Annotated in this window: 45 protein-coding genes and 1 tRNA gene (1 of these 46 running past the window's edge); 15 read left to right on the top strand and 31 right to left on the bottom strand. The window is 50.2% G+C overall.

Annotated elements, in window-relative coordinates:
- The 6 genes from ACO0LC_RS06665 to ACO0LC_RS06640 all read right to left on the bottom strand — a co-directional run.
- On the bottom strand, positions 1-2,118 hold the 5' portion of the coding sequence (locus ACO0LC_RS06665) for a hypothetical protein (protein WP_423001877.1). Its footprint begins 342 nt before the window's first position; the window shows 2,118 of its 2,460 coding nt (coding positions 1-2,118); it begins with the start codon at positions 2,116-2,118; its stop codon lies off the left edge, out of view.
- A 49-nt stretch (positions 2,119-2,167) separates the two neighbouring features.
- Positions 2,168-2,239 (bottom strand) — tRNA-OTHER (locus ACO0LC_RS06660).
- Positions 2,240-2,318: 79 nt separating this feature from the next.
- A complete protein-coding gene (rtcA, locus tag ACO0LC_RS06655; protein ID WP_423001876.1) occupies positions 2,319-3,344 on the bottom strand; it encodes an RNA 3'-terminal phosphate cyclase in 1,026 nt (341 codons plus the stop codon).
- Positions 3,345-3,414: 70 nt separating this feature from the next.
- Positions 3,415-4,650 (bottom strand): RtcB family protein, encoded by a 1,236-nt coding sequence (locus ACO0LC_RS06650; protein ID WP_423001875.1) that lies wholly within the window; start codon positions 4,648-4,650, stop codon positions 3,415-3,417.
- 368 nt (positions 4,651-5,018) lie between these two features.
- Positions 5,019-5,393: a zinc-ribbon domain containing protein gene (locus ACO0LC_RS06645; protein WP_423001874.1), complete on the bottom strand. Its 375-nt coding sequence runs from the start codon at positions 5,391-5,393 to the stop codon at positions 5,019-5,021.
- Between the two features lie 691 nt (positions 5,394-6,084).
- Positions 6,085-7,650, bottom strand: a complete 1,566-nt coding sequence (locus ACO0LC_RS06640; RefSeq protein WP_423001873.1) for a vWA domain-containing protein — start codon at positions 7,648-7,650, stop codon at positions 6,085-6,087.
- A gap of 234 nt (positions 7,651-7,884) precedes the next feature.
- Here ACO0LC_RS06640 and rtcR point away from each other — a divergent pair, with 234 nt between their 5' ends.
- Positions 7,885-9,492: an RNA repair transcriptional activator RtcR gene (gene rtcR, locus ACO0LC_RS06635; RefSeq protein WP_423001872.1), complete on the top strand. Its 1,608-nt coding sequence runs from the start codon at positions 7,885-7,887 to the stop codon at positions 9,490-9,492.
- Between the two features lie 16 nt (positions 9,493-9,508).
- Here rtcR and ACO0LC_RS06630 read toward each other — a convergent pair whose 3' ends face one another.
- Positions 9,509-10,429 (bottom strand): GNAT family N-acetyltransferase, encoded by a 921-nt coding sequence (locus ACO0LC_RS06630; RefSeq protein WP_423002133.1) that lies wholly within the window; start codon positions 10,427-10,429, stop codon positions 9,509-9,511.
- 263 nt (positions 10,430-10,692) lie between these two features.
- Between ACO0LC_RS06630 and ACO0LC_RS06625 the strand changes: the two genes are divergently transcribed.
- On the top strand, positions 10,693-11,496 hold the full coding sequence (locus ACO0LC_RS06625) for a DNA/RNA non-specific endonuclease (RefSeq protein ID WP_423001871.1): 804 nt from the start codon (positions 10,693-10,695) through the stop codon (positions 11,494-11,496).
- A gap of 192 nt (positions 11,497-11,688) precedes the next feature.
- Complete coding sequence (locus ACO0LC_RS06620) at positions 11,689-12,915, top strand: Yip1 family protein (protein WP_423001870.1); 1,227 nt, start codon at positions 11,689-11,691, stop codon at positions 12,913-12,915.
- Between the two features lie 208 nt (positions 12,916-13,123).
- Here the strand turns inward: ACO0LC_RS06620 and ACO0LC_RS06615 are convergent, their stop codons facing one another.
- Both ACO0LC_RS06615 and ACO0LC_RS06610 read right to left on the bottom strand, forming a co-directional pair.
- Positions 13,124-13,435, bottom strand: coding sequence for a BON domain-containing protein (locus tag ACO0LC_RS06615; protein ID WP_423001869.1), 312 nt, complete (start codon positions 13,433-13,435; stop codon positions 13,124-13,126).
- A 91-nt stretch (positions 13,436-13,526) separates the two neighbouring features.
- Positions 13,527-14,069, bottom strand: coding sequence for a hypothetical protein (locus ACO0LC_RS06610; protein ID WP_423001867.1), 543 nt, complete (start codon positions 14,067-14,069; stop codon positions 13,527-13,529).
- A gap of 322 nt (positions 14,070-14,391) precedes the next feature.
- On the opposite strand from ACO0LC_RS06610, the gene ACO0LC_RS06605 reads away from it, so the two are divergent.
- The 5 genes from ACO0LC_RS06605 (at position 14,392) to cls (ending at position 17,392) form a co-directional block, all read left to right on the top strand.
- A complete protein-coding gene (locus ACO0LC_RS06605; protein ID WP_423001865.1) occupies positions 14,392-14,586 on the top strand; it encodes a CsbD family protein in 195 nt (64 codons plus the stop codon).
- Positions 14,587-14,637: 51 nt separating this feature from the next.
- The gene (locus ACO0LC_RS06600) at positions 14,638-15,129 is read left to right on the top strand and encodes a hypothetical protein (protein ID WP_423001863.1); all 492 of its coding nucleotides are present in this window, start codon (positions 14,638-14,640) and stop codon (positions 15,127-15,129) included.
- Positions 15,130-15,334: 205 nt separating this feature from the next.
- Complete coding sequence (locus ACO0LC_RS06595; protein ID WP_423001861.1) at positions 15,335-15,487, top strand: DUF3309 family protein; 153 nt, start codon at positions 15,335-15,337, stop codon at positions 15,485-15,487.
- 35 nt (positions 15,488-15,522) lie between these two features.
- Positions 15,523-15,849, top strand: a complete 327-nt coding sequence (locus tag ACO0LC_RS06590) for a hypothetical protein (protein WP_423001859.1) — start codon at positions 15,523-15,525, stop codon at positions 15,847-15,849.
- Between the two features lie 124 nt (positions 15,850-15,973).
- Complete coding sequence (gene cls / locus ACO0LC_RS06585; protein ID WP_423001857.1) at positions 15,974-17,392, top strand: cardiolipin synthase; 1,419 nt, start codon at positions 15,974-15,976, stop codon at positions 17,390-17,392.
- Between the two features lie 364 nt (positions 17,393-17,756).
- On the opposite strand, the gene ACO0LC_RS06580 is transcribed toward cls, so the two are convergent.
- The 4 genes from ACO0LC_RS06580 to ACO0LC_RS06565 all read right to left on the bottom strand — a co-directional run bounded on the left by ACO0LC_RS06580 (position 17,757) and on the right by ACO0LC_RS06565 (position 20,025).
- Positions 17,757-17,951, bottom strand: coding sequence for a hypothetical protein (locus ACO0LC_RS06580; protein WP_423001855.1), 195 nt, complete (start codon positions 17,949-17,951; stop codon positions 17,757-17,759).
- 90 nt (positions 17,952-18,041) lie between these two features.
- Positions 18,042-18,614 carry a BON domain-containing protein gene (locus ACO0LC_RS06575; RefSeq protein ID WP_423001853.1) on the bottom strand — a complete coding sequence of 191 codons (573 nt, stop codon included), beginning with the start codon at positions 18,612-18,614 and terminating at the stop codon, positions 18,042-18,044.
- 32 nt (positions 18,615-18,646) lie between these two features.
- Positions 18,647-19,579: an OmpA family protein gene (locus tag ACO0LC_RS06570; protein WP_423001851.1), complete on the bottom strand. Its 933-nt coding sequence runs from the start codon at positions 19,577-19,579 to the stop codon at positions 18,647-18,649.
- Positions 19,580-19,635: 56 nt separating this feature from the next.
- A complete protein-coding gene (locus ACO0LC_RS06565; RefSeq protein WP_423001849.1) occupies positions 19,636-20,025 on the bottom strand; it encodes a DUF4398 domain-containing protein in 390 nt (129 codons plus the stop codon).
- Positions 20,026-20,501: 476 nt separating this feature from the next.
- On the opposite strand from ACO0LC_RS06565, the gene ACO0LC_RS06560 reads away from it, so the two are divergent.
- Positions 20,502-29,336, top strand: a complete 8,835-nt coding sequence (locus ACO0LC_RS06560) for a GH36-type glycosyl hydrolase domain-containing protein (RefSeq protein WP_423001847.1) — start codon at positions 20,502-20,504, stop codon at positions 29,334-29,336.
- A gap of 191 nt (positions 29,337-29,527) precedes the next feature.
- On the opposite strand, the gene ACO0LC_RS06555 is transcribed toward ACO0LC_RS06560, so the two are convergent.
- From ACO0LC_RS06555 to ACO0LC_RS06530, 6 genes are all read right to left on the bottom strand, one after another.
- The gene (locus tag ACO0LC_RS06555) at positions 29,528-30,334 is read right to left on the bottom strand and encodes a beta/gamma crystallin-related protein (protein ID WP_423001845.1); all 807 of its coding nucleotides are present in this window, start codon (positions 30,332-30,334) and stop codon (positions 29,528-29,530) included.
- A gap of 222 nt (positions 30,335-30,556) precedes the next feature.
- Positions 30,557-31,807: a TolC family protein gene (locus tag ACO0LC_RS06550; protein WP_423001843.1), complete on the bottom strand. Its 1,251-nt coding sequence runs from the start codon at positions 31,805-31,807 to the stop codon at positions 30,557-30,559.
- Positions 31,804-32,106, bottom strand: coding sequence for a DUF3240 family protein (locus ACO0LC_RS06545; RefSeq protein ID WP_423001841.1), 303 nt, complete (start codon positions 32,104-32,106; stop codon positions 31,804-31,806). Before ACO0LC_RS06545 ends, ACO0LC_RS06550 begins: the two co-directional genes overlap by 4 nt.
- Complete coding sequence (locus ACO0LC_RS06540) at positions 32,099-35,194, bottom strand: efflux RND transporter permease subunit (RefSeq protein WP_423001839.1); 3,096 nt, start codon at positions 35,192-35,194, stop codon at positions 32,099-32,101. The genes ACO0LC_RS06545 and ACO0LC_RS06540 overlap by 8 nt, the downstream gene beginning before the upstream one ends.
- A complete protein-coding gene (locus ACO0LC_RS06535; protein WP_423001837.1) occupies positions 35,194-36,315 on the bottom strand; it encodes an efflux RND transporter periplasmic adaptor subunit in 1,122 nt (373 codons plus the stop codon). Before ACO0LC_RS06535 ends, ACO0LC_RS06540 begins: the two co-directional genes overlap by 1 nt.
- 275 nt (positions 36,316-36,590) lie before the next feature.
- Complete coding sequence (locus ACO0LC_RS06530; RefSeq protein ID WP_423001835.1) at positions 36,591-36,962, bottom strand: hypothetical protein; 372 nt, start codon at positions 36,960-36,962, stop codon at positions 36,591-36,593.
- 582 nt (positions 36,963-37,544) lie between these two features.
- Between ACO0LC_RS06530 and ACO0LC_RS06525 the strand changes: the two genes are divergently transcribed.
- Both ACO0LC_RS06525 and ACO0LC_RS06520 read left to right on the top strand, forming a co-directional pair.
- A complete protein-coding gene (locus tag ACO0LC_RS06525) occupies positions 37,545-37,886 on the top strand; it encodes a four-helix bundle copper-binding protein (RefSeq protein ID WP_423001833.1) in 342 nt (113 codons plus the stop codon).
- A gap of 200 nt (positions 37,887-38,086) precedes the next feature.
- Entirely contained in the window at positions 38,087-39,658 is a 1,572-nt protein-coding gene (locus ACO0LC_RS06520; protein WP_423001831.1) for an oleate hydratase, read from the top strand.
- Positions 39,659-39,720: 62 nt separating this feature from the next.
- On the opposite strand, the gene ACO0LC_RS06515 is transcribed toward ACO0LC_RS06520, so the two are convergent.
- Positions 39,721-40,074, bottom strand: a complete 354-nt coding sequence (locus ACO0LC_RS06515) for a YkgJ family cysteine cluster protein (protein WP_423001829.1) — start codon at positions 40,072-40,074, stop codon at positions 39,721-39,723.
- 209 nt (positions 40,075-40,283) lie between these two features.
- On the opposite strand from ACO0LC_RS06515, the gene ACO0LC_RS06510 reads away from it, so the two are divergent.
- Entirely contained in the window at positions 40,284-41,072 is a 789-nt protein-coding gene (locus ACO0LC_RS06510; RefSeq protein WP_423001827.1) for a phosphate/phosphite/phosphonate ABC transporter substrate-binding protein, read from the top strand.
- A gap of 68 nt (positions 41,073-41,140) precedes the next feature.
- On the opposite strand, the gene ACO0LC_RS06505 is transcribed toward ACO0LC_RS06510, so the two are convergent.
- The 3 genes from ACO0LC_RS06505 to ACO0LC_RS06495 form a co-directional block, all read right to left on the bottom strand.
- A complete protein-coding gene (locus tag ACO0LC_RS06505; protein WP_423001825.1) occupies positions 41,141-42,664 on the bottom strand; it encodes an acyl--CoA ligase in 1,524 nt (507 codons plus the stop codon).
- A 65-nt stretch (positions 42,665-42,729) separates the two neighbouring features.
- Entirely contained in the window at positions 42,730-43,731 is a 1,002-nt protein-coding gene (locus ACO0LC_RS06500; RefSeq protein ID WP_423001823.1) for a 2-dehydropantoate 2-reductase, read from the bottom strand.
- The gene (locus ACO0LC_RS06495) at positions 43,728-44,525 is read right to left on the bottom strand and encodes a fumarylacetoacetate hydrolase family protein (protein ID WP_423001821.1); all 798 of its coding nucleotides are present in this window, start codon (positions 44,523-44,525) and stop codon (positions 43,728-43,730) included. The genes ACO0LC_RS06500 and ACO0LC_RS06495 overlap by 4 nt, the downstream gene beginning before the upstream one ends.
- A 245-nt stretch (positions 44,526-44,770) precedes the next feature.
- On the opposite strand from ACO0LC_RS06495, the gene oxlT reads away from it, so the two are divergent.
- Complete coding sequence (gene oxlT, locus ACO0LC_RS06490; RefSeq protein ID WP_423001819.1) at positions 44,771-46,045, top strand: oxalate/formate MFS antiporter; 1,275 nt, start codon at positions 44,771-44,773, stop codon at positions 46,043-46,045.
- Between the two features lie 249 nt (positions 46,046-46,294).
- The gene (locus tag ACO0LC_RS06485) at positions 46,295-46,552 is read left to right on the top strand and encodes a hypothetical protein (RefSeq protein ID WP_423001817.1); all 258 of its coding nucleotides are present in this window, start codon (positions 46,295-46,297) and stop codon (positions 46,550-46,552) included.
- A gap of 281 nt (positions 46,553-46,833) precedes the next feature.
- Here ACO0LC_RS06485 and ACO0LC_RS06480 read toward each other — a convergent pair whose 3' ends face one another.
- The 8 genes from ACO0LC_RS06480 to ACO0LC_RS06445 all read right to left on the bottom strand — a co-directional run bounded on the left by ACO0LC_RS06480 (position 46,834) and on the right by ACO0LC_RS06445 (position 56,390).
- Complete coding sequence (locus tag ACO0LC_RS06480) at positions 46,834-47,124, bottom strand: antibiotic biosynthesis monooxygenase family protein (protein WP_423001815.1); 291 nt, start codon at positions 47,122-47,124, stop codon at positions 46,834-46,836.
- A 177-nt stretch (positions 47,125-47,301) separates the two neighbouring features.
- Positions 47,302-48,285, bottom strand: a complete 984-nt coding sequence (locus tag ACO0LC_RS06475) for a PP2C family protein-serine/threonine phosphatase (RefSeq protein WP_423001813.1) — start codon at positions 48,283-48,285, stop codon at positions 47,302-47,304.
- A 9-nt stretch (positions 48,286-48,294) separates the two neighbouring features.
- On the bottom strand, positions 48,295-50,478 hold the full coding sequence (locus ACO0LC_RS06470; RefSeq protein WP_423001811.1) for a tetratricopeptide repeat protein: 2,184 nt from the start codon (positions 50,476-50,478) through the stop codon (positions 48,295-48,297).
- 23 nt (positions 50,479-50,501) lie between these two features.
- Positions 50,502-51,701, bottom strand: a complete 1,200-nt coding sequence (locus tag ACO0LC_RS06465) for a hypothetical protein (protein ID WP_423001809.1) — start codon at positions 51,699-51,701, stop codon at positions 50,502-50,504.
- Between the two features lie 16 nt (positions 51,702-51,717).
- Complete coding sequence (locus ACO0LC_RS06460; protein WP_423001807.1) at positions 51,718-53,109, bottom strand: hypothetical protein; 1,392 nt, start codon at positions 53,107-53,109, stop codon at positions 51,718-51,720.
- 28 nt (positions 53,110-53,137) lie between these two features.
- Entirely contained in the window at positions 53,138-53,878 is a 741-nt protein-coding gene (locus ACO0LC_RS06455) for an FHA domain-containing protein (RefSeq protein ID WP_423001805.1), read from the bottom strand.
- Between the two features lie 18 nt (positions 53,879-53,896).
- Positions 53,897-55,168 (bottom strand): VWA domain-containing protein, encoded by a 1,272-nt coding sequence (locus ACO0LC_RS06450; protein WP_423001803.1) that lies wholly within the window; start codon positions 55,166-55,168, stop codon positions 53,897-53,899.
- Positions 55,169-55,223: 55 nt separating this feature from the next.
- Complete coding sequence (locus ACO0LC_RS06445) at positions 55,224-56,390, bottom strand: toxic anion resistance protein (protein ID WP_423001801.1); 1,167 nt, start codon at positions 56,388-56,390, stop codon at positions 55,224-55,226.
- A gap of 249 nt (positions 56,391-56,639) precedes the next feature.
- Here ACO0LC_RS06445 and ACO0LC_RS06440 point away from each other — a divergent pair, with 249 nt between their 5' ends.
- Positions 56,640-57,206: a transposase gene (locus ACO0LC_RS06440; RefSeq protein ID WP_423002132.1), complete on the top strand. Its 567-nt coding sequence runs from the start codon at positions 56,640-56,642 to the stop codon at positions 57,204-57,206.
- Positions 57,207-57,671 lie beyond the last annotated feature (465 nt).

Genomic DNA, 57,671 nt, shown 5'->3' with positions numbered 1-57,671 from the left:
GCACAAGAAGATATAGCATTTTTTTGCCATGTTGAAATAATCCTCAGTCAACAGCGCTCCTCCATCAATGTGCAGACAAAGGGCAGCGAGGTTTTGCGTAGTAATAATTTGCTGCCACTCAATGATCGTTCCATTTGCTGCTGTACTTCGACTATTTGACTGGCCAGACATGTGCGCGCAAAGCTCTGCAAATTTATCTGTCATCTGCATAATTCTGTATTTACTTTTTTCCTTTCCATTTTTTTCGGTATCTTCTATGGCCATTACACGGGCATAATCAATATCGTAATACCGCTCATATAAACTGCCTTGCAAATGTCCAGCAGCAAGCTTGGCTGCTTCCAAAAACTTGGCAGAAAACTGCCCCATGAAGATATCCGCTGCGACCTCTTCAATCAAAGGCAGTTTAAGATCAGCCTCCTTAGAAAAAGCTGAGAATTCCTTCAGTAATTTATTTGGTAACAGTGCTTGAGGAAAAGTTGTAAAATTCAAACGCACTGAATCCAAAAGAATCTGTCGATTCGCCAGATTGCTTTGCTCATGTTTTCGATTAAACGGCAGCAATGCCTTAACCCAGGGTAACTCTTCCAACTGCACCTGCTTTTCCAGGTTTAGCAACAGTAATGACCGCCTGCGGCGAAACGCCATATAAACCGAGGCATAAAGGCGTCTAGCCTCTAGATTATCAAAGCCTGAAGCTATAGTTTGCTCCGCCATCTGCGGTAAGACTTGTGCCAATACTTCCCCTGAAGCGATGATGCGGTACTTCAGCAAGTCTTCCACGATTTCTTCACTGCCAAGCTTAATTTTTCGCATCAAGCTCTTGGGTATGCGGCTTTCAGATGCTACATTCCAGCGCACTGCCTCATCTTTGCTAACGGCTTGTAAAACTACCTGCGTATCTTCAATACCGTAATCAGGCGAATGCTCTCGCAATCGCTCACCCAACAATTTTGCAAACACCTTAAAATCTGGAATGCGTATCTGTTGTTCCTGAAATTGACGTAATTCTGCGTGCTTTTGGGACGAAGGAATACCTCGTTTGGTAAGAGCGCGTGCCAATATCAATCTGATTCGCCCTACGTCACGACCATTCAAATCAGCGGGAGAGCGCACACAAATTTCCAGATATGATCGCAACTGAAAATAACTATCATCCTTCCGGTAGGGTCGCGAACTCAATTTGTAAACTTTACGCAACTCATTTTCTTCGTCAAGAAATTGACGCGCACGCCCCGTCCAGTCATCCGGATATTTTTTGCATGGCCATCCGCCACTTACATTGAATTTACGGTTTTCTTTATTCACCCACGATCCAAAGGCGTCAAGCGCAATGGATGGCATATCACCTTCCAGCGTTTCGAGAAACAAACCCAACATCCTGTCATAAGCTGGGTTCCAGGTGGCAATCGTTTCCCGTTGAATCCGGATACCAATATCTGATTCAATGCTTCCCAATATCTGGCGTGTACATGCAACATCACGAACATGTACCGTTTTCCTGTCTCGCCGGGCAGCCTTCCGGGAACTCAGGTCAGGATAAAACCTTAACCTGTCAAACCAAGGTGCAATCACACTCAACAAAGTCTCAACCTGTTCGAAATGCCCTCGTTCGGCAAGCCAGGTCAATACCAATAATGCTCCTGATTCTGGAACATCTATTTCATATGCTCCAGAATTAAGGGCCTGCTGCAGTTTTTTGAATCCAATTTCTGAAATGAAATAGGTATTGAGAGTTTGTCGAGCTTTTGATGTATTGATGCCTTGAAATTCTTCACCTATTTCAGTAAGCAAGAATTTTTCATAATCAAGTAAGTCTCCCCCAGCTTTAAAATTGCCAGTTGCAAAACCGCCCGTTATGACATCAAGAGTTACCCAGGCGGGCACATTCGATAATGGTGTTCTTGATCCAGGTGTCAAAACTCCGGCTATCATGTTTTGAATCACACTGGTCCAGCGATGTATCTTGTTTCCGGCATTTTCACGTACATCTGGATCGCCGTGCGTAACTTGCGCCTGAATCGCTTTGGCAATTTGCGCATATGGGTATGCGAGCGATACACCGTCCATATTTTCGCTGTTGTCTTTTGACACGTCTTTGTTATTTTCGATGGTCATGGTACTCAGCCAGGTGAGTGAAGAGGCCAATTGCCTTTAAAAAATTGAGATCCGGAGGCTGGATTCGAACCAGCGCCTTCTCGGTACCAGCCGAGCGTTCCTGCCGCAGAACTTCCCCAGAGCAGTTGAATTACAAAAATGACTGACTTCAAATCAGCATACTGTGCATTTTTACATACAGAATTTTTATTCTATAACCTTCATTTTATCGAGCACAAAAATCTTTGAGCGTCTGCTGAAAATTTAGTAATAATGGGCAAGAATCTGGCAATAACATCTGCATTTGTCTTCGCATGTTGCGACACTACACTGCACGTAAAACTGCCACCACCAGCCAAAGCAAATGGCAACATGACCTGGTCTGCCAGATGTTCACCCAAAGCAGCACCCGATGCGACGTATTCACGCAATTCCTGCACAGTACGTTTGGCGACATTTTCTGCCTTGACGGCTTTTTCACCAAAACCGCAAAACACTTCGGTGACCTGTTCATGTTCCAGCGTAATCAGCAATACATTGCCGGGACCCTGGTCATTGCTGAGGCCACGTACCAGCAATTGATCGGCATTCCAGCCCATGCCCGCGCCTACGCATTCAAGTTCGCGTTTAGCGACATCGACAGGTACACCAGCAACAAAGCTCTCGGCATAGCCTTTGAGTCTTTCACCGCGTTCCAGCAGGTCGATCTTCTTCAACTGCTTGCATGGCTGTATCTGAGCGATAATTTCACCGCCGCCAGCAGGTACGAAGCCATAGCGTTTCAATTCAAAACTGACATCTGCGCCCATCTGCTGCAATACCCGGCCATAGGCCTTTTGCAAAAACTGTGCAGGTGGTGCCATGTCATTGTGTGTGCCACCAGTGATCTTGATGGTCGATGGCTTGTCGGCATACAGCAAAGCCGGTATCAGTGTTTGCAACACCAGGGTACAACTACCTGCACTACCTATGGCGAACTGGTAAGTACCGCCATAGATACCCGATGGAATAAATTCCAGCGTGGTTGAACCCAATTCTGCACCAGTCACCTGCGCACCGCTGACGGCAGCAGCTGATTGCACTGCCACCAGATGCTGGCGCAACAAACCCGGCTTGGCTCGGCCAGCACGGATATTGATGATGCGAAACGGTTGACCAGTAATCATGGACAGGCTCAAAGACGTACGCAATATCTGTCCACCACCCTCACCCAAAGAGCCATCCAGCTCTATCATTTTCTTATTCATTATTGTTATTTTCAATTCAAATCAAAAGCAAGTTCAAGACCTCTATATTGAGAGGTCTTGAATTTAAAAATCAACCCTTAACGCACACAACCTGCTTCAATACGTGCACCACATCCACCAGGGCAGATTGTGCTAGCATGACGGCGTCGATGTCTTTATATGCCATAGGGATTTCATCAATCACATCTGCATCTTTACGGCATTCCACACCCTCCGTTGCGGCGATCTGATCGGCGACGGTGTACAGCTTCTTGGCTGCGGTACGGCTCATGGTACGGCCAGCGCCGTGGCTGCAGCTATGGAAGCTTTCTTCATTTCCTTTACCACGCACGATGAAGCTTTTCGCTCCCATGGAACCAGGGATAATCCCCAATTCACCGGCACGCGCAGATACTGCACCTTTACGGGTTACCAATACATCTTTACCGAAGTGATGCTCTTTCTGCACATAGTTATGGTGGCAGTTTACCGCCTCGACATGAGTCTCGAACGGCTTGCTGATTACGGTACGTACAGCAGCGATCAAATTTTGCATCATCACTTCACGGTTCAAACGGGCAAATTTCTGCGCCCAACCTACGGCCTCGATATAATCCTTGTAATGCTCGGTTCCTTCTGGCAAGTAAGACAAGTCCTGATCTGGCAAGTTAATAAAATGAGTACGCATATCCTGCTTTGCCAATTCTATGAAATGGCTACCTATCGCATTACCTACACCACGTGAACCGGAATGCAGCATGAACCATACTGCATTGGCTTCATCCAGGCATACTTCAACGAAGTGGTTACCTGTACCCAAAGTCCCCAAATGACGATAGTTATTGGTGTTTTTTAAACGCGGAGTTTTCAAACAGATTTCATCAAAACCATCTTTCAATTGTGCCCAGGCATTATCCACCGCACTTGGTGGTGTTTCCCATGAACCCTTATCACGGCCTTTGAAACTACGGGTCTTAGGCGACATACCATGCGGTATGGCTTTTTCTATCGCGGCACGCAAAGGGCCAAGGTTATCTGGCAGATCATGGGCAAACAAAGTGGTCTTGGCAGCCATCATACCGCAACCGATATCCACACCAACAGCCGCTGGGATCACTGCACCCAGGGTAGGGATTACACTACCAATAGTAGAACCTTTACCCAGATGCACATCTGGCATCACAGCGATATGTTTGTAGATAAAAGGCAGACGGGAAGTGTTCGCCAATTGCTGCTTGGCTTCTTCCTCAACAGGAACACCTTTAGTCCACATTTTGATAGGACGACCATCTTTGTACTGCATTACATCATAATCTTCGTGCTTCATATTTTCTCTTTTTTCTTTTTCAAATTGGGGCGGCGACAATATTCGGTGAAATGTATGTGGTTACCCACAGGTGCTCTACCAACTGAGCTACACGAAACCGAGATTTCGTGACGGGCTTCGAACCCGCGACAGCCTCATTAAAAGTGATGTAATTTCACCAGCATTCGCCTAAACTTTTACTTACTGCTCAAACTCTTTCATTTCCTATTATTTTTTATTACTTGCGGCGACAAGGGTTTGTGAAACGGACGGCCTGGAGACTCTTGTCAGAGTCAGTACCCAGGCTACACCAGACCATGAATGTATCTCCATGCCTCTGTTAACCACCTTAGGACCGTTGAATGTTCACTGGCATTCGCCTGGAAACTCTATTGTTTTTGCTTTGCTGCCAGACCACTCAAATGAGCTTCCCTGGCTTGCTTCTTTCTTTGTTGCTCCACCTTCCTGCAAGGACGACACCGAATCGCTACACTATTGATATTCCCTTGCATGATTTCATACCACCATTTCTGCTGCTTGCCTGTCCATATCTGAGCGCATCCGCAATCACGACAGTTGAAGGCATAGTCCACATAAAACAAGGGCAGCAGACCGTAAGTGTTATTGTTTCTCAACACTTCGCGATTTGATAATATTGCCCCAGCCGGAGCGGGCAAGACATAAACATCAAAACTTTCTTTCACAGGTATGCGGGCATGCCGCTTTTCCATGATTTCTGCCCGTCTTTGTTTGCCACTTTTCATCACGTCTATACTTTAAAAATTAAAACCCCGACAAGTGTTACCAGGACTTGCTGATCCAACCTTACGGTGTAGACCAGATTGGAGTCGAACCAATTTAACCGATGTAATCCTGATGGCATTCGGGTAAAACCTGATTGAACAAGCTAAGACAAGGGTTTGAAGTGAAGTCTCATTTTCGCAAAATGTAATCACCTCAGCATTCTTAGCTCATTCAAAAACCTTTACAGCTCTATTTCCCGAACCACCCTACGACAAGAATTGCTGTGAACATTGCAAATGTAGTCACATGAGCATTCATAGGGTATTCAAGAAAACTATGGCAATGATTTACTACAATGATATTTATTGAATACGACATGACAAGAATCAAAACGTGATATTCATCCCATATGTAATCACGTCAGCATTCATGCCATATTCAAAACCTGTACTGCGACATCTGATTGAAGTAGTGAGAAACACCGTACGACAAGGAAGGCTTGCGATTTTTTCGGATGTAATCGCCTGCGCATTCGCACTGCATTTCAAACTCAAGACCACAATCACATGGTCTTTGAAGCACTGCATGACAAGGATTAAAAGTGATTTTACAGTTTGGAGGTGTAATCACATTTGCATTCATGCTGCGTTCAAAAACTTTTACTACCTGGACTGGCGAAGCACATACTGCATTTGCCACGCCAGCGGCTCTCTAAATATCAATTGCCTTTACTTCACCTACCCAGTGCTCTGCACTTAGCTGGCCAGCAGCAAAGGCAGCGATGATTTTAAATACGGCATCAGAAAAACCACCTACATTCAAAATGTCATCTCTTTCCGCTGCCTGTGTCGTGCCATAAGGCGCAATGTCTATACACACCAGCTTGGCTTGTGGATTGCGTTGCTTGAACACATTCCATTCCGCCATGGTTGCAGTAGTACGACTACGACCTGCATCCATCCATGATTCATTGTCAGAGACAAAAATTACCAGGTCAGCTTGCGCTTTCTGTTTGTTCAACTGCACCAGTGGAGCACTGCAATTGGTACCACCACCACCTATTGCTGCCAGCTTCTGCGCATTGGTCATTACGCTATCACGTGGGTTCAAATCACATTTCACGACCTCGTTCTCAAACGGCAAGACCAGAGTTGATGGATTCTTGCGCAACATGGCAGCAGCAACCAGAGCAGCAATGTCTATGCAACGTACTGCTGTCGTTGCAGAGCCACGGTAACCTGTGACTGCAGACGACATGGAGCCAGACACATCAGCACACACCACGACCTTGCCAAATATCTCCGGCACATTGCTCAAGGCGATTTCCATCGCATCCTGCAGCGCATTCTTGATTGGCAATGGTACTTCCTCATTCGCTGCTTTGTAAGCCGCCATCAACTGATAAGGAAACACCTTGGCTTTGGCAATCGCCTCTACATTACTCAATTTAGCCGCAATCAACTCCACCATGCCTGGCAAGGCATATACGCCATGACGACCAAAGGTGTTCAAGTTCATACGCAACATCTGCCAGCCAGCCTGGCGGGCAATTTGCGCCCAGTCTTCTGTTGTCAAATCCATCGCCGTCAGCATCTGGAAAGGCACATCTGGTAAAGCCAGGCTGCGGTCTTTCTTGTATGCTTCAAACGCTGCCACCATAGGAGGCAAGGCTTCTGCCTTGTATGGCTTGCCTATCAACCAGGCGAAGAAGGCTTCACGCCATGCTTCAGCAGGTTTTGGATGCACCATTTTCACAACGTCTGCCAGTGATGGTGTAGTACCCACCGCTGCTGCCAGCAATTCTTTTTCGCTGGCAGTATTCAACCATGCCTGCACCAGTTTTTTAGGACGTGAGCCCAGGGACTTACGGCCTATCGCACCTGAACGCAGGATCTGCACAAAGTTACGCAACATCTTGCCGTTGTTCATCACACGTTTGAAAGTACGCGGCAACTCGACTGCATTACGCATGGTCAGTGCTGCGACCAGCAAGGCTGGCATGTCTTTCATATAGCCACGTTCACGGCAGTAGATCGCAGTTTGCGCTACAAACAGTGGCGTTACCTCTTTAGTCAAATCCAGCACGGTGGCCAGTTGTGCTTCTGCACTGGCGTAGTAAGTCGCGTTCAAGCAACCAGTGGCCGCATATTGCGCCAGCTTGTGTTCAGCAGTGAACTTGTAAGCTGCAACACCGGAAAAATTTGTTGTATCTGTAACTGGCAATAATTTGTTTGTCAGTGAGTTTTTTAAACTCTGGAACAATTGTGTATTAACCATTTCATTTCCTTTTTTCTTTTTTCTTTTTTCTTATCTCATCAAGCGCTGCATCTCTGCCCGCTCTTGTCTATCTCTATTGCAATGGGCGTGCCAGGTCTGTACCAGCGTCGAATGATTCAATCTAAGTCATTGAATTCAATAGAAAAATAGAAGGAAAATAAGAACGCAATCAAAATGAATATCAAAACCTATTTCATATATAATTATCCAAATAGATAAATATTTATCCAAATAATGCAGAAGAAAAAAGTCGTCATCGGTTTTATAGGCACGCAACTTGATAGTGGTCGTGGCAGTGGTCGCTGGGAAAAATGGCGGCCTACAGTCGCACTGACCCAGCATGAAGATATCGTCATTGACCGCATTGATTTACTGTATAGCGGCCAGCATGAGCTCTTGCTGACACAATTAGAGAAAGACATTGCCGACACCTCGCCCGAGACCAAGGTATGCGCGCATCAATTGGAAATACAAGATCCCTGGGACTTTGAAGAGGTTTACGGCTGTCTGTTTGACTTTGCCAGGTCTTACCCCTTCGATACCGACAAAGAAGAATACTGGGTGCATATCACGACTGGCACCCATGTGGCGCAAATTTGCCTGTTCCTGATGACAGAAGCCAATTACCTGCCCGGCAAGCTCTTACAGACTTCGCCGCCACGGCGTCAGACCAAGGCCAATTTTGGTGAGATGACCATCATCGATCTGGACCTGTCACGCTATGACCAAATTGCCCAGCGCTTTAGCCGTGAGCAGGAAGAAGGCGTGGCCTTTTTGAAGTCTGGCATTGCCACACGTAATGCACGCTTTAATACAATGATAGAGGAGATAGAGCGCGTAGCCATCAAGTCCAGGGCTGCCATCCTGCTGATGGGACCGACCGGTGCGGGCAAGTCTTTCCTGGCACGACGTATCTTTGAATTAAAAAAAGCCAGACACAGGCTGGAAGGCAAGTTTGTCGAAGTCAATTGCGCAACCTTGCGTGGTGATGGCGCGGGTTCTACCCTGTTTGGTCATATCAAAGGCTCGTTCACCGGCGCCATGTCTGACCGCCCAGGTTTGCTAAGGACAGCACACAAGGGCTTGCTCTTCCTTGATGAAATTGGTGAACTGGGTCTGGATGAACAAGCCATGCTGCTCAAGGCGGTAGAAGAAAAACGCTTCTTCCCGGTGGGTGGCGACCATGAAGTGCAAAGCGATTTCCAACTGCTTGCTGGCACCAACCGTGATCTGGGTAAGGAAGTGGTGGCGGGCCGCTTCCGCGAAGACTTGTATGCACGCATCAATCTGTGGTCATATGAATTGCCTGGCTTGAGTGGCCGGGTGGAAGACATTGCGCCGAATATCGATTATCTATTGTCACAATATAGCGCTGAGAATGGGCAGATGGTGCGTTTCAATAAAGAAGCGAAAGACAGCTATATGAAATTCGCTACCTCCGCCCAGGCGGTGTGGGCGGGCAATTTCCGCGATTTGTCAGCCTCAGTCACGCGTATGGCCACGCTGGCCGATGCCGGGCGCATCAATGATCAAAATGCCGGTGAAGAAATCAAGCGCTTGCAACGCCTGTGGTCACATGCACATGAGAGTGGGAGTGATGCACATGAAATAAATTTGCATGAGCATCTGGAGGCTGAACAAGTCGCCCAACTGGATTTATTCGATGCTGTGCAATTACAGGCGGTGCTGGCAGTATGCCTGCGCTCTAAAAACATGTCGGAAGCGGGCCGCCAACTGTTTGCTGTTTCACGCAGCAATAAGGCCAATCCCAATGATGCGGACAGGCTTAAAAAATATCTCCACAAATTTGGCCTGAACTGGGAGAGTGTGCACAATAACTAGGACACAATTCTTGTTGTCAATTATGCCGCTCTATGATGATGTAATCATTTTCTGTCGCACAAAACATGCTAAAGCCACGACGCGTCAGCATCTTCATCATGGTTGAACCCGGCTTGCAGGCGGCAAACAAACGACGATTCTTGAAATGCATGCAAAAGAAATCCGTCATGGCGGCGCCTATGCCCAGGCCACGGTATTCGTCCGCCACCACCATGGCATGCAATTCACGCTCGGAACCTTGCTGGTTATCAACACCATACAGCATGAAAAACCCGGCCATGCGATCATTGATGATGGAAACCCAGAATTCCACCGGTACTTTTTGCTGGCCACCAGCCCAGATATGCCTGGTTGTCAGCCCCTCAACTATGCCCTGCCTGAACGCCACCGCCAGGGTGCGTTGCAACACCGCATTCGAGATATCTTCAGATAAATCGCCATTCCTGGCACCATTCACGGCTAGCCGCACTATGTCATCAGCATCATCTGGCAGCGCACGGCGTATGCTGGCCTTATACCTTCTTTGCTGGCGCATTTGCCGGATATTGGCACGCAGATATTCAGCATACCTGAGCAAGCGCAGGTACATAGTATTCACGGCGATCACCAGAATGGCGATAGAACCATATAACAACATGCTCTGGGCAATATCAAATGCCAGCATCAACAAGCTCCCTCCCTGAAAAACCTGGCTGAATACTTGTGCTCGCGCCAAACTGGACAAAACAACAAAAAAGAACGTCAGGCGCTGCGATAGCAAGGCTGCGCTGATAGCAACAGGGAAGATATAGAAAGGAGCATAAAAACTATAGGGGCCGGTAAACTCATCGAGACAGTACAGGATAGCTTCCAGCAATAACAAACCAGGCAATACCCAGCGTGTTTCCAGCTTCAGCAGCTTGTTTCTGGCGATAGTCAGGATGGAGACGGACAGCATCAAGATAATTTTTCATTTTTTAACCTGCCGCATAGTCTGCCACGCAAACTAAATAAGCAAGTATTTTATTGTCAAAATAGTCTCAATTTGTTACAAAGTACTTACATCAAAAAGCCATTGTAGGCGTTTGTCAGCAAGATACCCCGACAAAATTCATATAGAATCCAGCCCTTCTGAATTTTGCCTCATATGCGCATCTGGACGTGTTGATTTAATGCCCGGCCGCCTCAGGGCAGTCCTGGACGGTATCCACTTAACTATTCATGCTTAAAAAACTCACAAAACTCAGCCCCCTTCTCCTTTTCGCGCTCATCAGCCTTTCATTTACAGATTTATCGTTTTTTGATTTCCCCTTTCATCTTCCCTCGATCAAACCATCGGTCTCAAGCACAGGGGAATTTTCTGATTGCCCGCAGTTTTTTGCCAAAGGACAAATTCCAAGCTTAGCCCATGCGAGTCAGATGCGCCCGCGAGCTCTGTGTTTCTCGGCATTTGCCGTTTTGCACTCAGGCAAAAGCCATACCCCCATCTATGTGGCCGAAAGGCTGAATCGCCAGATCATACAAAAGGCCAAAGAGAATGAGCGCAGCAATCAGTTTTATGCCGATGCCCGCTTGCCACGGGCAGAACGGGCTGAGCTGGATGATTACAAAGGCTCGGGCTATGACCGAGGTCACATGGCACCTGCCGCGGACATGGCAGACAGCACGGCTATGGCACAAAGTTTTTCGCTGGCCAATATGGTGCCGCAAGCACCTGCAAACAACCGCAAACTGTGGGCCAGCATAGAAAAAAGTACACGGCAATATGTCATGCGGGCAGCGGGCGATGTCTACGTCATCACTGGCCCGGTCTATGGCAGTCACCCGGCGACCGTGGGAAATAACCAGGTTTGGGTTCCCAAATACCTGTACAAACTGATCTACGACCCCAGCAATGGCCGTGCCTGGGCGCACTGGGTGGAAAACACGGATGAGGCAGGTGTCGGCAAGCCTATCAGCTATCAGGAGCTGGTCAACAAGACCGGCATACGTTTCTTGCCTGGGCTGAAGCCTGAAGATATGTAAGACAGGATATATTGCTGAAAAGCACGAACCAGATCCGCTTTCAGAAAAGCCACAGAAAAGGGCTATTTTTGAGTAAATGCAAAAAACTGTAATAAACTTTGCTACTTAATCAAAAGCTAAGTAGTCTGTTTTTTCCGCTTTTTGTGTTCACGAAGCCAATTCCAGTCTTACCCCTTACGACAAGGAAACACCATGGATCTCGTTCAACGTGCAAAAAATATCACGCTTACTCCCAAGACTGAATGGCCGGTCATTGCAGAAGAAAATACTGCGACGATAGATTTGTTCAAGAACTATGTGGCACCGCTGGCTGCCATACCTGCTGTTGCCATGTTCATAGGCATGTGTATAGTCGGTTTTAGTGTCCCGCTGGTAGGAATTACGGTACGCCTGTCCATCCTTTCCGGGATCACCAATACGATCATGACTTTTGCATCTTCCTTGATCGGTGTTTATCTGACGTCCTTGATTATCAACGCACTGGCACCACAATTTGGTGCAGAAAAGAATTCTGCACAATCTCTCAAAGTGGCAGCTTATTCTTTTACTCCAGTATTCGTGGCGGCGATACTGTTTATATTTCCTGATTTAGGTATGCTTAGTCTGCTGGCAGGTCTTTATGGCATCTATCTCTTGTATCTGGGATTGCCAGTATTGATGAAAACACCGCAAGACAAAGCACCAGTTTACGCAGCTGTTTCTGTGGTCTGTGTGGTGGTCATAGGAATAGTCTTTTCCCGCGTACTCCATAATATCAGTGGCAGCCCCATGTCTGGCATATCCAGCATGCACAGCAGCACACCTGAAGTCAACGGCGCTTTGGGGGAACTGGAAAAAATGGGCAAAAAAATGGAGGAGGCCAATAAAAAAATGGAAGCTGCGAAAAAATCTGGCGACCCACAGGCTGAAATGAAAGCAGCAACCGATGCACTGGGCGCAGCCCTGGGTGCAGGTAGCGAGGCTGAAGTCGTTGATAAAGACAAGCTCAAGGCCTTGCTCCCTGAGGCCATAGGCAACTTGAAACGCAATAGCCTGGAAGGGGAAAAATCAGCCATGGGCGAGTTCAAGATCGCCAAGGCGGAAGCCCATTATGCCGATGAAAATAATCACCAGATCAGAATCACCATTACAGATACTGCTGGCAGCAAGATGTTTGGTGCCATGTTTGCCTGGGGTGCGATTGAACAAGAAAAAGAAACCGATCACGGCTATGAAAAGATGGGCAAGGTCAATGGCCGCCCCACTCATGAAAGATTCCAGAAGGATGGTCCCTCAGGCGAATACAGTCTCTTGATCGCTGGCCGCTTCATTGTAGAAACCCGTGGTGATAATGTGGACATGGCAAGCATCAAGACGGCTTCTGCAGCTGTAGGCTACGACAAGCTGGAAGCAATGAAGAATGACGGCGTCAAGCAATAAATATGGCAGGCATGCGCTTGAACGATGAATTTGACGTATCAAGCCAAATATAAAAAACGTGCAGATCTGTTTGTCTGCCTGCATGTCTGCCTGGAACCTGATCCTCGTGTAGACATAGAACAATTCAATGTCGAACAGCGTGTAAAATAAGTCTGCATCAAAAGAAACGGGAGCCTCGGCTCCCGTTTCTTTTTTAGCTAATAAAATCTTACTTTAAGCGCATATCATTCTTCACAGAATGGACGCCTTTGACATTACGGGCAATGGAAACTGCCTTGTCAATATTAGCACTGGAAGTGACAAAGCCACTGAGTTGTACAATACCTTTAAATGTTTCGACATTTATTTCCAAGGATTTCAGGCTTGGTTCATTAAAAATTTCTGCCTTGACCTTGGTCGTAATAACAGAATCATCGACGTATTCACCTGTACCTTCCCGTGTAGATGTTGAAGCACAGCCAGCAATTACCAACAGGGAAGCAGCAAATATCATGGTCATCATGCGTTGAGCGATTTTCATTTTTTTCTTTCTAGAGATTAATTACAATAAATAAACACAAAGCCGCATACTGCATCAGGCAAAGGTGGCGGCTAGTGCCAACCAAACAAACTTATTTACCAAATTTTGATTTTGCAGCTGTGACGCAGTTGTCTTTACCCTGGCCAGACATGGCATCGCATTTTTCTACTGCGACCTTGTATTGCGCATTAAGCTTCTCGTCATTGGCATCGACACGGGCTTCAACTACTTTTTTATCAGCCTTGGCGTTGGCGACTGCAGCAACTTTGTTAGCACTTGCCTGCTTGACACAAACGTCTTTATCATTGCCTGTCATGCTGCCACATTTGGTTTTTTCTACATCATAGTCGGTATCGGCAATATCTTTTCTTGCGCTGGTGCGAGCTGACAGTGTGTCCTTATAGTCAGCCTTGGCATTTGCCTCAGTGTGGATGCGCGCTGCTTTCGCTTCAGCTATGCACACATCTTTTGGATTACCGGTAATCGCATCGCACTTGCTTTTGGCCAGCTTATATTCTGTATTAGCTGATTCTTTTGCTGCCTTGTAGGTAGCAGATTTCTCGTCAGCAGCAAAACAGAAGGTACTGCTCAGCGTAGCCGTACAAACCAGCATCATGGCAAATTTCTTATTCATTTTTTCCCCTTGGGTATGAGAGTTGAGCGGTTGATCCGCGATTAACAATTGCAGTGTCGGGAAATTCCGATGCCTCAGTGTGCTGTTTGTGCAACTACATATCTGTACGGTATCGAACATTGTTGAATATTTTTTTCTTTGGCGAGGTAAAAACTTTTTCCTGGTCGAATTCTTTTACAGCGTGTGCCAGCGCACAGAAAACCAGCCTGGATAAGCCTATATTTGTCATGCAACACCAGCTATATGCAGTTTTATCCGACCGACAGACTGTTATTTAATTCCAGCCGGACTAAGGCAGTCATTTTTAAGCAAGGAAAAAATCATGAACAAAGACCAAATTAAAGGCACTGCAAAAGATATCGCAGGCAAAGTGCAAGAAAATGCCGGGAAAATCATAGGCAGTGAAGAACAGGAAATCAAGGGTCTGCAAAAGCAGGCAGAAGGCAAGCTGGAAAAAAATATCGGCGACGCTCGTGAGGCAATAGAAAAAGCCGTCAAAAAAATTACCAACCCATAATTTCAAGGCTCACATGAGGTGGGCCTGTTGTTAACCAGGGAGCCAGATATCATGATTACCAGCAATGACCCTACATCATCAAGCGATATGGCCTCAGAAGTACATGACGTATTCATTCCCAGCCATCATCCTTTGACACGACGCAGTGATTTCAAAGGACAGTCCAAGATCAATGTCCCGACTGGGGAATACTGGGACGTGAATACAAACATCACGACTGGTGCCACAATAGGTGTGGTAGTCGGTGGTGTACTGGGCATGGTCAATGCGACCCTGGCAGTCATTATTTCCCCCTTTTTCATCCCTGGTTTTGATTTTATGGTTTCCGGCCCATTGGAAGCTGCCTTCGTCGGTGCTGCTTTTGGCGCCACCCTCGGCTCTGTCATTGGATCTTTACTGGCATGGGGAGTATCCAGCCAAAACACTGAGCAAACGGAAACTGAACTTGATGCAAATGCCAGTTATCTTCCCGTTCAGGAAATAGAAGAAACGCAAAGAGTACAGACATGGAAAGAACAGCACGGTGAGTGTGCCAATATTTAAGAGCAGCACTTTTAGCGGTTTTTAATTTGAGTTGGAGCTAAGAGGCTGTTGCGAAATTAAGATGGCTAGGCGTCGCTGACGCAGACAGTACTTTAGTACGGCAAGGAAGCGCAACAACGCCAGGTTAATTTCGCAAAAGCCTCTAATTACATTCCGGCGGCTTGAGACTCCAGTCTTCGCTTCATCCAACACTATAGGCTACATCATGAGCACCATACTACTCGTCGTACTTATTCTTGCTTTAGTTGGCATATTTCCAGCCTGGCCGCATAGCCGTTCCTGGGGATACGGTCCTAGCGGGGTGACTGGCCTGGTCGTAATTATCCTCATCATATTATTGTTGACCGGTCGTTTGTAAACAAAAAAAGTCATTTTATACTTTAAGGAATTGTCATGAAAACGCCAAGACAAGGGTTTGTAGCAGGCATGCTTTTCGCATTAATGAGTGGTGCCGTGCTGGGTTCTGCACAGGCTGCCGATGCAGAACCGCCAATCATTTCTCAACGCGGCGATCCTGAACGCTGGTTTCAGGAAGAAATGACGCCCATGGCTTATTTCAAGACACTGAAGAAAGAAGCCGAAGCTGTCTATCAATTATCTGTGATTGATTGCAGACGGATGGAACGCAGCCAGCAAAGTTCTTGCTTGCGCGACGCCAAAGCAACGATGCAGCAAGATATAGCTGAAGCCTATAGAAAATCGGGCATAAGAACACGTTGAGGACCTGGCTTACCGTACGGGCAGATGGCGACCAGGGAGAGGGCCTGGCCATCTTCGTCAAATCAGGAAAATACCAGTAAGCCCACATCCGTCTTTTGCCTTGCCTACGCCTCAAGGACCATATATGAAAGCCAAGCGCGAGGCCAGTCGATCCATATTGGCAGGTGCTGCAAGCATCGCTAGCGCACTCATGCTCAATGCCTGCAGTTCACTGCCAGAAGTCAGTTATCTGGCACCCTCCCTGGATCAGCCGCAAAAGGCTGCAGTGACCAAGCCCACCATTAATAATGCCAAAGGTGAGCTAAGCACAGACAAGGCGCAGGTCTTGATGCGACAACGTTGGGCAAAATCCAGTCTTGGCCTGGCAAACATACAGGCCCTGGCCGCACTGGAAGAAACGCTTACTGGCAGCCCGCTGATTGCCGGCAACCAAGTTACTTTGCTTTTCGACGGGCCGCAAACCATGGTCGCCATGATGGCCGCCATCAAACAGGCAAAGAACCATATACACCTGGAAACCTATATTTTTGACCAGGATGAACTGGGCATGGAATTTGCCAAACTGCTCATGGAAAAACAGCGAGCCGGCGTGCAAGTCAATATCATCTATGACAGCGTGGGCACCATAGGCACACCGCAAAGTTTTTTCGACAATATGAAGGCAGCGGGCATACAATTATTGGCCTTTAATCCCGTCAACCCTGCCAGGTTACATGGCCCCTGGGAACCGAACCGGCGCGACCACAGGAAGATACTTATCGTCGATGGTGAAATTGCCTTCACAGGCGGCGTCAACATCAGCGCCACTTATGCCAATAGTTCTTTATTCCGCTCGAAATCAAAAACCCCTGACAAGGTAGGCTGGCGTGATACTCATATCCAGATCACCGGCCCGGCCGTGGCAGCCTTGCAGTGGATATTTCTCGATACCTGGTTTAAGGCTGGTGACCTGCCACCGGCTGATAAATTGTATTTCCCTACGCTCAAAGATCAGGGCAATAAATTGGTGCGCGTATTGGCCAGTGAACCTGAAAGCAATCCAGCGATTTACAAGGCATATTTGCTGGCCATACAGGAAGCCAGAGAGAGCATACACATCACCTCGGCTTATTTTGTTCCTGATGCCCAGATTCTGAAAGCCTTGATCGCGGCAGCCCGGCGTGGCGTCGACGTCAAGATCATCATGCCTGGTGTGACTGACAGTGGCTTGGTATTCCATGCTGGCCAGTCCTTTTACGATGAGATGCTGGAAGGCGGCATAAAAGTGTATCAGTTGAATGTCTCTGTGTTACATGCAAAAACTGCCGTGATAGACCAGGTATGGTCTACCGTGGGCTCCACCAATATTGATACCCGCAGCTTCTTACACAATAAAGAAGTCAATGTCGTGGTCGTCGATACGGAGTTCGCAGTAGCGATGGAAAATGCATTCAAAGAAGATTTACGCTTGTCTGCCGAAGTCAGCCTGGAAACCTGGAAGCAACGCCCAAAAATGAACAAGCTGAAAGAATGGCTGGCCAGGCGACTTGAATACTGGCTGTGATAGGCATATGCAAGCTTTTAAACGCCCTCACGTCTTCACAAGAAAGTCCTCAAGCGTCGGTTGATGAGCTGTTGCCAAATAAAATTGGCGGTTGGCAGGGTGCGCCATGCGCACCATTTCTTCACCTGCACATACGTTTCTGTGTATGAAACCCTAGCTCTCTTGAGATTTTCAACAAGAAGGACGGTGCGCATAGCGCATTCTACGCGCCTGGCACACGCACTTGGTATATTTGCTCAGACTATGCCACCTTGTTACACTGCTTCAGTACTTCCTCTAATAGCGGCACTTGGCTATCTTAATTTCGCAACAGTCTCATTGAGTTCTACATTTTTCTGCGCTCTATATAAAACGTCAGCGAAAACTATTTTTTGCCTCTATTTTCTGATGTCTTGCTTCCCAGCTTTTGAGGTGTAATCGAAATGGCAACCGGGTCACTGGCAGGAAAACTTTCTTCCAACGCCTCATCGAGATCATCTTCCCTCTTTTTTATGACTGTCTTCTTTTCTTCAGGTTCAGGTTTAACTGGAACCGGCTGCTCTGTTGATTCATTACTCATGATGTTGGTCTGACTCTGGAATAAGATGATCAAAAACCCCTCACCTGTGAAGAGAAAGGGACTCCTTGGGGCAAGAGTAAAAAGAAAGGTTTATTTTTTCACTTTGAGATTATTGATGACGCTTTCCACGCCTGAAACACTCTTGGCAATGTCCTGGGCATGCGTTGCCTGGGTGTCATTATCAACGAAACCACTGAGTTGCACTTCACCCTTGCGGGTAACTACGGCAACATCCATGCTTTTCATTTGTGCATCGGCCAGCATGGCAGTCTTGATCCCTGCAGTGATGACGCTGTCGTCGACTTTATTCCCTACAGTCTGTTTGCCTTCTTTCAGGGTAAGCTTGTTGTCGACTTTTTTGACACCTTCCACCGCCATCGCTACAAAGGCGCTGCGGTCTATCTGCATTTGATTGTCGGCAAAGCCACTGAGCAAGACCTCGCCCTTGCGAGTCCCCACTTTCACGTCCATGCTCTTGATCAATTCATCCGCCATGAGTGCGGACCTCACTTTGGTGGAGATGACAGAATCATCAATTTCCACACCTATGGTAGTTGCAGCATTGGGGTTACTGCTGTCTACTGCCTTGTTACAGGCCGTCAAAGCCAGGAGTGAAACGGTCACCAGGGGCAATATGTATTGATGAGATAGTAAGTTGCGCATGATTTTTCCTTTCCTTCATTTAAACTACAGCATTAACGTTGCGATATTTTGCCGTTGGCATCTGACAAGACAATTTCTACGCGGCGATTCAACTGACGGTTTTGAGCAGTGTCGTTTTCAACCACAGGATAGCTTTCGCCATAGCCCTTGGTAATCACACGGTCACGTGAAACACCCATCAATACCAGGGCACTACGCACAGCGGCAGCGCGTCGTTCTGACAAATCCTGATTGTGAGCCTTAGTACCTGTATTGTCGGTATAGCCTTCAATCAGCACTGTCCTTTGCGGATTATTTTGCAAGACCAGCGCCAGTTTTTTCATGTTACGCATGCCATCTGGATTCAATTTGGATTGATCAACACCAAACAACACATCACCGAGGGTGATGACAATGCCACGTACTGTAGTTTTGGCTTGCAGTTCAGCCAACTGTGCTTCCAGCGTCGCATTACGATTTTGCATTTCCAGGGCTTTTGCCTGCTCTTCTTGAGCTTTTCTTTGCGCATCGCTGGCTTCACCTTGCGCTATTTGTGCAGCCAGCCTGGCTTGTTCTGCTTGTGCCTTGGCCTGGTCAGCCTGCATTTTTGCCTGATCGGCTTCATTGGTACGTTGCTCCAGACGTATCTGATCGCGGGCCTTGGCAGCATCGGCAACACTGGCTTCTGCCAGTTTTTGCTTGGTCAATTCTTGCGCCACGCCGACTTTTTGTTTGGCGAGATAAGCCAGTCTATCAATTTTCTCTGAGCTCTCATTATCCTTGGCTGCATTGTTGGCATCATTCATTGCTACCTCGGCCTGCCGCAATTCCAGCGGTGCCAAAGTCTGTACATTAGGATTATTTTGTGCAGCTCTATAGTCCATACGGGTCTGGTCCAGCAGGCTGGTGGTTTTTGGTGCAGTACTACAAGCATCGAGCAACATTGCTGTCAGCAAGATGACAGGTGTAAATATTTTCTTGTTCATGATGAGTCCTTAAAATTAATGGCAGAAATTGTCAGCAATTGGCTTAGGCAATTGCATTATTTGGCAGCATTGTTGTTGGCACGATCCAATTCTTCACGCAAGATGCGTATGTCGTCCTGCAAGGCATTGGCGGCTTTTTCTGCCTTCGCTGAATTGGCTTTGGCTTGTGCCAGCTTGGCATCTGCCTGTGCCTGCGTCGCCAGGTCATTGGCGAGCTTATAATCCTTGGCCTGCATGGCCTTGTTAGCCATGGCCATCTTTTCGCGGGCAGAGTTCATTTCTACCGGCGCGAATTCTGCACCGCCAGCTACTGCGGCATTGTTCACGGCTTCTTTGGAAACAGCCACTTCTGCCGTCGCAGGCGTTTTCATGCTGCTGCACCCCATCATCATGAGCATTGTCGCGCCGCATACGGCAAACATGCCACTCTTCAAATTTTTGTTCATTTTTTTCTCCGGTAAATAAAACGCTATAGCCATACAAGCCACATTCATTGTGGTCTTCGCTGACTTTATACCGCCCGGTAGAAAAGGGAGTCTGTTCGTTGCCGCACACTTCAAAGCAGCATTTGACGAAGGTGGGGGCCTTGCTTGCAGCTTATGTGTGCTAACGAACTTACATATGGGCGCTAAAGTTTTACTATCAAAATACAGCCATCCTCCAAAGTCATTTTAGTATCTTTTTATCATCTTTCGCATTCTGATTTTCTGATACGAAAAAATGGTCTTGGGGCATGGCAGCACGGTCTGTTGCCAAGGTCACTGACAAATCCCAAATAAATAGGACTTACGCAAAACCGCCCCAGCTGCGTTGCAGCCCCTAGCCGTACTAAAGTACTGTCTTCGTCGCTACGGTGTAGTCGGGGTTTCAGGCAATACATTGTCTGCCGACGGAACGAACCTCCCTTACCAGGGAGGTTTCCTTGGCGATAGCGTTGCTGGGACAATTTTGCGTAAGTCCTAATAAAAAGAAAGAAGTGTGCGATTTGAAATCCGCCAAAGATATGCTGTCGTCCAGCCTGCATCAAATCAAAAATGTCGTGAAAAATAGCCAGGTGCGTTTGCGCGCCTACGTGACGCCAGCCGGTGCAGAACTGCCATTACGTGCCGACTTGTACAGTGCTCTGCAGATGGAGCAGCATGGCCGCATACTGGCGAATAGTCATAAGCTGAGCTCGATTTTTGGACAAGACCAGCTATTGTCACGCCTGGCTGATAACCAGGATGTGATCCTGAATGCCTGCACCTTGTTGACAGAAGCCATCAAGGAAGGTCGGCCCGTCACACCTGCTGCTGTCTGGTTGCTGGACAATTACTATCTGATCGAAGAACAGATACGCACGGCAAAACGCCATTTACCCAAAGGCTACAGCAAGGAATTACCACGCTTATTGCGCGGCAGTTCAGCAGGTCGTCCACGCGTATATGACATTGCACTGGAAACTATTTCGCATGGAGATGGTAGAGTCGATCCCGAAAACCTGAGCCGTTTCATCAGTGCTTATCAATTGGTATCTGTATTAAAACTCGGTGAGCTGTGGGCCATTCCCATCATGTTGCGCCTGGCGCTGATAGAAAATTTGCGCAGGGTCGCCACCAATCTGACGACCACCCACAATAATCGCAATCTCGCTGCCAAATGGGCAGAAGAAATGACTGAGACTGCTGAGAAAGACCCCAGCAATCTGATCTTGCTGGTGGCAGACATGTCGCGCTCAAAACCACCACTGGACAGTTCTTTCGTCGCAGAAATGATGCGTCGCCTGCAAGGCCAGGGGCCGGCACTTACCCTGCCTTTGAACTGGCTCTCACAACGCCTCGCAGAAACCGGTGATACCATAGAACATCTGGTGCACCTGGATTCACAACACCAGGCAGCCGACCAGATTTCCATCAGCAACAGCATAGGCAGTCTGCGCTTGCTGACATCAATGGACTGGCGCGAATTCGTTGAAAACATGAGTGTGGTCGATCGTTGCCTGCGCGAAGACCCGGCTGCCATTTATGCACATATGGATTTTGCCACCCGTGACCTGTACCGCCATGCAGTAGAAAAAATTGCCAAAGGCAGCGGATTTTCCGAAGCAGATGTCGCCCACAATGCCTTGCGTTTTGCGCGTGAAGCAGCCAATCAACATGGCCAGGAGGCACGCAATGCCCATATAGGCTATTTCCTGGTCGGCAAAGGTCGCGTCGAGCTTGAACGTTCAACCGCCATGCAGCATGCATTGCCTGAATCAATCAAACATGCAATACGCGATTCTGCCTTGAGCATTTATCTGGGTAGTATTGTTATCATTAGCCTGACAACCACAGGCTTGTTGTTGAAACAGGTCAGTTATGCCGCAATCAACCCCTATTTGCTGGCTGGCTTTATCGTAGCAAGCCTGATCGCCAGCAGCCAGTTTGCCCTGTCCATGGTTAATTGGCTAGCCACCTTTGTCGCCCTGCCACGGCCATTGCCGCGCATGGATTATTCACGCGGCATACCGCTGGAATCAAGCACTCTGGTGGTGGTGCCAACAATGTTATTCAACATACAGAATATTGATGCCCTGTGCGAAGCCATGGAAGTGCGCTTCCTGGCCAACAACGATGCCAATCTGCGCTTTTGCCTGCTGACCGATTTTGCCGATGCAGCTACCGAGACCCTGGAAACGGATGAAAAATTGCTGAACCATATCGACAAGGTCACAACAGCACTCAACCAGAAATATCCCCGCCCTGATGGCGACCATTTCCTGGTCTTGCATAGGCCACGAGTGTGGAATGCACAAGAAAAAACCTGGATGGCTTATGAGCGCAAACGCGGCAAGCTGGCCGCCTTGAACAGCTACCTGCGCGGCATTGGTGCGGATGCTTTCATGCGCATCATCGGCAATACGTCGGACATGGAAAACATCAAATATGTAATTACCCTGGATACCGACACTGAATTGCCACGTGACGCCGCACGTAAATTCGTGGCGACCATGGCGCACCCGCTGAACCGTGCGCATTATGATGAGAATCTACACCGTGTTACTGATGGTTATGGCATTTTGCAACCGCGTGTTGCAGTCAGCCTGCCTGCCAGCGATGCTTCGTATTATGAGTTGCTGTGCGGCGGTGAAGCTGGTATCGACCCTTATACGCGCAGCGTCTCTGATGTCTACCAGGATGTCTTTGATGAAGGTTCGTTCATGGGTAAAGGCATCTATGATATCGATGTATTTGAACATGCTCTGAAGAGCCGCATGCCAGAAAACCGTATTCTCAGCCATGACTTGCTGGAAGGCTGCTATGCCCGGGCCGGTCTGTTGAGTGATGTGCAGTTGTATGAAGAATATCCATCCAGTTACCTGGCTGATATACGCCGCCGCCATCGCTGGATACGGGGTGACTGGCAAATCGCTTCCTGGTTATTACCCAAAGTACCCGGTCTTAAAGATGAGACCAGCGGTAAAACCGTCAAACTGCCCAACTCACTATCCTTGCTATCTCGCTGGAAATTGTTCGATAATCTGCGACGCAGCATGGTGCCACTGGCCCTGGTCGTCTTCCTGGTCATTGCCTGGAGTGCCTTGCCCCATACCTGGTTATGGTCAGCGGCAGCCCTAGGATTTTTGCTAATACCTGCTGCCAGCGCATTTATCTTCAATCTGACCCAGAAGCCAGATGATGTCTTCTTCCGCCAGCATCTGCTGTCATTGCTGCGTTCAAGTACTCAGCATTTCATCCACGCCTCGCTGAGCCTGGTATTTCTGCCATATGAAGCCTGGGTCAACCTGGATGCCATCTTGCGCACGCAGTGGCGTGTATTGATTTCCCACAGGCGTTTGCTGGAATGGAATCCATCCACTATCAGCAATCATCAGTTCAGGAATACCTTGTGGAATAATTTTCGCAGCATGTGGGTAGCACCTGTGTTTTCCACAGCAGTTTTCTTTTTTCTGGATTTTATCAATTCAGTTGCTTTGCAGGCCGCTTTCCCTATCTTGTTATTGTGGTTTATCTCCCCTGTCATTGCCTACCGCATGAGCAGGGAAAAACAGCAGCGTGTTTCACAATTAAGCGCGAAACAAACAGAGTTTCTGCAGGCAAGCGCCCGCAAAACCTGGCTATTTTTTGAAACTTATGTAGGCCCCGAAGATAACTGGCTACCACCTGACAATGTACAGTTCCAGCCTGTCAGCGTGACGGCTCACCGGACCTCGCCTACCAATATAGGTTTATCGCTCCTGGCCAATCTGGTAGCCTATGATTTTGGCTACATCCCTGTCGGCCAGTTATTGCAGCGCACGCAGGACACGTTTGCCAGCCTGACGAAACTGGAACGTTATCAAGATCATTTTTACAACTGGTACGATACCAAAACACTACAGCCTTTACAGCCCTTATATATTTCAACTGTAGACAGTGGCAACCTGGCCGGACATTTACTGACTTTACGCCCGGGTCTGGCAGGCTTGATAGATGCACCAATTTGCCAACCGCGTCTGTTTTCAGGATTGCATGATACTTACCTGATTTTGTACAACACGGTTGCCGACGATGCTACAGGCAGGCTGGCAGAATTTAAAACTGATCTTGATGTACTGTGCCTGAGCACACCGACTTCACTGATGGTGATCTATGACTGTCTGAAGCGCCTGACTTATCATGCCGACAGCTATCTGTCCAGCCAGACCGTGATTTCAGACAATCAAGCACATGTCTGGGCCAGTGCCTTGAGCAGGCAAACCCATGCACAACTGGATGAGTTCATTTATCTGGCACCCTGGCTGAGCTTGCCAGAGCCAGGCAGCTGGATCAATGCATTTCCCCTACTCGATGCCATTCCAACTTTAAAAGGACTAGCACAATTGGGCTACGCCCACGCATCCCCAAGGGAAGACATCCTGTCGCTGGATCAGCCGGTCGCAATCGCAGACCCTACCCCCACATTGGCCAGCATGCTGATGACGGCCAGCAAACGTGCCGCCGACCGCATACTGCAAATAGGGCAACTGGTGCAACAGAGCAGCGAATTTGCCAGAATGGAATATGATTTTCTATACGATGCCAACACACATCTGCTGACCATAGGTTATAACGTCAGTGAGCGTCGACGCGACGCTGCCTGCTATGATTTGCTGGCATCAGAAGCGAGGCTGGCCACCTTCGTCGCCATCGCCCAGGGACAAATTCCGCAAGAGAGCTGGTTTGCGCTGGGTCGCCAACTGACCATCGCAGGCGGAGAACCTATCCTGTTGTCCTGGAGCGGTTCTATGTTTGAGTACCTGATGCCCTTGCTGGTGATGCCGAATTTCCAAAACACGCTGCTGGAACAGACTTACCGCTCGGTCGTGCAACGTCAGATAGAATATGGTGAACAACGCAATGTGCCCTGGGGTATTTCTGAATCAGGCTATAACACTTTTGATGCGCATCTGAATTATCAATACCGCGCCTTTGGTGTTCCTGGTCTGGGCTTCAAACGCGGGCTGGGCGATGATCTGGTGATCGCGCCCTATGCATCAATGATGGCGCTGATGGTGGAACCAGAGAAAGCCTGCAGCAATCTGGAGCAGCTGGCGTCCCTCGGTTTTGAAGGCACGTATGGCTTCTTTGAAGCGATAGACTATACGCCTTCACGTCTGCCACGCGGGCAGGCACACGCCTTGATACGCTCATTCATGGTACATCATCAAGGCATGGGCTTGTTGTCACTGGCCTACCTGTTGCTCGACAAACCCCTGCAAAAACGCTTTGAATCCGACCCCTTGTTCCAGGCCACCATGTCGCTCTTGCATGAACGCGTACCCAAGGCTACTGCGGTGTATTCCAACACGACTGAGCTGGCAGATATACGCAGTGCCAGTGCCGGACAGGAAACACCGCTGCGCGTACTGCATCATGTCAATACGCGTACGCCCGAAGTGCAGTTACTGTCGAATGGCCGCTATCATGTCATGATCAGCAGCGTAGGCGGCAGTTATAGCCGCTGGAATGATCTTGCCATCACCCGCTGGAATGAAGACAGCACCCGCGATCACTGGGGTACTTTCTGTTATGTCCGCGACACCAGCAATGGCAAATACTGGTCTACTGCATTCCAGCCTTGCCTGGTGCCTTCAGCCAGCTATGAAGTAATTTTTTCCGAAGGCAGGGCAGAATTCCGCCGCAGTGATAATAATCTCGACATGCATACCGAGATCGTGGTTTCACCGGAAGATGATATTGAATTGCGCCGCACCCGCATTACCAACCGCTCACGTCATCGCCGCACGATAGACTTCACCAGTTATGCCGAGGTCGTGCTGGCACCGGCAGCAGCGGATGCCATGCACCCGGCATTCAGCAAATTGTTTGTACAGACTGAAATCCTGCATGAGCAGCATGCTATTGTGTGCACACGCCGACCACGCTCGGTCGACGAGAAAATTCCGAGCATGTTCCACCTGATATCCCTGCATGGTGCCACTGCTGACGATGTCTCTTATGAAACTGACAGGGCACAATTCATAGGCCGTGGCAATACGCTGGAAGTACCCATTGCCATGCGGGTAGAGCGTTTGTCAGACAGCCAGGGTTCAGTGCTTGACCCGGTAGTTGCGATACGTTATCAAATTACGCTGGAACCAGAACAGATCGCTATCTTCGATGTGGTCACCGGCGTCGCAGAGAATCGTGACCTGTGTCTGGCACTGATCGATAAATACCAGGATCAGCATCTGGCTGACCGTGTCATAGGCTTGTCGTGGACGCATAGCCAGATCGTCTTGCGTCAGTTGAACATCAGTGAAGCCGATGCGCAGTTGTATGGCCGCATGGCAAATTCTGTCATCTACATGAATCCGTTGTTGCGCGCCGATGCCAGTGTACTTAGCCGTAACCACCGTGGTCAATCAGGCTTGTGGGGCTATGCCATTTCCGGTGATTTACCTATTGTGCTTTTGCAAATCAATCAGCAAGAACATATAGAACTGGTACGGCAACTGGTACAGGCGCATGCCTATTGGCGCTCGAAAGGTCTGGCTGTGGATCTGGTGATCTGGAATGAAGATCATGCCAATTACCGGCAAGCCTTGCAGGAACAGATCATGGGCATGATTTCTTCCGTTATTGGTACTCACGCCATAGAAAGACCAGGTGGCATCTTTGTGCGCATGGCGGAACAGATTTCAGTTGAAGATAAAATCCTGTTCCAGGCAGTTGCCAGAGTCATCCTGAATGATCATCGTGGCAGTTTGCTGGAACAACTGAGCCGCCGCGATGTGCTGGATTTACGTGTCCCAAAACTATTGCCATCGCGTCAGATATATCAACAACCCGGCTATCAAACTCTTGCCAGCAAGGCTGCCGAAATACCAACAGAAAAACTGCAAAGCTTCAATGGCATTGGTGGTTTTTCTGAAGATGGCCGTGAGTATGTTATTACTACACGGGAAGGCCAGGTCACCCCTGCACCATGGGTGAATGTGCTGGCCAACCCGCAATTTGGCACTGTCATTTCTGAAAGCGGGCAAGCTTATACCTGGGGTGAAAATGCCCATGAATTCCGCCTGACACCATGGAATAATGATCCAGTTTGCGATAGTGGCGGTGAAGCCTTCTATATTCGCGATGAAGATACCGGAGCCTACTGGTCACCCACTGCTCTCCCTTGCCGCGGCAGCGGTGACTATGTCACGCGCCACGGCTTTGGTTACAGCGTATTCACCCATGTTGAGCAAGGAATACGATCTGAACTGACAGTCTTTGTCTCTATGGACACGGCAGTCAAATATTCGATACTGCGTGTCATCAATGTATCTGACGAACAAAGAAAATTGTCAACCACCGGTTATGTGGAATGGGTGCTGGGCGATTTGCGACCTAAATCCCTGATGCATATCGCCACAGAAATTGATCCGGCAAGTGGTTGCGTGCTGGCGCACAATCCCTACAATACGGAATTTCCGGGGCGCAGGGCATTTTTTGATCTGGATGGTGGTAGCCGCAGTGTCACTGGTGACCGTAATGAATTCATAGGCCGCAATGGTAGCCTGCAGAAACCTGCCGCACTCGAAAGACAAAGATTGTCTGGCAAGATCGGGGCTGGCCTGGACCCTTGTGCAGCAATCCAGCAAGAATTTGAATTAAACCCGGGGCAGGAAAAGCGTCTGGTATTTGTGCTCGGTACAGTCATCACCGATCACAGCAATGTCACGCAATTCATACAGCAGCACCGTGGCATTGCCGCGGCAGAACAGGCACTCAATAAAGTGCATGACTACTGGCGAGATACCCTGGACGTGGTGCAAGTCCATACTCCCGACCAGGAGTTGAACCTGCTTGCCAATGGCTGGCTGCTGTATCAGACCATCGCCTGCCGTCTGTGGGCACGTAGTGGCTATTATCAATCTGGCGGTGCTTTTGGCTTCCGCGACCAGCTGCAGGATAGCATGGCGCTGGTGCACACCAGGCAAACACTGGCACGCGAGCAATTGCTCTTGTCTGCTGCCCATCAATTCATCGAGGGCGATGTGCAACACTGGTGGCATCCACCGATAGGCCGCGGCGTGCGTACCCATTGTTCTGATGATTACCTGTGGTTGCCTCTGGCAGTGGCACGCTATGTCAACAGTAGTGGTGACACCGGCATTCTGGATGAAGAACTGCATTATCTGGAAGGCCGCCTGGTTAACCACGAAGAAGATTCTTACTACGACTTGCCCGGCAGGTCACCGCACACTGGCAGTCTGTATCAGCATTGCGTCAAGGCCATAGAAAATGGCTTGCGCTTTGGCAGTCACGGCCTGCCTTTGATAGGATCCTGTGACTGGAATGATGGCATGGACAAGGTAGGCCATCTGGGCCAGGGGGAAAGCGTCTGGCTGGCTTTCTTCCTGCATCAGGTGTTGACGAAATTCTCTGCGATTGCACTAGCGCGCAATGACACTGAATTCTCCAATCGTTGCCTGGAGCAAGCCCGCCAGCTATCGAAAAATATTGATGATAATGCCTGGGATGGTGCCTGGTACAGGCGGGCTTATTTTGATGATGGTGCTGCACTGGGCTCGGCACAAAATGCCGAGTGCCAGATAGATTCTATCTCACAAAGCTGGGCCATCCTGTCGGGTGCGACAGATCCGAAAAGAGCCATCCAGGCCATGCAATCCCTGGATAAACGCCTGATGCGGCGCGACAAGAAAATCATACAATTACTTGACCCTGCCTTTGATTGCTCTGGTCAAAATCCGGGCTATATACGCGGCTATGTACCAGGCGTGCGTGAAAATGGTGGACAATACACTCATGCAGCGATCTGGACGGGCATGGCCTTTGCAAAAATGGGAGACGCTGTCCGGGCCTGGGAAGCATTTGACATGATCAACCCCATCCGTCACGGTAACTCGCCGGATAGCATAGCCCGTTACAAGGTTGAGCCCTATGTCATTTGTGCCGACGTGTATGCAGTAGCATCACATACAGGGCGCGGCGGCTGGAGCTGGTACACAGGTTCGGCAGGCTGGATGTATACCTTCATGATGGAATCTTTGCTGGGCTTGAAACGCGAAGGCAGACATCTGAGCATCACACCGTGCGTACCGGTGGGATGGACCAGCTATAACCTGCGTTATCAACACTTGAGCAGCACTTACCAGATCACCGTCAAGCTCAGGGATGTGGCATATGGCAATAGCCTGCTATTCATCGATGACATCGCCATGGGAACCCTATTGATACCTTTGATGGATGACCAGCGCGAGCATATTGTGGAACTCAATTACGTACCGGCAGTCCGGGAGTAAGCGGTCCTGCACCGGAAAATTATTTACCCAGTCTATCCATTAGTAAAGTAAACAAACCGCCCTTGCAACATGGGCGGTTTTTAATATTGGCCTTTGCCAGCGATTTATCCTGGCGTGGCAGGCATAAAAAAACCAGATGCAGTAAAGCATCTGGCCTCTTGAAATTAATCAGATTAATCTGAGCTATCTACTTATTGCCTAGGGTCGCCATTCCTGTTGACAGCGACCGTTGGTCCCGGTGGCGAACTCATTTGCACACGATGCTCAACGCCACGGTAATTGTAAGTGACATCCCAATATTCTGGTGTGGTATTGGCGGTAGTCTGGCAACGGCGTACGTCACGCTCGTAGGTGTTGCCATTATTACGTCCAACATTGGCACCCAGTGCACCACCAGCTACAGCACCACCGGCAGTTGCCAGGTCACGCCCAGTACCGCCACCAACCTGGTGACCCAGGATGCCGCCGATCAGGGCACCGGCAATGGCACCACCAACATTAGGTTCACTACGCTCTGGCTGGCTGACTTGCTGACGCTCTACCCAGCAACGCTCATTCGGTGGGCCGACGACGGCGCGTACTGAGGTAACGGGCGCCTCATACATACCTTCATTCGGGCGACGACGGTATTCATAATTGGGCATACTCATTGGAGGCGCGACTTCATTATCGTAGCGGCCGCGGTCATTGACTGGCCTGACGGAAGAAATACGCTTGTCCATGCCCAGGCCTGCCAGACTATCGTAACTACCACGACTCAAGATCACACAACGGCCATTAAAGCCGGCATCGTCACAGACTTCCCAGCGACCGCCAGAGACGACGACGGATGAAGCCAGGTCATTAAAACCATTATTACGGAAATTGCTTTGCTGGACATTGGTACTGAAAGTACGTCCGCGAAAGCCTTCGCCTTCATAAAATACGATCTGCGCACTGGCATGGGCAACCAGCAGCAAACTGGACACCCCCACTATGAATTTTAATTGTTGTTTCATTTTCATCTCCAAGTTTGACATCTGAACAAAACCGTGGCGAGTGATTACTATCCCACCATGCAGATTTAGCAAGAGAGCCAGCATGAACAATATATCCATACCAGGACACCATGAGGAACAGCATCCCTGTTTTCAACAATCAGGTCTGTACGCTGACACACATAAAATGTCATGCCAGCGTAGCATACCTGAGAACAACATAATCAAGATGAGATGCCAGGGCTATTCATGTTGCAAATCCCAGATAAGATGGGCGTCTGCCAGCAGAGAATAATAAGCCATACTGGCAGCGACTCTGGCAGCCAGGGTGTTTTGTGCTGCAGAAGTAGCCTGGCGCCTTGCTGCCAGCAAGGCTTGTAACTCTATCTCTCCCAAAGTATAGGCGCGCTGCAGCAGTCTGGCATTGTTTTGTGTAGCCACCAGGCTGTTTTCTGCCAATTGCAGGCCCTCATATTGCCCCTCGGCATAGGCTATGCTGGCATGAATATCTGCTTCCAGCTGACGTTTCTTCAATTCCAGCTCATATCTGCTCATATTTGCCAGGTGGCTGGACTTCGCAGCGCGCTGGCTACGCATACCCAGGGAAAATGGCAGGCTGATGGAAATACCGTTGAGCCGCTCGCGCCCGCTCGCCTCTGATGCCGTGAAAAGGCCGATCACAGGATCGGGCGTTTGCTCTGCACGTGCCTGCCCTGCCTGCGCCTGTGCCTTGTCAAATTGCGCAAGAGCAATTTTCAAATCATCACTCTGGCTCAATATGCGCGCACGCCATAAACTGGCTTCATACCTGAGCTGGGCTGCGGCTGGCAAATTATTGTGTTGCCTGTCAAAACCGGGGAAGCGGGCATGCAAACGCCCCCAGGCTATCTGCACCTGCACCCTGGCCTCGGTTTCACTGCGTTTTTGTTCTGCCAGTTCAGCCTGTGCCAGGTTCAGGTCCAGTTTAGCGACATCGCCAGCCTTGACACGCTTTTCCACGATCATCAGGTTCTCTTGTACTGAAAGGCTGTGCTGGCTTGCCAGTTGCAAGGCCTGCTCGCTTGCCAGCCAATCCAGCCATAGCTTGATTAAATCACGGGCAGTCACATGCAGAGCTGCGCCATACTGTGCCTCAGCTTCGGCCAGCACAGCGCTACTCATCTGGCGGTCGGCAGCGGCCTTGGCCGGCAGGCGTATGCCGCGTTCTATGCCGGCATTCCATTCGCGGGAAGTGGCTTCATTCTGTGTTGTCCGGCGCTGGGCAGTTATTTTCGCCGTCCATTCATAGGGGGATGCCTGCAACAAGCCTGCTTCCTGCCTGGCCGCTTCCAGCCCCGCCTGGGCGGCATTAACGAGCGGGTCTTGCGCCAGAAAATGGCGCACCACTGGGGTAGGTAACAAGCCAGGGGTTTCTACCGCCATCACCTGGGCATGAGCAAAGGTGTTGAACAACATCAAGCTCATGACACTGCTAATAAAGGTGGATGTTTTCATAGAATTTCTCCGGTTTCAACGACAGGGCTGATCCAGTAATGCAGGCCAGCCCCCGCAAATTCTTGCTGCAACAGCGCCAGCATGGCTTGCTTGCCGTGTATCGGCAATAGCACTTGCACCAGTGTCATGAGCGCATGCCCCATGACTTGTTCACGGGCATTCAGAGTGACACCCTGCATGCCATAGGCAGCAGCGGGAGTACTGATGAGCAGTTGAATCCCAGGCAGCACCAGCAAACTGTCGAGCAGTTTTTCTTCCAGCCTGGCTGGACATAACAAACTAAAACATAATTCAGACATGGGAATTTTCCTTAATGCACTGCCCCTTGGAAAAAGCAAAACGCGCATACAAAATAGGTAATAACAGCAGGGTCAGCGCTGTGGCGGTGATCAAGCCACCGATCACGACGATGGCCAAAGGACGCTGGATTTCAGAGCCAGGGCCGCTGGCGAATAACAGCGGTATCAAGCCAAATGCGGTAATTGATGCGGTCATCAATATGGGGCGCAAGCGGCGGTGCGCGCCCTGTATGACCACTTCCGCAAGGGCCATGCCTGTTGCCAGCAGCTGGTTGAAATAACTGACCAGTACCACACCGTTCAACACCGTAATCCCCAGCAGGGCAATGAAACCCACCGAGGCAGGCACGGACAGATATTCACCGGTGAGCCACAAAGCCAGTACACCACCAACCAGGGCAAACGGGATGATGGATAAAATCAGCAAGGCCTGGCGAATCGAGCGAAAGGTGGAAAACAGCAAGACAAAGATCAGGCCCAGCGCCACTGGCACCACCACCATCAAACGGCTGGCTGCTCTTTGCTGGTTTTCAAATTGCCCACCCCAACTGATGTGATAGCCACTGGGCAAGCCTAGTTTTTTGGCGACTTCAGCCTTCGCCTCTTGTACAAAACCGACCATGTCGCGGCCACTGACATTAGCAATCACGACAGCGTAACGACTACCCATTTCGCGGTCTATCTTGACTGGCCCTTCTGCCCTTTCCAGCCTGGCAACACTGGATAAGGGCACACTGACGCCATCCTTGCTGGTGATGCGGGTGGCGGCAAATTCAGCGGGCGACAAACCTACCGATTTGCCAGCCCGCAAGATAATCGGGCTGCGCCGATTACCTTCAGTCACGGTACCGGCTTGCTGGCCCTCTATCTGCATGCGCAGGGCATCCTGGATTTCTTCCACCGACAAGCCCAGTCGCCCTGCCTGCAAGCGGTCTATCACTACGCGCAGATATTGCACGCCATCGTTTTGCACGGTATACACATCCTGATTACCCGCGACGGTTTTCAAGATGACCTCAAGCTGGCTGGCATAGTGATTCAGCTTATCCAGCTCAGGTCCAAAAACCTTGACGGCAATATCCCCCCGCACACCCAGTATCATTTCCGACACCCGCAATTCTATGGGCTGGGTGAAACTGTATTTGATGCCGGGCAGGGTATCGAGCACCTTGCGCACTTCATCGACCAGCGCTTCCTTGCTTGTGAGTTTCCAGTCCTTGCGTGGCTTTAGCAAAAGATAGCTATCAGTCTGGTTCAAGCCCATGGGGTCAAGGCCAATTTCATCGGAACCTGCCCTTGCCACGATGCCTGTCACTTCTGGTATGGCTTGCATGATGGCTTGCTGGATTTTCAAGTCCAGGGCCACGCTTTGCTCCAGGCTGATGGAAGGCAGCTTTTCTATGCCTACGATCAGGTCACCTTCATCCATGACAGGCATGAAGGTTTTGCCGACCTGGGTGTACACGCCTGCCGCCACCAACAGCAAGGCGACGGCAACCGCCGCCACCCATTTTTGTTGGCGCATGGCCCAGGCCAGCATGGGTGCATACCAGGTCAGCAGCTTGCGCGGCAGCCAGGGTTCTTCATGCCTGACTGCACGCAAAAGGTAAGATGCCAGCACAGGTATTATGGTGAAGGACAGCAGCAAGGAACCCGCCAGTGCAAAGACGATAGTCAATGCCACCGGCACAAAGAATTTACCCTCCAGCCCTTCCAGGGTCAGCAAAGGCAAGAACACGGTGATAATGATGAGCATGCCAGAAGTCACCGGCAGACTGACTTCACGCACAGCACGATAAATCATATGCAGGCGCGGCAATTTACCGGCAGTCGTGTCATGCGCCAGCCTTTGTACTATGTTCTCGACCACCACCACCGCAGCATCCACCAGCATACCTATGGCAATCGCCAAACCTCCCAGACTCATGAGATTGGCGGACATGCCAAACAGGCGCATGAGAATGAAGGTAATCAAGGCAGACAGTGGCAATACCGTGGCAACGGTCAGCGCAGCGCGCAGATTACCCAAAAAGAACACCAGCAAAACCATGACTATCACGGTGGCTTCCAGCAAGGCCGACGACACCGCCCCCACTGCTTTGTCTACCAGTGATGCCCTGTCGTAAAACACCTCGAGACGCGCCCCCTTGGGCAAGGTGGGTGCCAGTTCAGCGATTTTTTTGCGCACGCCTGTGACTACTTGCTGGGCATTGGCACCGGCCAAGCCAAGCACCAGTCCTTCCACTGCTTCTGCCTTGCCACTTTTGGTAACGGCCCCATAACGTGTCATCTCGCCCATCCTGACTTCCGCCAGATTGCCCAGCCTTACAGCATGAGCATCCTTGAGCGTGACTACTACGGCACGCAAATCATCCAGGGTATTGATACTGCCTTCACTACGTACCAGCAAGACTTCATTGCCCTCGCCCAGTCTGCCTGCGCCATCATTGCGGTTATTGGCGCGTATGGCTTCTTTCAATTGTGTAATGCTGATGCCTGCGGCTGCCATGACAGCCGAATCGGGTATCACTTCAAAAGCCCGCACCACGCCACCGAGCGAATTGACATCTGCCACCCCCGTCACTGTGCGCAATGCCGGACGAATGACGGTATCGAGCAATTGTCGCCGCTCTGCCAGGGACATCTGATCTGCTTCTACGGTGAACATGAACATTTCACCCAGTGGTGTAGTGATAGGGGCCATGCCGCCACTGATACCGGCCGGCAAACTCTCTGTGATACCGCTGAGGCGTTCACTGACTTGCTGACGTGCCCAGTAAATGTCAACACCATCCTCAAAATCGATGGTGATATCGACCAGGCCATACTTGGTCACGGAACGCAATATACGCGTCCTGGGTATGCCCAGCATTTCCACTTCTATGGGGACGGCAATCCGGGTTTCGACTTCTTCCGGCGTCATGCCGGGGGCTTTCATGATGAGCTTGACCTGGGTGCCAGAAACATCAGGAAAAGCATCTATAGGCAATTGCCTGAAAGCCAGCCAGCCTGCACCCGCCAGCAAGATGCTCAACAACAGCATAAACAGACGCTGTGCCAAAGAGAATTGTATGAGTCGCGCCAGCATCAGCCTGCTCCCTTTTCACCCAGCCAGGAACCCTTGAGGGCAATCACACCGCTGATGGCAATTTTTTCATCTGGCTTCAATGCGCCCTGCACCCTCACCCGCTGGCCAGCACTACTGACCACTTTGACAGTGCGCGCCTCAAAACCGTTTTCAGTGCGCACGAATACCACAGCCTGCCCCGCATCATGTGCCAGCGCTGCCAGCGGTATATCAAAGCTGTCTGCATGCGGTGCCAGGGCTAGTTGCACGGTCACCAGTTCACCAGGTCGCAAATCACTTGCGCTGCCATCGACCTCGGCGCGCAGGCTGAGGGTCTGGCTGCCTGCGACTACCAGAGGACTGATACTGACGATGCGGCCTGTCGCGCTGCGCCCCTGCACTTGCAATTTGCTGCCTGTGCGCCAGGCCGCGGCATCTACCAGTGCTGCTTGTATCTCCAGTTGCAGCTGTCCAGTTTGCGCCACATGCAACAAGACCGTGGAAGGATCAAGACGCTGACCCGGTTTGACTTCCATCTGCGTGACTACGCCTGCTTTTGTTGCATGCAGGGTCAGGCCATCTTCCAGCTTGCCTGAGCTGACTATGCGCTCCATGCTGGCAACTGACAAACCAGCCAGACGCAGGGCTGCCCTGGACTGACGTAAAACCGCCTCGCTTTCTGCCAGCGCCGCCTGTGATTCCTGCACGCGGCGCTGGGCAATGATACCCTCGTCGAACAGGGCTTTTTCGCGCTGCGCTGCCTGACGCGCCAGGGTATGACGGCTGACAGCCTGCAGCAATTGCAATTGGAGCGGCCCCAGTTCCTGGCTACTGATGCGTAACAGTGGAGTGCCCTGCCTGACCTCTTGATTCGCTTGCACATAGAGTTGCACGGCCAGTCCCGCCACTGGTGAGCTGATGATTTGCTCACGATGTGCTGGCACACTGACCTGAGCGGGCAAGCTCAAGCTCAGCGGTTTCTCATCTTTTTGTAAAGCACCGACCTGAATATTCAGTGCCTGCATTTGCTGTGCTGTGACAGCAAACCTGGCTTGCTTTTCTGCTGCCTGCAATGGTATTTGACTTAGCGCTGCCAGCAAAAAAACACAGCATAGCTGCCTGGAGAAATTTCTGTTTTTCATATTGAGTTCCCAAATGACGCATAGGGGATGAGCTTGCGACAAGCACATCAGTTAGATCAGACTACCAACGCAAAGCATTCCCTATGACCTGAACAAGGCTGGCAGCGCTGGCAAGAATTATGTGGGTGGGGTAAGGCGTGCACAGGCAAGCAAGTGCTTGCAAGGCCCATTGCAGAGGATATTCAGCAGAATTAAAAACTGTAAAAATTGCTTTAGAAGCGGAATAAATCCGCTCACAATCAATACAAATTCATCAGATAAAACCAAGCATGGATTTACGCCAGGATGTATTCGCCGCAAGGGGGGCGATATGGCGCATCGTAAGTGGAGAATGGCAGCAACTGTGCAGTAAAATGCCAGCTGCTATCAAGTGCAAGAGGAGCATGAAAAGTTAGCAATGCAGTGGTATCAGGGAATAATTGCAAGTGATCCACCGCATGCAACATCTGGTGTTCAATAGCGCTATGCCCATTATCCCTATCAGTATTCCTGGCATCATCCTGCGGAGCAGATGTGCTCACTTCAGGGCGGCCATCATGCTCAATCGCATGTGTAATCCGCGAAGAATTCAAATTCCATGCACCAAGGTTCGTCATGAAAATGACGAGCAACATAATTGCCAGGCGCTGGATAAAAGACTTACTCATGGGCGAGACTGTAGCATATTTGAGGCGCATGTGCAGCCTATGTGGATCCGTCGCCGCACTGCCAGCGTGAGCTTTTTTCAAGTTCAGTCAGAACCGCAGGAAAATACTTATCATGAAAATAAAAGAAACGGAATGCACTGGCAATCCGTTTTAAGTAGAGCATACGCAAAATTGGCCCCGCAAGACGTAGCGACGAAGACAGCATTGAGTACGGCCGGGAGTTACAGCGCAGTTGGGGCAGTTTTGCGTAAGCCCTATGAAGTAAGCTCTATTAAGTAAGCTCTATTAATAATGGCAGAGCTTCCTTAACTGCCATTTCTAAAAATAGACAGTAGCTGTCTGCTAAAACTTAAAAAGGCACACTGGCTTAAAAAAATGGTCACACACTTGCCAAGAGCCAAGTCGACAGCCGCTAGAAATTTTATTGAAAACACATTTCTCATGTGCGTCAGCGCACATTCCCTTGTCTGAAAACAACGTATATATAAGGACTCTTACTCATTCATTTTCAGCATGAGCTTATTTCATGCTCCAAAGTTCAAGCCAATACGATAGCCAACTCATCCCCCAAGGAGAACTGCAATGAAATTGAAACCTCTTAATGAGAGCATGGAGCAATGCCTTGCCAATTGCCTGGAATGCCATCGCATTTGTACCGCAACTGCTGCTCATGTCATGCATGGTGACAGCAATCACAGTGAAGTATTGCATCTCGTCAGCCTGCTTGACTGTGCCCAGATTTGCATGGTGCATGCAGACTTCATGAGCCGCCGTTCACCACACCATACTCACCTGGCCAGGGAATGTGCCGAAATCTGCGCGGCTTGCGCCACCCTCTGCGAAGCACACGCAGACCCGGACGGCATGATGGGTGCTTGCGCGCAAGCCTGCCGTAAGTGCGCTGACAGCTGTAGCGCCATGTAAGGAAATCACAGCCTGGCTGCATACAAGAACGATGGGGCTAGACTATTCCGACCAGATCTGTCCGCTTGCTTTTGCGCTTAATAACAGTGCATAAATCACCATTTCCTTGTCCTGGCTCAAAACACTGGCACTCGCTGTGTGCCAGGCTAGTGCCATAAGCCAGACCTGGCCCTACTATTGATCTCAATCTTAAGAAAAACATGACTAACACGACAAAAGCCTATTTGATAGGCGCTGGTATAGGCTCGCTGGCCGCAGCAGCTTTTATGATACGCGACGGAAAAATCAAGGGCGACAATATCTCCATACTTGAGGCTGGCTCACTGATAGGCGGTAGCCTGGATGGCGCAGGTAACCCTGAACAAGCTTATTCATTGCGCGGTGGCCGTATGCTGACCACGGACAATTATGAGTGCACCTGGGATTTATTCAAATCCATACCCTCATTGCATAATCCTGGCAGGTCAGTATTTGAAGAAACCGTGGAATTCAATGAACACCATCAATCCAATTCCAAGGCCAGGCTGGTAGACCAGCGCCGTGCCAAGGTGCCTGTATCATCCATGGGTTTTTCCATGCAGGATCGCATGGAATTACTGAAACTGAGCCAGGCCGATGAAGCAGAGATGGGTAATAGTAATATCTCTGAATGGCTGTCACCTTCTTTCTTTGAAACTGAATTCTGGTATATGTGGGCCACGACATTTGCCTTCCAGCCCTGGCATAGCGCCGTCGAGTTCAAGCGTTATCTGCATAGATTCATGATGGAGTTCTCGCGTATAGAAACCCTGGCTGGCGTCAAGCGCACTATCTACAATCAATATGACTCACTGGTCTTGCCTCTGCAAACCTGGCTGAAGCAGAATGGCGTGCGTTTCATCATAGATTGCCAGGTACAAAAAATCACACATACCCTGAGCAATGAGCAATTCATGGTCACTGGCCTGCATTGCCTGCGTAGCGGCGTGGAAGAAATCATTACTGTCGATGAAGGTGATCTGGTCTTCCTGCAAAACGGTTCGATGACCGATGCATCCAGCCTGGGTTCCATGAGCAGCGCGCCAGAAAAGCGCAGCAAACTTGATAGTGGTGGCTGGCAGTTATGGGAACAACTAGCGGCCGAACACCCAGGCATGGGCAATCCAGCGGCGTTTAATAGCTGCATCGCGCAGTCGTACTGGGCATCTTTCACAGTCACCTTGAAAGACCCGCGTTTCTTTAATCTGATGCAGCAATTCAGTGGCAATGAAGCTGGTACCGGCGGCCTGGTCACTTTTAAGGATTCCAACTGGCTGATGTCTATCGTGCTGGCGCATCAGCCACACTTTATCAATCAACCAGCAGATGTGCAGGTCTTCTGGGGTTATGCGCTCTTCCCCGACCGCATCGGCAATTATGTTGCCAAGCCCATGAGTGAATGCAACGGTGCCGAAATCTTGCAAGAGTTGCTGGGCCATTTGCGCTTTGATAGCGAAGTATTTGAAAATGCCAATTGCATACCTTGCAGGATGCCGTATATCACCAGCATGTTCATGCCACGCTCTATTGGTGACCGGCCTTTGCCCGTACCACCCGGCACGAAAAACTTTGCTTTCATTAGCCAGTTTGTCGAGGTCGCAGACGATGTGGTCTTTACTGTCGAATACTCCGTCCGCGCGGCACAAATGGCCGTCTATCAATTACTGTGCGTCAACAAACAAGTACCACCAGTCACTGCACATGACAAATTCCTGGGCACAAAAATGGAAGCATTGATCAAGGCATTCAAATAAAACTGTGCAATGCAGCCAGGTATTTAGCCTGGCTGCATCGCACTCACTATTTTTGAAAAAAATCAGAGCAGTACTTGGCGAGTGGACAAGAAAAATTCCTGGATTTCCATATCCAACTCAGCATCGATCATTTCTTCAGGGCGCTTGCCATGCGGGCATAAGAGTCTGGGCGTGGTGCCAAACAGACGGCAGATGATGGGTCTGTCATCATAGACTTCGCAACCTTTTTCAGCCAAATAGGGACAACTCAATTCTGCCAACGCTGCCTCATGCTGTGCTTCGGTCTTCACGGGCAATTCAGCAATCTCAAAAGACGAGGTCGTCACCGGGCCACAGCAATCATGGCAGCCTGGTATGCATTCAAATGAGGGAATGCGTCTCCTGAAAAATCTTATCTTTTGAGCGATGGCAGACATGGAGAAACAAGTTCCTACGATGCGGAGCAAGTAGTATATCAAGGATTGTGCCGCATCACAGTCGATATCCTGGGCAAATAAGATACTTACTAACTTCAAACACTTCAGATAGATTTGTGCAATCGCACAATTGCATTACAATGCTCGGGTTTCTTGCCTTTATCTATCACTTTTGGGTGTCATCCATGTTTCTCCTACGCGTTTTTATCTTGGTTTCCCTTACATTCCTGACACAGATAAGTAGTGCACAGGAGTGGATACTCGCGATCAATGAAGGCGTTACCTATCAAGACGGTAGCCCTGTGACTGAGCGTTACAAGCCTTTGGTGGATTTACTGGAAAAGGAACTCAAGCGTACAGTCAAGGTGCAAGCAGTGGATAGATATAACAATTTCGAAGCTGGCCTTGATGCCGAACGTTATGACCTGGTATTCATCCACCCTGCACACCTGGGCTTGCGTGCCGCCAAGAGTGGCAAGTATGTAGGATTGGCCAGTGCCAAGGACTATACTGATTACCGCGCTCGCATTTTCGTCAAAAAAGACTCTGCCATCAAAACCCTGGCTGATCTGCGCGACAAAAAAATAGGTGTACCGTCATTGGAGTCCATCACCACTGTCATGTTTACCGCCAACCTAAACGAACTGGGTTTTCGTGACCCGGCATCACGCTTTAGTGCTACCCGTTACCAGGATGCCGTGCCCTTCATGGTGGAAAATGGTTTCGTCGAAGCCGGTGTTACCGGCTCGGGTGCCATTGCCAAAGAATGGACTGCCAAAGGTGGACGTGTCATAGCAGAAACCAAGCCTGTCCCCATCAAGCAATTTTTGGCTTCCCGCAAATTGAGCCCTGAACAGCGTGACAAGGTGCAAAATCTCTTGCTCAAACTCAGCGAAAACGATGCAGGTAAAAATGCCCTGAAGGGCATCAATATGAAGGGCTTTGTCGCTTGGGACAATACTGTCATGACCGATGCAACCAAGCGCTTGGGTCTGTAGTCTGTAAGATTTACCAGATATAAAAAAGGGGAGCAGATGAATCTGCTCCCCTTTTGCATTTGGTTCTGCTACAAACCCAGCTTGGCGGCCAGGCCTATGCGTTGCAACTTACCTGTAGCACCCTTGGGTATTTCTTCCAGAAACAAGATCTTGCGCGGTATCTTGAAGTCAGCCAGACGGATTGCAGCAAATTCGCGTAATTCCTTTTCTGTTGCTGTCGCCCCTTCGCGCAATACCACGGCGGCACCGACCTCTTCACCCAGCTTTTCGTGAGGGATACCAAAGGTAACAACCTGTTGTACCGCAGGATGGTCCATCAAAATTTCATCCACTTCACGTGGGGAAATTTTCTCACCGCCGCGGCTGATGATTTCCTTCAGGCGACCAGTGATACTCAGGTAACCATCCGCATCCATGATGCCCTGGTCACCCGTGCGGAACCAGCCATTGGTGTAAGCCTCGGCATTGGCCTTGGGATTATTTTCATAGCCTGCCGTCACATTCGCGCCACGGATGACGATTTCACCAGTCTGGCCGCGCTCCAGCAAATTGCCTTCTGTATCCATGATTGCGACTTCAGGGCCGGCAGCAATACCGACCGAGCCTGGTATGCGTTTCGCAGGTGGCAGTGGGTTACTGGCCATCTGGTGCGCTGCCTCGGTCATGCCATAGGCTTCAATCAAAGGGGTCTGGAAAACGGCTTCAAGCTCACTGATGACTTGTGGCGGCATCGATGATGATGATGAACGTATGAAGCGCAATGGATTGGCTGCAATCACCTCATGATTTTGCGCTGCCCGTGCAACGATGGTCTGATGCATGGTTGGTACGGCGGTATACCAAGTTGGTCTCGCTTCTGTCATCCAGCTAAAAAATTTCAAGGCATTAAAGCCTGGCGTGCAAAAGATGCTGCTACCAGCAGACAAGGGGGCCAGCAAACCCGCAATCAGGCCGTGGATATGGAATAGCGGCATGATATTCAAACCACGGTCAGCCGCAGTCAGTTGCAGATTGTCGCGCACATTACAACCTGAGGCGCAAATATTGATGTTTGACAATGGCACGATCTTGGGACGCGAAGTCGTGCCCGAGGTATGCAGTATCAAACCTATGTCTTCAGGCGCTGCCGGGCCGGGTATAAACGATGCACTGGCTGCTTGTGGATTAACTTGCGTCAGTGTGAATGCTCCTGTTCCTTCTTCACTGGGCGTGAGTTCCAATACCTGTATCTTGAGCTTATCGGCGATGGCCAGCGCAGGCGACGTGCTGCCCTTCTCTACCACCAGTGCTTTGGCATGCAGGTCAGACAGATAGAACTCAAATTCATCAGCACGGTAGACAGGGTTCAAAGGAGCAGCAGTGGCAGCCGCCGCAATGCAGACAAAGGCGCTGGCCATTTCTGGCCCGTTGGGCAAGACGATAGCAACCCTGTCCTGGCGGCCTATGCCAAAGCTGTTCAGGGCAGCCAGGGTCTTTTGCTGATTTGCGCGCAGGTCACGGTAAGTCAGCGGCTTGGCTCCTGGCGCTTGCAGTGCAATGGCATCATCAGCGCCTACGGCAAGTAGTTCGACGAGTGTGGAAAATCTTTGCATGATTACTTTCTATGATAAAAATAAAGCACGAAACTTGGCAGCTGTTTTCAGGCAATGACGTTCATTTATTGCTGTATGCGCAGTTTGCCATTTTGCTCTTGCACCGTGCGCGTCAGCAGCGCCGTCAGTGCATACACCGCTTCTATATTCGGGGTAGGCGTATCAGTGATCCTGCCCATTTCTATGACTGTACCTACCAGTGCCTCCAACTCTATGGGACGACCAGCTTCAATATCCTGCAGCATGGATGTCTTGTGTTTGCCAACGGCAGCGGCACCAGCAATGCGCTTGTCGATGGACACCTTGAAATTAACACCGAGCTTTTCACCTATCACCTGTCCTTCGCGCATCATGCGTGCCACCAGCTCGCGCACGGGTGCAAATTCGCAGATATCCACCAGTGTTGCATGCGTCAGCGCACTGATAGGATTGAAACTCAGGTTACCCCACAGCTTGAGCCAGATTTCTGAACGGATGTCAGACGAGATGGGTGCCTTGAAACCAGCCTGGCGCAAGGCATCCGCCAGCTCACGTATGCGCGGGGTCTCGCTGCCATCAATCTCGCCCAGGGAGAAGCGATTGCCTTCTATATGCTTGATGACGCCAGGCGCAATGATCTCGCAGGCCGGGTAAATAATGCAGCCTATGACTTTGTCCACGTCTATGTGTGCCGACACCGCGCCGCCCGGGTCTACGGCTTCCACGCGCCGTCCTTCATAGTCGCCGCCATGCTTGTGAAAATACCACCATGGCACGCCATTTTGCGCCGTTACCACCACTGATTCCGGCCCCAGCAATGCAGGTATATCAGCAGCCACTGCCGCAACCTGATGGGCTTTCATGCCAAGGATGACGACATCCTGCACCGGCAAATCAGCGATGCGGTCGGTGGCAAAGATGTTTACCACATGCTCGCTGCCATCATCCATGATCAGTTTCAAGCCATTCTCACGCACGGCCTGCAAGTTGGCACCGCGTATCACGACGCTGACTTCATGCCCGGTCTGGGCAAGTTTTACTGCCAGGTATCCACCGATTGCACCTGCACCTATGACTGCTATCTTCATTTAGTATTTTCCTCAGGACTTTCAACACTCTCAAAATAGTTACGCAGACTGCCTATGCCGTCTATGACAATTTCTACCACCTGGCCGCTACGCATGGGGCCTGCGCCAATTGACGTGCCGCAAGCGATGACGTCACCCGGAAACAAAGTCATCTCGCGTGAAATCATGCTGACTATCTGCGCTGGCGCAAAGATCATATCGCGACAGGCATAATTTTGTCGTTCCTTGCCATTTAAAAATGTTTTCACTGTCAAGGCTAGCCCGTCCAGGCCAGTGGCAATCACTGGGCCGAATACCCCAAAGCTGTCGCAACTCTTGGCTCTGCTCCATTGCGCAAACGTAGCATCCCGCTGCAATAATTCCAATGCTGTCACATCGTTGACACAGGTATAACCGAAAATACTGTCCGCAGCGATGTCCACACCGACATTGCTGCAAGTTTTGCCTATCACGATGCCGAGCTCACCTTCGTACAGAATTTTTCCATCATAAGCAGGTGGGCGCTTGATGATGCCTGCATGTGGCAAATAGGAATTCGAAGTCTTGATGAAGTACAGAGGTTCGGCTGGAATTGCCTGCCCCAGCTTGCTGGCAAGCTCATGATAATTGTTCCACAAGCCCAGCATTTTTGAAGGTAAACAAGGAGTCAGCAAACGCACTTCAGCAAGGGCCCGTGTTTTTCCTGTGGGTGTGGGATTGTTAAATAGATCACCTTCAAAGACCGTGATGGTGTCGGATTCAAGACAACCAAAACCCGTCAGATGTTGATGTTCAAAGCGCAGCCAATTTGTCATATATGCAAGCATTCACGCGGGTTTACACAAAAAATCTTCTGATTTTTTCTGGTGTGAGGTCTCAGCGAATAAACATATGCTTAAGCTGAAATTGTTAAATCACATTAAATGAATTATTATAGTCTAGTCATTTCGGCTAGCAAATTTGACCAAAAAAAATCAAGCCACATGATCGCATACCTTCAGCGATTATCAGCAAGTATTGTTTCCAATTAACCTTAAGATTTTAAAAAAAGGACAGGCGCATGACTACGGAAATATCCCTCGAACATAAACTCCCCATTGCAGAAACTGCTACACAGTATCGCTGGCTGCAATTATTGCTAGGCGTCGTTTGTATGGCGATGATCGCCAATCTTCAATATGGCTGGACCCTGTTTGTTGACCCCCTGGATCAAAAATACCATTGGGGCCGCAAAGCCATACAAGTTGCGTTTTTCATCTTCGTGTTTACCGAAACCTGGCTGGTGCCAGTCGAAGGTTATCTGGTGGATCGGTTCGGCCCCAGGCCTGTGGTCCTTGTGGGCGGCTTGTTGATAGGTCTGGCCTGGTTCATGAATGCAAATGCAGATTCATTAACCATGCTGTACATCGCTGCAGCAATAGGTGGCATAGGCGCGGGTGCGGTGTATGGCACTTGCGTAGGCAATGCACTCAAATGGTTCCCTGACAGGCGTGGACTGGCCGCAGGCCTGACAGCTGCCGGTTTTGGCATGGGCTCGGCACTGACCATTATCCCTATCTCTGCCATGATCAAGAACAGTGGTTACGAGGCAGCTTTCCTGTATTTTGGCCTGGGCCAGGGTCTGGTAGTATTTTTACTGTCCTTCTTGCTGAGTTCCCCAAAAGACAGCAGGGCAGCACCGCCAGCGCTGGTTCGCCAGACCAAGGTTGACTTTACCTGGCAGCAAATGATCAAGACACCCGTCTTCTGGGTCATGTATCTGATGTTCGTCATGATGGCAGCTGGCGGCCTGGTCGCCACAGCGCAACTCGCACCTATCGCCAAGGATTTTAAAATTGCTGAAATTCCAGTATCACTGATAGGTTTCACCCTGCCAGCCCTGACCTTCGCATTGTCACTGGACCGCATTTTCAATGGCATTACCCGCCCCTTCTTTGGTTGGGTTTCCGATAATATAGGCCGTGAAAATACCATGTTCATCGCTTTCAGCCTGGAAGCTGTGGGTATATTGGCACTGAGTGTCTTTGGCAAAGAACCCATCTATTTTGTCTTGCTGACTGGTCTGGTGTTTTTTGGCTGGGGTGAAATCTATAGCCTCTTCCCCTGCACATGCGGCGATACTTTCGGCAGCAAATTTGCCGCCACCAATGCTGGTTTGCTCTACACAGCCAAGGGCACGGCTTCCTTGCTGGTGCCATTGTCAGTGTATGTAGTCGAAGCCTTTAAAGGCTGGCATGAAGTTTTCTACATCGCAGCAGGCATGAATGCCCTGGCCGCCATCATGGCATTGGCCGTACTCAAACCCATGCGTGCCCGCATGCGCAATTTGCAGTGAGGGTTGACTGATTTCGCCAACCCAGGAATGAAAGCGAATTAAGCAAAACAAGAAAACCGCGCAGTTTGCGCGGTTTTTTTTCTTTGTTAAACAGCGGTAAAATTTTTATATTTCGCATACAGCCAGCACTACAGTTTTTACGAATTTTTTAGGCTCGCCTTGATAAGCTTGCTCTCTGAAAAAATAAGCGCCTGATTCAAGGGATTGATCTTGAACCTGCCAGGCGCAATCTTGAATGAGTAAGCAATCATGAAACTCCTGCACATCATTTACCATTTGGCTGCCATGGTGATCGCTTATGGCATCGTACTCGTATTGCCCATGCTATTCGACTATGCTTTTGATACTTGCACAGAACTCGCCGTCATAGTCTGGCTCAATATAGGCTTGCTGGTCATGCGCATCAGAAAGATTCCCTTTCCTTCCCCCGACATGCGCCAGGTCGACATTAAGGGCGGCTTGAAGGTACTCTGGTGGGCGGTCTTCTGGCCCAATTATTTGCGCTGACCATGAAATGCGGCGCGATCTGAGTCTGCACTGAGACTGCACTGACACTACTATGCACGACAGGCAATCACAGGGCTGTTTTTAAGCAGGGTTAACTTGCGCATGGCCACAATCAATACAGCCGCTTCAAGCAAAACTCCTGTTCATCCTGCTCATTCTGTTGAACTGAGCCTATGCTAACGGTGAAAGTGAGGGATGCATAGATCGTCCTAGCCAGTGATGGCATTGTGGGCGCAAGAAAGCCGGGGTTAAAGGGCAACCCCGGTCGTCACATGACTTTGTTACCCTGGTTCGACAATATAACTTTCTGGTATTGGTTGCGCCGTCAGGAACGGCATCACTTTCATAATTTGTTCCAGCAAAAAGCCATTGCTGTCAGCCGCTTGTCGATCGGCTTCCGTCTCCCAGACAGTCATTGAGATTCCCTTGTTTGTGAGTGGATCGGTCAGCAATTGTGTGCTGTTAAACCCTTGCTGCTGCTTCAAGAGTGGCAGCACCGCGCTCTGATAAAGAGCGACAACATCCCCCATTTGCCCGGGTTTGGATTGCACATGCGTCAAACGTACAAACATCATCTTCCTCCTCAATAAATCAATAAAAGTATCCTTCCATAGTCGAAATCAATCTGAACCAAAGAGCAGAAGATACGACCTGGCTCAAAGTATAAACGATATCAACTATCATTTAAATATTAATTTAAATAAATTAATAGATACTTATTACTCATTAAGAATGATGCTGCACGCATGTTATCCACCGCCCAGCAATACAGCGACGGTAATGTTATCGTGCCCACCAGCGGCATTGGCATCGCTCACCAGTGCCTCGCATATCGCGCTGGCAGATTGTGGCTCGCGGGCAGAATGCTTTAACTGATGTATCCAGGTGGCCAGGCTGCCGTTTTGCTGGAAGTAATTCCACAAACCGTCAGAACATAGCAACAGCATCTCATCTGCAGCCATGCGGGTTGTCATGGTATGGGGCGTAATGACATCATCGCGCATGCCCAGCACCTGGGTTATGCAGTGCGCGAACTTGTGTACACTGGCCGCTTCGCGTGTATAGCTGCCATTGGCAACCACTTCTTCCACCCATGAATCATCGACTGTCAGGCAACGTTCAGATTTGTCGCCAATCAGGTAAGCGCGGGAATCACCTACCCATCCTATAGTCACGACATCGCCCGTCACCAGTGCGGCAACCACGGTGGATTCAGGCTCATCAAGTTTTGGATTATCCCCGGCAGGCAGGCTGATGATGGCCCGATGCGCATCCATGATGGCGTTACGCATGGCAAGTTCCGGGTTATTGAGACTAGTGCCACCCGTCAGACTGGCCTTGAGCTGCTCTATGGCCAGGGCAGAAGCACCGCTGGCATTGTATGATGTGGAAACTCCGTCAGCAACAACCAGCAGTGCAGAAGCCGGACTGCTCAAACCGGCGTAACCGCAATCTTCATTGCAAGTATGACGTCTCCCTACGTCACTGCTCATGGCAAGACGGGCATTGACTTCCAGTAGACTATGATGCGCATTGGCAGTACTTGGCAGAGCACAGCGTACACCGCAATTGTCGCAAAAACCTTCGGCGTCAGGTGCTGAAGTGGCAGGGTCACAAGTGCATGCCATGCCTGCCACCACTGGCGCTGGCAAGACTATAAAGGGGTGGCCACAGCCTTCGCAAAATTTAGCGCTGGCGGAAGAATTGTCGTCACCACATTTGGTACAAGTCATTTCTCATCCTTACATAAAGCTTGGCGGACGCACGGCATTAGCCATGTCTATCCACATGATTTTTTCTGTTGCGTTCGCAGAAAAACGTGCCGCCTTCCTGAATTCTTCTTCAGCACCGGCACGCAGGGCATGGCTATGCAATGGACGGCCAAGCAACATCGTATTACTGTCTTCCCTGATCTTGCCTGCTGCTATCATTGAACTCCCCTTTTCCAGCAGTGTGGCCGTCAGTTGGTGAATGATGCCGCCATCGACAGAGATGGACTCTATCGTCTGGGCGACTTGTTCCAGTTTGGACACATCCAGCACTGGCGCACTATTGAGTAATGTTTTGGCCAGCGCGATACGCGCCAGATTGAACAGGCTATGTTGCGTCGGTACGGCAGCCAGGGCATGGCCAGCACCAGCGGTATCTTTGCCATGGGCCAGGCAGCGCGCCAGGCCAAAGCAGCCAGCCGTCTGGCTGGGGTCTACCTTGATGACGCGGTGATAGTAGGAAGCAGCCTCCTTGTAGTCTTGCTTGGTTTCAGCGGCGAATGCAATCGCCAACTTGGGTGCGATCTCACCCGGCATTTCGAAATAGACTTTACCAAACTCTATGCGCGCTTTTTGCGCATCCCCTTGTGCCAGGAAGGATTTGCCCCGATACCAGGATATCCGCCAGTCATAGGGGTCTTCAGCAAACAACTGGTCTAGCAGACTGCTGGCGTCCTGATAACGTTCAATGGCGAGGTAGGCATTGGCAAGACGCAGGCGTGCCTCTACCGATTTTTTTCCGAATTTCTTAGCTACTTGTTCCAGCGCCGCCACTTGTTTCCTGGGATCAGTGACAGAAGAAAGTCTGAGCAATTCATTAGCGGCAGGGTCGTTGACCATCATCTTCAGTGTAGGTAACAGACGCACCTCAGGTTTTTCTGTGCCATCGACGTCATCTGCATCGAACAGGTTGTCGGATGTAAACGCCTTGCTTTCTGATGGCCTGGGTTCGGTCTTGATGGCGACAATTTCGCGCAAGACACCATGCAGTTGATCGGCCATTTCATCTGCCGACTGGAAACGCTGGTCCGGGTCCAGATGGGTGGCACGCAGCAGGAAACGGTAGAGTGACTCATGCTGGGCCAGCACAGGCTGCTGGTCGGGGCCAGGTAAGGATGTCTCGAACTCCTTGCCGTATTTAAAATCCATGACCATAGTCGCCAGCGAGCGGCCTATGGTGTACAAGTCTGACACCTCGACCGGATCATCATTGGCTTCTGGCGCCATGTAGCCACGGGTGCCGTAGATGTCGCCATTCGGGTCCCCTATCTTGCGCATGCCGCCGACGTCGATCAGTTTGACATCATCCCCCTCCAGCATGAAGTTGTCAGGCTTGAAGTCGCAATAGACAAAGCCGTTTGCATGCAGGTAAGAGAAGGCTGGCAAGATACCCAGGATGTAGGCAATCGCTTCTTCAACCGTGAAGACGCCTTTTTGCTTCATCATGCCGCCGATGGCAACGCCGCCGACGTATTCCATGACGATGTACCCTTCGTTACCATGGTTGACGAAATCATAGATGCCAACGATCTTGGGGTGTTTGAGCGCAGCCAGAAATTGACGCTCCGTCACGGCATTGGCGGCGGCGGCCTCATCCCTGGCATTGAGCAAACCCTTCATGACGACCCAGCGCTGCAATACCATATCCCAGCCCAGGTAAATCCATCCCATGCCGCCAAAGGCAATGGCACCCTTGATTTCGAATTTACCGTTGACGACGTCACCAGTTTTCAAGGCTGGAACGAAGTTGTATTCAGATCCACATTCGCCGCAGAAACCCTTGACACGCGATACCTTGACGTCACATTTCGGGCAGCGGCGGCGGCGCTCAGGCACCTCGGGATTGGCCATGATGAGACTCAAGGGGTCCTGGCTGGGCATGGGCGGCAACGACACCAGCCCACCACCCAAGGCCTGGCGACGGGTCGAACTGCCTTTGGTGGAGCGGCTGGTATGACGCCGCGTGCCAGAGCGGCCAGTTCCTGCTGTCGCCGTGCCGGTAGCAAAAGTATCGTTGTTGCCAGATCGCTGTGTGGCAGTTGTCTGGCTCGGCAGCACTTGTGCAAGCAGCCGGGCACCCACTGGCGGCATGCCGCATTCATCACAAAAGCCATCTTGCACTTTGCCAGTACAGGCATTTCTTTGACAATTGTCCACTGTTCTTCCTTTTTATGTGCCACTCAGGGCATTGTTGTAGCCTTGATTTTGTACCAGGCCACTTCATAGCTTGCGACTGCCTTTTGTAAGGCATCCAGGTCCACAGGCTGCTGCGCGATGATTTGCTTGACTGTCTGTGCCATCGCTGCCAGTTCTTCATCCAGCACAACACCTCTCGCAGCGTAAGACTTTGCCATTGCCCGCAAAGCCTTGAAGCGCCCTGTTATCTCTTCGTATTCATTGAGTTCAAGTCGATTCCTCGTGCAAGCCTGACGGGCAGCAGCCATCTGTGCCATGCAGGCACCGTGCCAGCGCAGCAAGCCCACTTTGACAGCATCATGCCTGCCTTCATTTGCTGACTGGGCGATGGCGGCCAACCAGGTATGCAGCATCGTCAACTCTTGTTCAGTTACCGGCACGACCAAGCTTTCAGGTGCAAGTATCCGCAGACGTGCTTCTTCGATTGCTGCTACCGCCTCTTGCACACAGTCCTGTAGTTGCGTCAGCCTGCATCTGGCTTCATCAAGCCCGGCGCGGTTTTGCGTCTGTTGCTGTTCAAGATTTTTCAGGAGCAGCCTCTGCTCGTCCATGATGTGTTCAGCCGCATCCATATCGCCGGTACAGGACAATGGATCGCAGTCGATATTTTGCAGCATCGCCTCCAGATTCGATGGCAGGCGACAAGCTGCACCCAGTTGGCCAGACCAACTCTGCAAATCTGCCGCTTGCTGGCGCAGAGTATCGAGGCGCGATCCGCTTTGGCTGATGCTCTGCGATAAAGCAGTAAATACATCGCGGGCATCGAGAAACTGCTGCTCCATCGCCGTCAGCAACTCTTGCGGTGTGGTTTGCGTGAGTTTATTGGCCGTTGATAACAGGCCGCGACTGGTGACGGGAATATGCTCGGCACGCAATTCCAGCGAACGGCCATATAGCAGCTTGCGGATATCTTCTTCGTTGTCGTGAAAAACATTGCTGCGCCTGTTGAGGTCACTGACCTCTTCCAGCAACCGGGCAAGTAAAAGATAACTATTCCACAGCGCATCCAGTGATTTGATCGCCTTGCCCAATCTGTCATGGCTGACGCCTTGATAGCCATTGTGCGGATCTTTGATGCGTATGCGAGCAATCTTGACAACCTCGATTTCAGCCAAATCCAGCAGGTTACGGCTGATCGTGGTGACATTCGTGCGCAAGGCTTCAATTTCTTCTTTGATTGACACAGTCTCGCCTATTGCTTCAGAAACGGTATTCATCCAGGCGCGGCTTCATGCCAGCGACAACTGCGATGATGCTGGCCAGGACTGCGATCAATAAGATGTAAGGGAACCAGTTGAGTTCAGAAAATGCCATCTCTATGCGCCTGTCGAAAGCCTGCTGGTTGATCTCTATGGTTTTGCCCAGCGCTTTGTCAAACTCGCTAAATGCCCAGTTTGATTGCCCATTCTGTTCACCCAGTGTGAGTGTCAACGCTTCGTCATGCTGCCCCGACTCTTCGAGCTGGCGGATTTTCTGGTCAATTTCCATGTAGCGCGCCCAGGTTTTCAAGGTATTCACAGCAGCCGCTTCTTCACCTGGAAAAGTGATATTGGTCAGTTCGACCCCAAGTTGGCCGCCGAACTTAATCTTGCTCGCAAGCGCATTGGCCAGCTCGCCTGGCTTGATCGCCATGATTTGCGCAGTCCTGTTGTTAAAGGAGTTTGTCGCCTGGGTCTGCGCTGCAGGATGGCCACGCTGTATCAATAACAGGCTTTCATCGGCATTGGCTTCATAGGCCAGTGCACGCGTCTTGCTCAGGGCGTGGATGGAATCAAAAGCATCACGCTTGGCTGATGTCAGGTTTTTTTCCAGGCCATTGAGCGTGAGGACAGCATAGGCCAGTGTGACACCAATGATGACGGTACCAGCAAACAAACCCGTATTGAGACTACGTCGGGTTTTTTGTTTCAAATACCATTGGGCTCCTATCATTGCGGCCAGCGTCAAAAGTGCGAAGAGAATGAAGGGCAATAGTGCCAGTACATACGAGTCCATATGCCGCTCAAAGCTGGCTGTCAGATGGTCAAAATTTGCCTGGTCCAGCGCCAGGGTTGCGGGCAGAATGGTGGACTGCATCAGGGCATTGGCACTGTCCAGATCGGCCAATGCCGCGTCACCGCTCCTGGCCTGCATCCTGCCTAACAGATGTTCATACCTTGCAAGTGCTGTCATGATGGTGGTGATCGGCACCTGCTCTTCATTGCCATAGGTGATATTTTTTGCCGCGGTCAGCAGTTCGCGCTGCGCCTGCTCCATGTCGGAGCGAAACGCCGTACTGGCTTTGCCGGTTTCCCCTTCCTTGAGCAGCAAAGTATTCATGGTGTTGGCATGAGCACTGGCCAGCACAAAGCGAATTCTTTCTGCCGCCACGATGGATGGCACAGTATCCTTGCCCACGGTTTGTACAGCTTCACGCACGCCGCGGTAGACGTTGAAACCGCTCAAGGCAACCAGCAAGACACCAGCAATGCTAAGCCCCAATGCCAAGGACATACGGCCTGGTGTCGTACGCAGATAAGACTGCCATCTTTGCAGAGGGGTATTCTGGGCTTGCTGATTCAACGCTGGCACTGGCATGTTTGCGGATGGCATATGATTCTCTGTTTTCAAATGTGACTGTTTATTTGATGGCAAGGCGCAATTTTGTCCAGCTACCGACGACGATTTCATCACCTGCTTTAAGCATCGTGAGCACACCGGGAACCAGGATGGTACCGTTCATGATGGAGCCATTGGTGGACCCAAGATCAAGCGCGGCATAACAGCCATCTGCCTGTCGCATCAGTTTCAAATGTCGGCGCGACACACCAGGGTCATCGACCTGTATTTCTGGATAAACACCCTTGACGTCTGAACGACGGCCTACCAGGTTTTCTGCCAGGTCCAGTGGGAAAAAGCGGGCTGCTGTGTTTTTTGGACACTGCGCCGCTGTCTCTGCGTCAGCAGCCAGTGAGGGGTCAACGATAATCTCGATATTGAACAGTTGTGGTGGCGAGAATACAGGTGTTGTAGTAGTGGGTACTGTGGTTACGGTATGTCCCGTCGGCACAGCGCTAGCAGGCGCTGGCAACTGTGGCAGACTGACATCGCACCCCGACGTTGCAACCGGGACAGCAACTGCTGCGACTGGCACCATGACCGGTGTGCAAGCTGCATAGGAAACCTTGCTCTGAAAATCATAGCGACACACTTCGCAGTAACGGCTACCACCATTCCTCGGTGTTCCGCAATCAGAACAAATATCGCTGGAGCCAGCGGCAGCAGAAGTAGTTGCCACCAGCGATACAGCACCTATACGCATACCGCATTCCGAGCAATAGTCGGTATCGGTGGATTGGTGACCTTGAGTACAGATAGGCATGATTTCCCTTTTTCAAATTCAAACGGATGCAGGGCGACGACGCACAGTGCGGGTGCCCCCCATATCAAGTTCCATATCGTCACCCTTGCTGGCACCAGCACGCAAACGTACCGTGCCTTCTTGCGCATCAATCACATCCACCACTTTTTTCAAGCGCTGGGTCACTTCATCATTGCCGGTTTCAATGGCGATCTTGGCAGCTTTTCCCAAGAGCACAGTGGCCTGGTCGATATCACCACGCGATTTTGCCGCCAGCCCTTCCTGGATGGAATGCGCCAATTCTTCCTGCCCGGTATAGTGGGCAACCTGAGCGTTAATGCGGGTCGTCAGGGCGTCGTCTGCAGACCAGGTGGCGACGATGCGCTGACCATCGATACCGACTTCAGTCCCGTCTTGCAGGTACACGACTTTGGGGCGACACACCATCATTTCTTCACCTTCAGCCTGGGTCACCAGTTCGAAACCAAAATGATAATCACGATTTTCTTCACCCCATGAACCCAACGGTACTTCTATGGTTTTTTCGTCGATGCGGGTGCACAAGTTTCCCAGGTCGGCAATCTCGGGGGACATTTGCTTCATGGTGACAATTTGTACTGTACGTGGCACCCACAAACGCAATTTGACACCACTGACACCTTTCGACATACCTTGCGCCAGTGCGTCCCTGAACTTGGCCTGTAGTGCTTCCGGGTCAGGCACGGCATCGGCTCTTCCCAGCAAGCGGCCGGCAATGGTACGCAGGTCGCGTGGGTCCCAGTCCGTCCCTACACCCCAGCAACTGGCCTGCAGCTTCTTATCGCAAAATGCTATGGCAGCATTGAGTGCCTTGACATCGCCCTTGTCATTTTCGCCGTCAGTCACGAAATAGACTTGCACGATGTCTGCTTCAACTGATTCGGCCTGCCTTGCCGCTGCCATCAGTGCCTTGGACATGACAGTACCGCCACCTGCCTTCAACGCCTGCACGCTGCGGTGCGCCGCCGCCTTGGCGACATCAGTGGCCCGCGTTGCCGGAACCACGACTTGCTCCTGGCTATGAAAGGCAATCACTGAAAACCAGGTGTTTTCATCAAGGCAATCAATGCCAACACGCACGGCATGCTTCATTTGTTGCAGCTTTTCGCCATCCATGGAACCGGATACATCACCAACAAAAATGGCCAGCAAGCGCCCTTGGTTTTGCATGGGTGCGCCATCGTTGCTGGCACTGACAGTGATGACGGCATCAAGGCGCGTGGCGCCGACAGCCAGGTGGGCGTTAAAAAACGACTCAGCAGTAAATTTCATGGGAGTATTCAGTAAAGTTGACGCTGCAAACAATTAAGCCGGAAAATAAGCAGGGCTAGATGGCTCTTTGCGCCAGGTCGTTGGTGTTGGCGCGCAAGCCCTCAAGGAGCTTGACCTTGATGTCGCCCAACTGGGTTTCTGCAGCTTTGCGTTTCTGGCGGTTTTCTTCGTCCAGACGAATGCCAAGTGCGATTGTTTCCAGTATTTTGTCGGCAGTCTGCGATAGCAAGGCCACATCTTCAGCACCGCTACCCTGGCTTTGTTTGGCCTGAGTATAGGCTTGCTGTAGCAGGTCGCCGCCTATGCTGCCCACCTGTCTGGTGATTTCACGACGTGCTTCTGTACCAGCAGAAGCATCTATGATCTGTTTTAATGAAGCCACTCGCAGGATAGCGCTTTTCAGACGTGGCAGGTCAAACAGAATGGTGTCCATGATATTGCGCTCTTCTATACGCGCCGCCTCCTGAGTCAGGCGTATCTGCGGTACTGATAACAGGGCATCGGTGTAACCAATATGCATGCGCAACAGGCGGGCTTCGAAGGCATTGATCTGTTCGACCTCATCACGCAATCTCATGATGGCGACCTGGTCATTGCTCATCCTGGCGTCGGCTTGCTTGTCCGCAAAACGGGCCTTGGCGCGCATCAGTACGGACTGACCTGCCGCCAGGTAAAGTTCAAGCTGCCGGATGTTGTCTATGGTGCGCTCAACCAGTTGATCGAGCTTGCCATTGGTAGCGGCCAACTTGCCTCGCTCACGTTGCGCCCGGTCTTCTATCTCTTTGAGATATTTGATAATCTCGGCATGATTCAATTGAAAATAGCGTAATGCTGACGCATATTTACCTATCAGTGGCAGTTTGCCCAGGGAATTGGCAACCCAGTCACCACCCTCGACTTCGGCTTTCATCTCAGCCAGCTTTATGGTCTTGATCTGACGCGCCAGTTCCAGTGTAATGGCACCAGCTTCCCCCACGTCGACGGTGCGGATACCGACTAAAAGCTCGTCGAGAAACTGGTTCATGCGGATCTGCTGCTCAGTGCCAAAACTGGTCACGGCGGCACTATCGAGTTCACCGGTGGCGGCAACGATTTGTGCAACTCTCTGACGTTGTCCTTCGCTGAAGGCGGCGATATTGATTTTTTGCTGATCGGTGAAAACATTGCTCAACTGAGGCAGCATGCTGATTTGCTGGTCGACTACTACGGAACGTTCGTCCATGTCTTTAACAATCCTGAATGTGATGCATCAGCCATATCGGTGATGCAGATCGTATTATTACCAAAAACGTGTAAAAATTTTGTAAAAATTTCGTTGTACTTGAAGTCATGTCTGTTTTGCAAAAAAATCAAACCAGAGCACAATTGAATTGTGGCCCACACGAGCAGTGAAATCTACGGTATTCGAGATCGGTTTCTACCGTTCAGGCTATCCACTGCCATGTCTTTTTTGCGGCAGGAATTTTTCTGACTGTATTTCAATCCCGCGAATTTACGCTGGTGTCTGGATGGGACTGGTAAAGTGGATGCGGATGGGATACATCATTTTATTCTTGGTATCGTGGATCATGGCACCAGGATGAATTTGCTGTTGCAGCGTTTGGAGTTGGCAACATCGGCGGTGATACTTGGACACATAATACAGACGATCAATTTATTTGGCAAACCGAGAATTATCCGCACTGACAATGCCTCCGTGTTTCGCAGTAAAAAATTCCGGCGGGCTTTGGAGGAATTAGGAATACGTCAGGAATTCAGTGAACCGGGCAAGCCTTGGCAAAACGGCAGGATTGAGCGTTTCTTTTTAACGTTGAAAGAGAAATTGAATCTGACGACACCTATCAATGGTTTGATGCTGGATGTCATGCTCAGGGATTTTACAAGCTGGTATAACCTGATCAGGCCGCATCAGCATTTACATGGATACACACCTGCCGAAGTATGGAGCGGTATTAATCCATATAGCACGCCACCTAAATCTGTACACAAGTTTGAAGCTTGGGATGGTTTATTGCAGGGATATTATTTACGGCGTTAGTCAAGCCTCGCTGGACCAAAATGTGTATTTTAAGAAGACAATTTAGCTGTTCAGGATAAAGCTCGTCTTGAAAAAATAATTTGTTCAAATTTTAATCAGGTGAACAAATTTAATTGTTCACACTGATTAAAAAATAGTCAGTTTCACATTCAGCTGAAACAAAACCTCCGTCGATTTTTACAAAATTTGCAGATCTGACGAAGTGATTTGGTTTAACTGAACGCTGAACAGGGCAGCACCAAAACCGTCGCCAGATTTTGCAAAATTTGCAGGTTTGGCGAAGTGAGTTAGTTTAACTGAACGCTGAACATGACAACAGGGCACACCCCCTTACTTTAGAGGGTGTAATTAATTTTGTGTAAACGGTCATTTAGCAGGACACTGCTACCTTCAAGGAGAAATGATGACCGTTGCAAAGCGTAACAAGCGGGCCAAGCCTGACCCGGAATTGCTCAAACTGGCCGA

The organism is Undibacterium sp. JH2W, assembly GCF_049340425.1.
Taxonomy (GTDB): domain Bacteria; phylum Pseudomonadota; class Gammaproteobacteria; order Burkholderiales; family Burkholderiaceae_D; genus Undibacterium.
This window is presented reverse-complemented; position numbering and strand designations above follow the sequence as displayed.

Coding starts and splice junctions, on each gene's coding strand:
- ACO0LC_RS06525 (WP_423001833.1), top strand. CDS start 37,545: ATGAAATTGAAACCTCTTAATGAGAGCATGGAGCAATGCCTTGCCAAT.
- ACO0LC_RS06530 (WP_423001835.1), bottom strand. CDS start 36,962: ATGAGTAAGTCTTTTATCCAGCGCCTGGCAATTATGTTGCTCGTCATT.
- ACO0LC_RS06645 (WP_423001874.1), bottom strand. CDS start 5,393: ATGAAAAGTGGCAAACAAAGACGGGCAGAAATCATGGAAAAGCGGCAT.
- ACO0LC_RS06620 (WP_423001870.1), top strand. CDS start 11,689: ATGGATCTCGTTCAACGTGCAAAAAATATCACGCTTACTCCCAAGACT.
- rtcR (WP_423001872.1), top strand. CDS start 7,885: ATGCAGAAGAAAAAAGTCGTCATCGGTTTTATAGGCACGCAACTTGAT.
- ACO0LC_RS06595 (WP_423001861.1), top strand. CDS start 15,335: ATGAGCACCATACTACTCGTCGTACTTATTCTTGCTTTAGTTGGCATA.
- ACO0LC_RS06565 (WP_423001849.1), bottom strand. CDS start 20,025: ATGAACAAAAATTTGAAGAGTGGCATGTTTGCCGTATGCGGCGCGACA.
- ACO0LC_RS06520 (WP_423001831.1), top strand. CDS start 38,087: ATGACTAACACGACAAAAGCCTATTTGATAGGCGCTGGTATAGGCTCG.
- ACO0LC_RS06540 (WP_423001839.1), bottom strand. CDS start 35,194: ATGCTGGCGCGACTCATACAATTCTCTTTGGCACAGCGTCTGTTTATG.
- ACO0LC_RS06555 (WP_423001845.1), bottom strand. CDS start 30,334: ATGAAACAACAATTAAAATTCATAGTGGGGGTGTCCAGTTTGCTGCTG.
- ACO0LC_RS06455 (WP_423001805.1), bottom strand. CDS start 53,878: ATGCCTATCTGTACTCAAGGTCACCAATCCACCGATACCGACTATTGC.
- ACO0LC_RS06600 (WP_423001863.1), top strand. CDS start 14,638: ATGATTACCAGCAATGACCCTACATCATCAAGCGATATGGCCTCAGAA.
- ACO0LC_RS06590 (WP_423001859.1), top strand. CDS start 15,523: ATGAAAACGCCAAGACAAGGGTTTGTAGCAGGCATGCTTTTCGCATTA.
- ACO0LC_RS06515 (WP_423001829.1), bottom strand. CDS start 40,074: ATGTCTGCCATCGCTCAAAAGATAAGATTTTTCAGGAGACGCATTCCC.
- ACO0LC_RS06480 (WP_423001815.1), bottom strand. CDS start 47,124: ATGTTTGTACGTTTGACGCATGTGCAATCCAAACCCGGGCAAATGGGG.
- ACO0LC_RS06630 (WP_423002133.1), bottom strand. CDS start 10,429: ATGCTGTCCGTCTCCATCCTGACTATCGCCAGAAACAAGCTGCTGAAG.
- ACO0LC_RS06550 (WP_423001843.1), bottom strand. CDS start 31,807: ATGAAAACATCCACCTTTATTAGCAGTGTCATGAGCTTGATGTTGTTC.
- ACO0LC_RS06445 (WP_423001801.1), bottom strand. CDS start 56,390: ATGGACGAACGTTCCGTAGTAGTCGACCAGCAAATCAGCATGCTGCCT.
- ACO0LC_RS06575 (WP_423001853.1), bottom strand. CDS start 18,614: ATGCGCAACTTACTATCTCATCAATACATATTGCCCCTGGTGACCGTT.
- ACO0LC_RS06500 (WP_423001823.1), bottom strand. CDS start 43,731: ATGAAGATAGCAGTCATAGGTGCAGGTGCAATCGGTGGATACCTGGCA.
- oxlT (WP_423001819.1), top strand. CDS start 44,771: ATGACTACGGAAATATCCCTCGAACATAAACTCCCCATTGCAGAAACT.
- ACO0LC_RS06460 (WP_423001807.1), bottom strand. CDS start 53,109: ATGCCATCCGCAAACATGCCAGTGCCAGCGTTGAATCAGCAAGCCCAG.
- ACO0LC_RS06580 (WP_423001855.1), bottom strand. CDS start 17,951: ATGAGTAATGAATCAACAGAGCAGCCGGTTCCAGTTAAACCTGAACCT.
- ACO0LC_RS06570 (WP_423001851.1), bottom strand. CDS start 19,579: ATGAACAAGAAAATATTTACACCTGTCATCTTGCTGACAGCAATGTTG.
- ACO0LC_RS06605 (WP_423001865.1), top strand. CDS start 14,392: ATGAACAAAGACCAAATTAAAGGCACTGCAAAAGATATCGCAGGCAAA.
- ACO0LC_RS06505 (WP_423001825.1), bottom strand. CDS start 42,664: ATGCAAAGATTTTCCACACTCGTCGAACTACTTGCCGTAGGCGCTGAT.
- ACO0LC_RS06475 (WP_423001813.1), bottom strand. CDS start 48,285: ATGACTTGTACCAAATGTGGTGACGACAATTCTTCCGCCAGCGCTAAA.
- ACO0LC_RS06450 (WP_423001803.1), bottom strand. CDS start 55,168: ATGAAATTTACTGCTGAGTCGTTTTTTAACGCCCACCTGGCTGTCGGC.
- ACO0LC_RS06485 (WP_423001817.1), top strand. CDS start 46,295: ATGAAACTCCTGCACATCATTTACCATTTGGCTGCCATGGTGATCGCT.
- ACO0LC_RS06615 (WP_423001869.1), bottom strand. CDS start 13,435: ATGAAAATCGCTCAACGCATGATGACCATGATATTTGCTGCTTCCCTG.
- ACO0LC_RS06610 (WP_423001867.1), bottom strand. CDS start 14,069: ATGAATAAGAAATTTGCCATGATGCTGGTTTGTACGGCTACGCTGAGC.
- ACO0LC_RS06625 (WP_423001871.1), top strand. CDS start 10,693: ATGCTTAAAAAACTCACAAAACTCAGCCCCCTTCTCCTTTTCGCGCTC.
- ACO0LC_RS06495 (WP_423001821.1), bottom strand. CDS start 44,525: ATGACAAATTGGCTGCGCTTTGAACATCAACATCTGACGGGTTTTGGT.
- rtcA (WP_423001876.1), bottom strand. CDS start 3,344: ATGAATAAGAAAATGATAGAGCTGGATGGCTCTTTGGGTGAGGGTGGT.
- ACO0LC_RS06535 (WP_423001837.1), bottom strand. CDS start 36,315: ATGAAAAACAGAAATTTCTCCAGGCAGCTATGCTGTGTTTTTTTGCTG.
- ACO0LC_RS06640 (WP_423001873.1), bottom strand. CDS start 7,650: ATGGTTAATACACAATTGTTCCAGAGTTTAAAAAACTCACTGACAAAC.
- ACO0LC_RS06545 (WP_423001841.1), bottom strand. CDS start 32,106: ATGTCTGAATTATGTTTTAGTTTGTTATGTCCAGCCAGGCTGGAAGAA.
- cls (WP_423001857.1), top strand. CDS start 15,974: ATGAAAGCCAAGCGCGAGGCCAGTCGATCCATATTGGCAGGTGCTGCA.
- ACO0LC_RS06650 (WP_423001875.1), bottom strand. CDS start 4,650: ATGAAGCACGAAGATTATGATGTAATGCAGTACAAAGATGGTCGTCCT.